Annotated in this window: 36 protein-coding genes (1 of these 36 cut by a window edge); 7 read left to right on the top strand and 29 right to left on the bottom strand. The window is 51.9% G+C overall.

Annotated features, from left to right (window positions below):
* The 5 genes from AC0LWN_RS26810 to AC0LWN_RS26830 form a co-directional block, all read right to left on the bottom strand.
* Positions 1-358, bottom strand: the beginning of a protein-coding gene (locus AC0LWN_RS26810; protein ID WP_474670822.1) for a sensor histidine kinase. Its footprint begins 1,475 nt before the window's first position; the window shows 358 of its 1,833 coding nt (coding positions 1-358); the start codon lies at positions 356-358; its stop codon lies off the left edge, out of view.
* Positions 359-361: 3 nt separating this feature from the next.
* A complete protein-coding gene (locus tag AC0LWN_RS26815) occupies positions 362-2,011 on the bottom strand; it encodes a response regulator (protein ID WP_474670824.1) in 1,650 nt (549 codons plus the stop codon).
* 786 nt (positions 2,012-2,797) lie between these two features.
* Positions 2,798-3,262: a GNAT family N-acetyltransferase gene (locus tag AC0LWN_RS26820; RefSeq protein ID WP_458966679.1), complete on the bottom strand. Its 465-nt coding sequence runs from the start codon at positions 3,260-3,262 to the stop codon at positions 2,798-2,800.
* The gene (purT, locus tag AC0LWN_RS26825; RefSeq protein ID WP_474670883.1) at positions 3,252-4,442 is read right to left on the bottom strand and encodes a formate-dependent phosphoribosylglycinamide formyltransferase; all 1,191 of its coding nucleotides are present in this window, start codon (positions 4,440-4,442) and stop codon (positions 3,252-3,254) included. The genes AC0LWN_RS26820 and purT overlap by 11 nt, the downstream gene beginning before the upstream one ends.
* Before the next feature lie 147 nt (positions 4,443-4,589).
* The gene (locus AC0LWN_RS26830) at positions 4,590-8,276 is read right to left on the bottom strand and encodes a dynamin family protein (protein WP_474670827.1); all 3,687 of its coding nucleotides are present in this window, start codon (positions 8,274-8,276) and stop codon (positions 4,590-4,592) included.
* Between the two features lie 334 nt (positions 8,277-8,610).
* Between AC0LWN_RS26830 and AC0LWN_RS26835 the strand changes: the two genes are divergently transcribed.
* Together AC0LWN_RS26835 and AC0LWN_RS26840 are read left to right on the top strand one after the other, a co-directional pair.
* Positions 8,611-9,030 carry an SRPBCC family protein gene (locus AC0LWN_RS26835; protein WP_474670829.1) on the top strand — a complete coding sequence of 140 codons (420 nt, stop codon included), beginning with the start codon at positions 8,611-8,613 and terminating at the stop codon, positions 9,028-9,030.
* Positions 9,031-9,032: 2 nt separating this feature from the next.
* Positions 9,033-9,362, top strand: a complete 330-nt coding sequence (locus AC0LWN_RS26840) for an ArsR/SmtB family transcription factor (protein WP_474670831.1) — start codon at positions 9,033-9,035, stop codon at positions 9,360-9,362.
* 108 nt (positions 9,363-9,470) lie between these two features.
* Here AC0LWN_RS26840 and AC0LWN_RS26845 read toward each other — a convergent pair whose 3' ends face one another.
* The 9 genes from AC0LWN_RS26845 to AC0LWN_RS26885 form a co-directional block, all read right to left on the bottom strand.
* Positions 9,471-9,737 carry a hypothetical protein gene (locus tag AC0LWN_RS26845; RefSeq protein WP_019910050.1) on the bottom strand — a complete coding sequence of 89 codons (267 nt, stop codon included), beginning with the start codon at positions 9,735-9,737 and terminating at the stop codon, positions 9,471-9,473.
* A gap of 32 nt (positions 9,738-9,769) precedes the next feature.
* Positions 9,770-10,453, bottom strand: a complete 684-nt coding sequence (gene nth, locus AC0LWN_RS26850) for an endonuclease III (protein ID WP_458966675.1) — start codon at positions 10,451-10,453, stop codon at positions 9,770-9,772.
* 329 nt (positions 10,454-10,782) lie between these two features.
* Positions 10,783-13,530 carry an S-layer homology domain-containing protein gene (locus AC0LWN_RS26855; protein WP_474670833.1) on the bottom strand — a complete coding sequence of 916 codons (2,748 nt, stop codon included), beginning with the start codon at positions 13,528-13,530 and terminating at the stop codon, positions 10,783-10,785.
* 82 nt (positions 13,531-13,612) lie between these two features.
* Positions 13,613-14,278 (bottom strand): GerMN domain-containing protein, encoded by a 666-nt coding sequence (locus AC0LWN_RS26860; RefSeq protein WP_458966673.1) that lies wholly within the window; start codon positions 14,276-14,278, stop codon positions 13,613-13,615.
* Between the two features lie 53 nt (positions 14,279-14,331).
* Entirely contained in the window at positions 14,332-15,768 is a 1,437-nt protein-coding gene (locus AC0LWN_RS26865) for an N-acetylmuramoyl-L-alanine amidase family protein (protein WP_474670835.1), read from the bottom strand.
* Positions 15,769-15,896: 128 nt separating this feature from the next.
* Complete coding sequence (locus AC0LWN_RS26870) at positions 15,897-17,489, bottom strand: N-acetylmuramoyl-L-alanine amidase family protein (protein ID WP_474670837.1); 1,593 nt, start codon at positions 17,487-17,489, stop codon at positions 15,897-15,899.
* A 171-nt stretch (positions 17,490-17,660) separates the two neighbouring features.
* A complete protein-coding gene (gene leuD / locus AC0LWN_RS26875) occupies positions 17,661-18,263 on the bottom strand; it encodes a 3-isopropylmalate dehydratase small subunit (RefSeq protein ID WP_474670839.1) in 603 nt (200 codons plus the stop codon).
* 29 nt (positions 18,264-18,292) lie between these two features.
* Positions 18,293-19,717, bottom strand: a complete 1,425-nt coding sequence (leuC, locus tag AC0LWN_RS26880) for a 3-isopropylmalate dehydratase large subunit (protein ID WP_474670841.1) — start codon at positions 19,715-19,717, stop codon at positions 18,293-18,295.
* Between the two features lie 167 nt (positions 19,718-19,884).
* Positions 19,885-20,430 carry a GNAT family N-acetyltransferase gene (locus tag AC0LWN_RS26885; protein WP_474670842.1) on the bottom strand — a complete coding sequence of 182 codons (546 nt, stop codon included), beginning with the start codon at positions 20,428-20,430 and terminating at the stop codon, positions 19,885-19,887.
* Between the two features lie 213 nt (positions 20,431-20,643).
* Here AC0LWN_RS26885 and AC0LWN_RS26890 point away from each other — a divergent pair, with 213 nt between their 5' ends.
* A complete protein-coding gene (locus AC0LWN_RS26890) occupies positions 20,644-21,555 on the top strand; it encodes a LysR family transcriptional regulator (RefSeq protein ID WP_458966667.1) in 912 nt (303 codons plus the stop codon).
* Between the two features lie 106 nt (positions 21,556-21,661).
* Here the strand turns inward: AC0LWN_RS26890 and AC0LWN_RS26895 are convergent, their stop codons facing one another.
* On the bottom strand, positions 21,662-21,868 hold the full coding sequence (locus AC0LWN_RS26895; protein WP_474670844.1) for a hypothetical protein: 207 nt from the start codon (positions 21,866-21,868) through the stop codon (positions 21,662-21,664).
* Between the two features lie 444 nt (positions 21,869-22,312).
* On the opposite strand from AC0LWN_RS26895, the gene proB reads away from it, so the two are divergent.
* Genes proB through proC form a run of 3 tightly spaced genes read left to right on the top strand, consistent with a single transcriptional unit; the run spans position 22,313 to position 25,590 of the window.
* Entirely contained in the window at positions 22,313-23,416 is a 1,104-nt protein-coding gene (gene proB / locus AC0LWN_RS26900; protein WP_474670846.1) for a glutamate 5-kinase, read from the top strand.
* A 26-nt stretch (positions 23,417-23,442) separates the two neighbouring features.
* Entirely contained in the window at positions 23,443-24,690 is a 1,248-nt protein-coding gene (locus tag AC0LWN_RS26905) for a glutamate-5-semialdehyde dehydrogenase (protein ID WP_474670848.1), read from the top strand.
* Positions 24,691-24,717: 27 nt separating this feature from the next.
* Positions 24,718-25,590 carry a pyrroline-5-carboxylate reductase gene (gene proC, locus AC0LWN_RS26910; protein WP_474670850.1) on the top strand — a complete coding sequence of 291 codons (873 nt, stop codon included), beginning with the start codon at positions 24,718-24,720 and terminating at the stop codon, positions 25,588-25,590.
* Between the two features lie 128 nt (positions 25,591-25,718).
* On the opposite strand, the gene AC0LWN_RS26915 is transcribed toward proC, so the two are convergent.
* The 6 genes from AC0LWN_RS26915 to AC0LWN_RS26940 form a co-directional block, all read right to left on the bottom strand.
* Positions 25,719-26,489 carry a DnaD domain protein gene (locus AC0LWN_RS26915; RefSeq protein WP_458966662.1) on the bottom strand — a complete coding sequence of 257 codons (771 nt, stop codon included), beginning with the start codon at positions 26,487-26,489 and terminating at the stop codon, positions 25,719-25,721.
* Between the two features lie 20 nt (positions 26,490-26,509).
* The gene (asnS, locus tag AC0LWN_RS26920; protein WP_458966661.1) at positions 26,510-27,805 is read right to left on the bottom strand and encodes an asparagine--tRNA ligase; all 1,296 of its coding nucleotides are present in this window, start codon (positions 27,803-27,805) and stop codon (positions 26,510-26,512) included.
* Between the two features lie 22 nt (positions 27,806-27,827).
* Positions 27,828-29,036: an acetate/propionate family kinase gene (locus AC0LWN_RS26925; protein ID WP_458966660.1), complete on the bottom strand. Its 1,209-nt coding sequence runs from the start codon at positions 29,034-29,036 to the stop codon at positions 27,828-27,830.
* Positions 29,033-29,905, bottom strand: a complete 873-nt coding sequence (locus AC0LWN_RS26930) for a 3-hydroxyacyl-CoA dehydrogenase family protein (protein ID WP_474670857.1) — start codon at positions 29,903-29,905, stop codon at positions 29,033-29,035. Before AC0LWN_RS26930 ends, AC0LWN_RS26925 begins: the two co-directional genes overlap by 4 nt.
* Positions 29,906-30,037: 132 nt before the next feature.
* On the bottom strand, positions 30,038-31,540 hold the full coding sequence (locus AC0LWN_RS26935) for an AAA family ATPase (protein WP_474670859.1): 1,503 nt from the start codon (positions 31,538-31,540) through the stop codon (positions 30,038-30,040).
* Complete coding sequence (locus AC0LWN_RS26940; RefSeq protein WP_474670861.1) at positions 31,533-32,075, bottom strand: hypothetical protein; 543 nt, start codon at positions 32,073-32,075, stop codon at positions 31,533-31,535. The genes AC0LWN_RS26935 and AC0LWN_RS26940 overlap by 8 nt, the downstream gene beginning before the upstream one ends.
* A gap of 293 nt (positions 32,076-32,368) precedes the next feature.
* Between AC0LWN_RS26940 and AC0LWN_RS26945 the strand changes: the two genes are divergently transcribed.
* Complete coding sequence (locus AC0LWN_RS26945; RefSeq protein WP_474670863.1) at positions 32,369-32,818, top strand: ParB N-terminal domain-containing protein; 450 nt, start codon at positions 32,369-32,371, stop codon at positions 32,816-32,818.
* 123 nt (positions 32,819-32,941) lie between these two features.
* Here the strand turns inward: AC0LWN_RS26945 and AC0LWN_RS26950 are convergent, their stop codons facing one another.
* The 8 genes from AC0LWN_RS26950 to panB all read right to left on the bottom strand — a co-directional run bounded on the left by AC0LWN_RS26950 (position 32,942) and on the right by panB (position 41,607).
* Complete coding sequence (locus AC0LWN_RS26950; protein ID WP_474670865.1) at positions 32,942-33,460, bottom strand: cell wall elongation regulator TseB-like domain-containing protein; 519 nt, start codon at positions 33,458-33,460, stop codon at positions 32,942-32,944.
* A gap of 42 nt (positions 33,461-33,502) precedes the next feature.
* The gene (locus AC0LWN_RS26955; protein WP_474670866.1) at positions 33,503-34,804 is read right to left on the bottom strand and encodes an amidohydrolase; all 1,302 of its coding nucleotides are present in this window, start codon (positions 34,802-34,804) and stop codon (positions 33,503-33,505) included.
* On the bottom strand, positions 34,791-35,444 hold the full coding sequence (locus AC0LWN_RS26960) for a redox-sensing transcriptional repressor Rex (RefSeq protein WP_458966652.1): 654 nt from the start codon (positions 35,442-35,444) through the stop codon (positions 34,791-34,793). The genes AC0LWN_RS26955 and AC0LWN_RS26960 overlap by 14 nt, the downstream gene beginning before the upstream one ends.
* Positions 35,445-35,649: 205 nt before the next feature.
* Positions 35,650-38,511, bottom strand: coding sequence for an ATP-dependent DNA helicase DinG (dinG, locus tag AC0LWN_RS26965; RefSeq protein WP_474670869.1), 2,862 nt, complete (start codon positions 38,509-38,511; stop codon positions 35,650-35,652).
* Between the two features lie 215 nt (positions 38,512-38,726).
* The gene (locus AC0LWN_RS26970; RefSeq protein ID WP_474670871.1) at positions 38,727-39,365 is read right to left on the bottom strand and encodes a tetratricopeptide repeat protein; all 639 of its coding nucleotides are present in this window, start codon (positions 39,363-39,365) and stop codon (positions 38,727-38,729) included.
* Between the two features lie 107 nt (positions 39,366-39,472).
* On the bottom strand, positions 39,473-39,856 hold the full coding sequence (gene panD / locus AC0LWN_RS26975) for an aspartate 1-decarboxylase (protein WP_474670874.1): 384 nt from the start codon (positions 39,854-39,856) through the stop codon (positions 39,473-39,475).
* On the bottom strand, positions 39,849-40,739 hold the full coding sequence (gene panC / locus AC0LWN_RS26980; protein WP_474670876.1) for a pantoate--beta-alanine ligase: 891 nt from the start codon (positions 40,737-40,739) through the stop codon (positions 39,849-39,851). The genes panD and panC overlap by 8 nt, the downstream gene beginning before the upstream one ends.
* A 1-nt stretch (position 40,740) precedes the next feature.
* Complete coding sequence (gene panB / locus AC0LWN_RS26985; protein WP_474670877.1) at positions 40,741-41,607, bottom strand: 3-methyl-2-oxobutanoate hydroxymethyltransferase; 867 nt, start codon at positions 41,605-41,607, stop codon at positions 40,741-40,743.
* Positions 41,608-42,282: the final 675 nt, after the last annotated feature.

Below are 42,282 nucleotides of genomic sequence, written 5' to 3' on the forward strand. Positions count from 1 at the left end.
GGCTGCTCATCAGCGTATCCATTCTTTCATTGAGCAGCGGTGAGTCAATGGAAGGACTGGCTGTGATCTGCTTCTCCGCAGTTTTGAAAATACTCCCCATCCCTTTGACGTACAGCCCAAGGTTGTAATTCACCTGCTCGATGATCTGCTGCATATTCATGTTGGCGTTCTCTTCGGCCGTGCTTGCAAACTTGTTGTACAGCATAAAACTGACGATCACTGCAACGAGCACAGTGACCGCCGTAAAGGTTAAGGTAATGATAAGCTGGATACTCCGCAGCTTGGAAGACCATCTGATCTTGCCTCCGCCGCGCCGCTGCGGGCGCAGCGGAAAAAAATAAGCCTTCGGTTTGTTCATGGCTTATCCTCCCCGGGCGCTGTTTTTGTATTCTTTGGGTGATTGTCCGTATTTCTTGCGGAAGCAAAAGCTGAAATAATTCGGGTCGGCAAACCCGATTCGCTCAGCGATTTCGAAAGCCTTCAGCTCCGTGGAGCGCAGCAGCTCCTTGGCAGCCTCCAGACGGATTTGCAGCAGATAGCTGACAAAGGTCATTTTCATTTCTTTCTTAAAAATGCTGCTGAAATAACCTGTGCTGATATGCAGGTGCTGGCACACCTTGCCGATGGAAATGTCGGACTCCTCATAATGGCTGCGGATATATTCAATGGCCTGGTCAATGAGCTGCTTATAGCTCGACTGCCGCCCGGAGGCAATGGAATCCATCAGCCGGGTGCACACTTGAATAATCCATTCCTTGGCTTCGCCCATATTGTTGAATTTATGGAGCTCGCTCAGCGAAGAAATCCCCGGGCCGATAAAATCGTTCGTCTCGCTGCCCGACTCTTTCGCAACCCGCAGAATCGAGGTGATGATCTCCAGCAGGAAAATCTGATAGTCCTGCGTGGACACCTGCTCGGCATCGAGTCCGCTGAACAGCTCGTTCACGACCTCCCTCAGCTCCTGGACAGTGCCCAGCTTGACCGTGCGGATCAGCGACTGCCGGGTTAATTCATCATAAGCCAGCATCCGGCCTACTCTCGATTCCACATCTTCAATCCAGATGACTCTATTGTTGCCAAGAATAAGCCGGTAATCCAGCGCCTGCAGCGCATCTCCGAAGGAATCGGACAAGAGGGACGGCGAGCCGCATACCGTACCGGCTCCCGCCGTCACCGTCAATTTAAGAAAGCGCTGTACATTTTGGCGGATCTCCTCCAGGATGGCAAAGGTCTTGGCCGTAATCTCCGTCTCATCCTTCCCGGCACTTACAGAGAGCAAGACCACATCATCCCGGTGAATGAATACTTTGCCGAAGCTGATCTTCTGGCAGATTTCCTCCGCTATATTCAGCACAGCGAACAGCTGCAGATTGCGGTCCCCGGTGTCTCTGAGAGATACGGGCCTGCCTTCGGCTGCGGCTTGTCCGCTTCCCTCGCGAATATAATCTATGCTGATCACCGAGGACTGAAACAGCTCGCCGGAGAGGTTGATGCCGTATTCGGCGCTTTTCTCGGCAATTTCTGCTGCACGCAGCCTGCGGGAGACCAGCGAAGAGAGAAATTGCTCGCGCAGCACCGGAAGGCTCTTGCGATAGTGCTCGGTGAGCTCATACACGTTCTCCTTCTCGGCAATCTCCGCCTCAATCGTCCCTCTGACCTTGAGCAGAATGTCAATCAGCTCTTGCGAAGAAAACGGTTTCAAAATATACTCGTCAATTTGCAGCTTAATCGCTTTCTGGGCGTATTCAAATTCGTCATAGCCGGTCAAAATAATAATCTTGGTATTGGGGTGGCGGCTGCGAATCCATTCGGCAAGCTGCAGCCCGTTCATAAAGGGCATCTGAATATCTGTAACAACTACGTCCGGTAGCAGCCGGTCAATGGCATCCGCAGCCTCCCGGCCGTTCTCGGCCTGATCCACAACCTCAAAGCCGTAGCTTTCCCAGTCGATCTGTGCGACAATTCCTTCCCTTACGTCTTCTTCATCTTCAACAAGAATCAATTTATACATGTTCATCCCTCTTTGGATCAGGTTTTGGTCATTAGTTCTGGTCGTAACTGCGGGGAATGTTTGGACTTCCGGCCGCTGTTATGGTTGGATTTCCTGATTTGAACCGCTGGTCGCGGTAGAAATCTAAACATAAAGGCGGACGTGTTCGCTCCGTAAGTATCCAAACTTCCCCTCCGTCACTTCGTCCCTTTTATATTTTTTTAGTTCAACTGATATAGCAAGCGTTCAGCACTAAAAGTGTGTTGTACATTATCATACGACAATAGCGCCGCTGTCAATCCACAATATAAGGCTGCGAGCGGAGAGTACAGCATCAGTTCTAAAACTTTGGCTTAGGACGGAGCCTTTGTGGTTCAGGGAAAGAGGGTTTCGTCGATAGCCATCCTTCTGTTCCTTACGGACCGGAAAGCGCTTATTGCCTCTTCGGCAGGTTATTTGGGGTGAATGTCCGCGCATAAAGGCACTGGAGTCCGTTAACTTGCGGAAAAATGACTTTCAGTACAAATAAGAGCTGCTCAGTCCGTTACAAACGGGTAGACTCTTCCGATTAGGAGATGATTCTGTTCGTGAAGACTGATACGCCTGCAGCGTGATCTCCACCCCCTAAGCCGTTCAGCGGAGTATCGTTTGAACTCGAACATTTAAAGTCTGACGATCAGGTAGTGGGTTCGCAACCTCAGTCTACGTCCGGATAAATAACGGTTTTTTTGTAAATTTATTCTGAAATTTTCGCAAAAAAAACCATCCCGCTTGAACCGGGATGGGGATGATCGGTAACGTATAGGATTATAGCAAGGTTTTGTTAAAGCGGTAGCCGGCGATTTTTTCGAATCCGATGTGGCGGTAGAATGCATGCGCCGGTGCGCGCTCCACACGGTTGCCGCTTCTCAGGAACAACTGGCAGCAGCCCTGCTGGCGGGCCCGTTCTTCGGCTGCAGCGACCAGTCTTTTGCCAAGGCCGTTTCCTCTATGCTCCTCTGATACGATCAGCGCGGTAATCTCCATAATACAATCCGCATGCTTGTAATAGGATTTCACCTGCCGGAGTCCAACCATTCCCACAACTTCGTTATCAAGCTCTGCAACCAGTGTGCAATGGAACGGATCATTCTCCATGTCTTCCATTCTCTCTTTCATCACGCTAAGCGTTGTCGGATAGCCGAATTCCCGCAGAAGGGCTGTCACTCTCTCCAGATCATTCATGCCGCATTTGCGAATTTGCAGTACCTGCTCCTGAGTACTACTGTTCATCCTCAATTCCCTCCACTTTTAGCATAGACGCCGCCTGCTTGGCTGCTGTCCGCGCGATTTCCACATCTTCCGCCGCACTTAACGCTACGGCCATCCGCCGTCCAGGACGGACCTCCGGTTTGCCGAACACTCTAACCTGAGTACGAGGAAGCGCGAGTGCTTCACCGATTCCGGTTACTCTAAAAGCTTGTCCGGCTGTTTCTGCCTTCAGGGTAGCTGATGCGCCCGGTGTCAGCAAGTGCACCGAGTCCAGCGGAAATCCAAGAATGGCTCTGACATGCAGAGCAAATTCCGATAAATCCTGTGTAATCATTGTAACCATGCCGGTGTCATGGGGCCTTGGCGAAACTTCACTGAAGAGTACCCCCTGATCCGTTAAAAACAGCTCCACACCAAAAATTCCATATCCGCCAAGCTGATCGGTTACCGCCTTGGCGATAGCCTGGGCCTCGGCAAGCTGGGACTCACTCATGTGATGCGGCTGCCAGGACTCCACATAGTCGCCATCCTTCTGAATATGGCCGATGGGAGGACAAAATACAGTCCCGCTTATAGAACGCACAGTCAGGAGTGTAATCTCACTCTCAAAGGTAACGAACCCCTCTACAATAACGCGGGTGCCTTTGGCGCGTGCGCCTTCAAGCGCGATATTCCAGCATTTCTCTGCATCCTCCGGCCGCTTGCAGATGCTCTGCCCTTTGCCGGAAGAGCTCATAATCGGTTTAATCACGCAAGGAGTGCCAAGCTCTTCCACCGCCTGACGCAGCTCGTCCAGACTGTCTGCGAAACGGTAGGCTGCAGTCGGCAGGCCAAGCTCTTCAGCAGCAAGCCGGCGGATGCCTTCCCGGTCCATAGTCAGCCGGGCCGCACGTGCAGTAGGAACTACGAAAAAGCCTTCTTCCTCCAGCTCCAGCAGTGCATGGGTAGCAATCGCTTCAATCTCCGGCACAATCAGATCCGGCTTCTCGGCACGAATGAGCTTCTTCAGCGCTTCCGCGTCAAGCATATCAATAACATGGGAACGATGGGCCACTCCCATCGCCGGTGCAGCTTCATAACGATCCACAGCTACGGTCTCTACGCCAAGGCGCTGAGCTTCGATAATAACTTCCTTGCCCAATTCTCCACTGCCCAAGAGCAGCAGCTTACGGCTCTGGGCTGAAAAAGGAGCTCCCCACATTGTCGATTCCAACCTCTTTCGGCAATTTAACTGCTGCGTTCTAGTTTTCTGTAAACGATGCAGTTTCAATTGTAAATTTTCAGGCTTCTTTATTTTCTTCCATCATCCGTCAGAATGCAAGTCTTCTTCGACATTTTCCTACAATCTTCACAGATCGCTGTCCATGATATTGCCGAAAGCAGCTTCCAGCCGCAGTAATTCTGTGCTGAGATGACTCCAATGCTCTGCCGAATCACCCCCTTTCAGCAGCTCTGTCATGGCTGCCTCCCGTTCAGCGAGACTCTCGCGCAGTGCATGCGCCGCACGGGACAAGGCCGCCTCCAAAGCATCTGTGTAGAAGTCCAGCAGATAGCTTTCAAGCCCTGAAGACGCCCCGGCTACGGCATCCTTAAGCCAAGGCTCCGCAGCGGCCCTTACCTCGTTCCGTCCCGGACCTTCGAAGAAATGGCGCGGCGATTTGAACCGGTTCCACAGTGCCGGCCAATCCAGCGGCGCAAGTTCGGCTTCCAGCTTGGCTGGAGAATTCCAGCGTTCATTACCATTTTCTAAGTACCGAAGCTCCTCTGCCGGTATGGACAGCTCTTCTGCTGCCGATACCGCCGCTGTATGCACAAGTCTGATTCCTGCTGCTTCCAGCCGCAGTGTAGTCGCCCATAATTCCTGTTCCAGCTCACGCTGAACCGTGCGTTCAAGTTCTCTTCCACAGGCTGTGAAGATTTCTTTCAGGTTACCGCCATCCTCCCGAAGCAGGGAAGGATGGAACGACTCCTGAAAGAAACGGCCAAAGGAAAAGGCAAGCCGCTGGCGGACATGATAGAACAGCTCCTCGCCTTCCCGGCGCAGATCGCGGCGCGGACGCTCTTCGGCTTCCAGTGCTGCCAGCCTCTGCTCAGCCTTCCGGCGCTGCTCCTGCAGCTTGCGCATGCCCGCTTCACGCTGGTCCGCAGCAAGCTTGGCCGTCTCCAGCCATTCCCCGGCACGGCGGCGCACAGAGACCAGGCTCTCTTTGGCTGACGCAAGCGACAATCGGGGCAGCTCTCCGCCCGCGAAATCCGCAAGCGCCTGCTCGAAGCCGGCGAACCGGGACGCCTCATACACATCCTGGCGGTTTGCGGTCTTACCCTCCAGCGCAAGCAGGCTGGACAAGGCATACATCCTGGGCGCGTTCAAGCCTCCGGCACGCAGGTTCTGCGCGACATGCTGCCGAACCTCCTCCAGCTCCGCTTCATCCGTTGCCAAATCGGAGGCGTTGATGATAAAGAACATTTTATCCAGCGCAAAGCTGTCTTTAATCCGCCCAAGCTGGGCGAGCAATCCCCGGTCCGCCTTGGAGAAGGCGTGGTTATAATAGGTCACAAAACATATCGCGTCCGCATTCTTCATGTAACCAAAGGTTACTCCGGTATGACGCGCATGCAGGGAATCCGCGCCGGGGGTATCGACCAGCACAATGCCGCTTGCCGTCAAAGGGCAGTCATAATACAGGTCAATCCCCTGAACGTAGCAGGCACGTGTCTCCTCGGCAACGAGCAGGCGGTATTCCTGCAGATCAACGGTACGCACCGTTCCCAGGAGAGGCTCTGCCTCCTTCCAGCCCGCTGCTGCCGCCCGCAGAAACCCGGCATGCGGCAGCGCTGAAGGATGAAGCCCGCTGACCTGGACGTTCGCGGCCGCAGCCGTCCATGAGTGCCGCTGCGGCGCTGCGAGCTGCAGCACGCTGAAGGAATGGAGGATGTCCTCCCAGAAATCCTCCGCCGTCTTCATGGCGACAACCGCGCTGGCGTGACGGAAGTCCCCTTCCGGCGCCAATATGCGGTTGACCGCTGCCGTGGCGGGATGCGGAGACACGGGCAGCACCTCTTCGCCAAGCAGCGCATTGGCGAAGGAGGATTTACCGGCGCTGAACGCTCCGAACAGCGCCAGGGTGAAGCGGCCGCCGGCGAGATCCGCCGCCCGCGCCGCCAGGCTGCGCGCAGCCGACGCCATCGCCGGCTCGCCGCGCAGCAGCTCTGCCGCAGCGTCCAGCGCCGCTGCGGCCTTCCCGAGCCGGCGGCGCCCGCCCGCCGGCGAAGCCGCCCCCGCCGCAAAGCCTGCTGCGGCGGGGCTCCCAGCCGCTGCGCTGTGCGGCGGCTGGGTCTCGCGCGGTGCGGCGCTAAGCGCGCCCGCCCGCGGGGTAACCCTCACCTCCGGCACCGGCAGGGTGCCGGGGGTGAGGGTGCGGCGCGGCGGCAGCAGCGCCGCAAGCTCGGCCGCGCGGGCGTCCGCCGCGCGGGTAAGCGCGGCCAGCGCGTCAAGGGCGCGCGCCTGCCGCTGCAGGGCCGCCTCGCGGCGCGCAAGCTCCGCGCGCCGCTCGTCCAGCATAGGCGGCAGCTTCGCCAGCAGCTCATCGCCGAAGGCCAGGGCGGCGCGGCGGAAGCCTGCCTTAATCTCAGCCGCGAGAGCGCGGCAGAGATTAAGTAGCGCCTCGCCGGAGAACCCGGTTCCCGGCTTCACTGCAGCCGCCAGCATATCCTGGCTCACCGCCGGGAGCCCTTGCTTAAGTGCCGTGTCCGCCGCCTCGTACCAGAGTCCGAGGCCTTCTCCCCATTCCCGCACGAGCTGGAGCAAATGCCACTCGAGCTGGGCGGCAACCTCACGGCTCTGCAGCGTATGCCAGGCTTCCAGACGATTCTGCTGCTCCTTCTCCCGCTTCGCTGCGGTGAACAGCAGCCCCCGCCGGAAGCCGGGACTAACGCTTTCCGCATAGGCCCCCGCCGCCGCTCTGACCTCTGCCGGCATCAGGCTGCTGTTGCCCAGCAGCGCATCCAGGCCAGCGCGCAGATTCAGCCGCGACTGCTCCGCAAGCCCGCTGATCGCCTCGCGCTCTTCCGCGCATTCAATAAGCCCGCGCTCCACGGTATCCTTATCCGCAGTGCCCGCCTCTTCCTGAAGCTGCTCCCGTTCTTCCCGCTGCTCCTGCCGGTAAGCCTCCAGCGCAGCGTCTGCAGTATGATGCAGAGAGCGTGACAAGCTAAACTGCAGCAGCTCTTCCCTTTGTTCCAGCAAGGAGGCAATCACGGTGAGCAAGTCATCCCACTGATTAAGCGGATGATCCCCCGCTTTTAGTGAAGTGAAGAGAATTCCGGCTGATTGAATGCCCCACTGTCCGAAAGCGCTTTCCAATTGCTCCCGGTACACCTCAATCGTTATCTCGCGTTCACGGTGCTTGTCAATCTGATTGACGATCAGATACAGAGGTTTCCCCCAATCGCTAAGAGCTTTGGCAAACGCCAGATTATTCTCGGACTGAACATGATTGTAATCCATCACATAGAACACGACATCGGCCAGATGAAGCGCCGAATGCGTAGCTGCCTGATGTCCGTTATCGGTGGAATCTACCCCCGGAGTGTCCATCAATACCCCGTGCGCCCCCAGCAGCGGCACATTCTCCCAGACATCAATGGCTGAGTAGTCGCCGCCCCTGCGGCAATAATCCTGTAGCTGATCGGGAGTTGTCTCCCATGCAGAAGGCTCTTTTCCCGGCTCGATTGCCATAGGATAGAGTAGAACACGCGGTGCTCCGTTACGGATAGATACGATATTGGCACTGGTAGGAACCGGCCCGGAGGGCAGCACAGGACTGCCGCATAGCTGATTGATCATACTCGATTTTCCCGCCGAGAAATGCCCGCAAAAGGCCAGAGTCAGCTCACCCGCAGCAGCTTTTGCCTGCAGATCGGCAATAATTCGTTCCGCAGCCGGATCTTCCCAACGTTCCATAAGCTCTCTTAACAGTGTAAAAGGCGACTCTTCCCGGATTTCCTTCACCATCTTGGCCCTTTCCGCTCCCACTTTAATTCCCACCTTCTATATCATGAATCGTATGGCTCACAATAGACATCCATGCCGCTCTTTCGCGGCACTTCAGATGATGTTACTTCATAGAAGGGCCCCAAGTTTGCCTTCGCCAAAATTCGAGGCTTCCATAACAATGCTCTCCGTTCGGACATCATTATTTTACAATAGAATAATTACATTTTATCACCGAATTGCCACAATTCAAATGATAACTATTTACAAAATCCCCTATTATCCTTCACGAAAGATTGCAAAGTAACACCTTTAGGTGTTATTATCGAAACGAAGCTACAAAGTTGCTATACAAATCAGGAGGGAATCTACACACATGGAGAAAACATTGCCCGAAATTCGTAAAACTGTAGTTCTGAATGCACCCATTGAAAAAGTATGGAAGGCTGTTGCCACTTCGGAGGGACTGGCAGCCTGGTGGATGGACAATACATTTGAGCCTGCCCTGGGCCATGAGTTTATTCTCCGGTCCGGCCAATTCGGCGATTCTCCTTGCAAAGTCACCGACATTGAGCCGCCTTACCGGCTTGGCTTCGATTGGGGGAAAGACTGGCATCTCGCGTTTGAGTTGAAAGAGCTGGAGAACAAGCAGACAGAATTTACACTTATTCATTCAGGCTGGGATGAAGCAAAGGTCACCGAATTTGGACAATCTCATACGATCATTCGCGGCATCATGAATGGCGGCTGGGAGAGCATCGTCAAGGAAAAACTCGTTGCCTACGCAGAGGCCTGACCGTGTCAGTTCCTGCAGCGCAGCATGATGTATTTCATGCCATCGCCGATCCCACCCGCCGGAGCGTACTGAAGCTGCTTGCCGGCAAAGATATGCCTATTGTCGCGATCTCTGAGAACTTTCCCCTTTCGCGCACGGCTGTTAACAAACATCTGCATATTTTGACGGATGCGGGTCTGGTAAGCCGCCAGCGGGTGGGGAGGGAGACGCGGTACAGGCTGGAACCTGAGCCGCTGGCTGAGCTGAGAGACTGGCTTTCCTTCTTCGATGCTTATTGGGATGACAAGCTGTCTCTGTTGAAAAACTTTGTTGAGAATGATCCCTCAGATTAAGAAGAGGCGGCATGCTTTTCCCCAGACAGATTTAGCAAAAAGAGCCGGCCCAAGGGCCGACTCTTTTTGTTGCTTTACATATAATTATTTTTTACTTTAACGGACAACTTAGGCTGTTTCCAGTACTGGCAGCAGGATCTCGAATACCTTGCCGTGCTGCAGAATGGTCAAACCGCGGGATTTGTCCTTCATCACAACAACTTCCGGTTTCTGGGACATACGTTCCAGGTAATGCTCAGGCACATCGCCGGAATGGCTGATTGTAATGCCTTCCACTTCCTGCTCTTCATTTTCCTCAAGCGGGCTTTCTACCACCCGTTCAAAAATATCGGAAAAAGCTTCAAAATTATCGGTATATACAGAAATGCACTTCATCTCAATCCCATCCTCTTCTTCATCTCTAACTCTTAGCTTGTTTTTGCCGTATGATTGTTAGCTTTTCTCGTTACAGCCGGTTTCATACGTTTTTTGCCCTCCCGGCAAACATCCAGCAGCGGGCAAACCTGACACTTAGGATTCTGTGCTTTGCAATGATATCGTCCGAAAAAGATCAGCCGGTGATGGGTCAGTGTCCATTCGTCCCGCGGCACCGCCTTCATCAGCTTCTTCTCCACTTCCAGCACAGAGTCCTTCCAGCCCGCTAGCGCAAGCCTTTTAGCCACTCTTTCCACATGTGTATCCACGGCAATAGCCGGCACTCCAAACGCATTGGACACTACAACATTAGCGGTCTTGCGCCCGACACCCGGCAGAGTAACCAGCAGCTCATGGCTCTGCGGCACTTCTCCGCCGTACTGCTCAATCAGGATCGCGCAAAGGCTTTGAATATGCTTGGCTTTGTTGCGGTATAACCCGATTCGCCGGATATCCGCCTCCAGTTCCTCAATCGGTACGGAAACATAGTCGAGCGGGGACTTGTACTTTTGGAACAGGTCCTCGGTTACTTTGTTCACTGTTGCATCCGTACATTGGGCTGAGAGCAGCACTGCTATCGTTAATTCAAAAGCATTGCTGTGGTTCAGCTCGCAATGTGCATCAGGGAACAGGTCTCCAATGGTATCCAGAATGTGGCGGACCTCTGCAGCTTTCATAGCGTCCCCTCCACGAAGTGTTGCCGCCCGGGCAAGCCTGGCGGGCACAACTTCCCAAATTTCAAGTTGGAACGGCTTCACTGTCCTTAAGCGGGACGGTACCGTTGCTGCAGAAAGATAAGAAACATTTATGTGTACAAACATAAATTCATATCTTTCAAGTGGAAACGACTTCGCCGTCCTTAAAAGGACGGTATCCGTTTCAGCGAGAAATGTAAGGATAAAGTATAGGGTGAAACTTATACTTTCTTACATTTCAAAAAAAACGTCTTGATGCAGGCAAAACGCCTGTATCAAGACGGTGCTTCACACGGAAAATCACCAAGCTCTTATTGTTTCACAATTTCAACAACAACGTCATTATTGAAATACATTATAATATTATCATTTTCTTTGAGAGATTGCACGGATAATGTCGTGTCTCCTTGATGAATATATACATTTGAAGGAAGAAGGAAGCGGTAAGTATCATTCAGAGTAACCCGTTTGGCAATAAGCTCTCCGCTTGCGCTCTCGTAACGCGAGAAGACCCGGCTGGACTGTGTGAAGACGCGAATGATGAGTGTGCCGTCAGCATCCTTGCGAACTTCCACGCGGTCTGCTGTAGTGAGTGTGCCGAGTGTTGTCGTTGTAACGCCATCCCGGATAATTTTCACGCCTCCGCTAACCTTCAAGCTCTGTGAAGCACCAGTATAATCCTTCACGGTCAACGTGCCTGCAGCGGCATCCACTGCTGACACCTGGCCAGTAGTTAGCTTAACAGTCTGAATGGTCACCGGGGTGCTGCCATTAAATGAGACATTAATGAAATCCCCAACCTTCAGATCGCTGATCTTGATGTTCTGTGCGGATTCGTTGGTCAAGGCTGCTGATACGGTATAAATCTCTGATGTTCCTCCGGACCACTTAACTCCCAGCTTATTGGCAGCCGCATTGACTGAAGTAATCTCAAGCTGTACATCGGAATTTACACGAAGAATCGACACAATATCCTGATTCCCGGCCAGAACGGCAGTCACTGAGCTGTTCAGAGGAACATCCGTAACCGCAAGCGAAGTCCGACCGAAGAAGTCAACAGACTGCGGATATGACAGATTCAAGGTCTGACCGTTAGCGAGCTTCAGGGTCATGATTCTGGTAGTAGTATTCACTCCTGTCAACACGCCTGTATATTTGGTGCTTGTCTCTACAGAAATTGCACGTTGTCCGGCAGCCACTACATCCACCTTGCGGCCTTCGGTCAGATTATATCCCATATTGGTCAAGGATGTGGTAGCTATCCCATCATAGGCTAGCTTTGTCTTCGCATCCAGTTGCACCAAATGAGCTTTATTATTGGTATCCATAACCGTCAAAAGCTGTGTCTTCGCACTGTAGTCAACCACTGAAGCCCCGGTAAACTGGTCAATCTGCCGGCTCAGCACTTCAATCTTGGTTACCTGATCACTGCTGTTAAGCGTGATTTGAACGTTGTCTCCTGCCGCTGCATCGGCAATTAGGTCGCCAATTACAGGAGAAGTAACGTTCGGTATGACGATTGCCGGTGTGGTTCCCAGCAGCTTCACTTCACGAGTACCATCGGACTTTTTGTATACAACAGAGGAGCTGGTCAGTTCAGTAATTGACCCCTGCACGGTGCGTTCTACCCCTGAAGTCACTTCTACCGTCCGGATAACATTATCCTTAATCGTATATTTGACCGAAGCACCCACCTTCAGATCGGCCGGCAGCAGCACAGCGTTTTGCGAGCTGAACAGAGAAGTGCCATCCTCCCATTTGAAGGTTTCTGCAGTCCCATTAGCACCTTTGAATGTGATGCTCTTATTAGCTGTGTCGACACTCTGAATGGTGCCTGTTGCCGTCTTGTTCACAAATCCTGATGTCACCTGAACCTTGACGATCTTATTTGCTCCGCTGAAGGTTTCACGAAGCAGGGTAACCTTGCTTGCAGCAGCGATCGAGCTTGGTGTAATTACAGCTCCGTTCACATCCACAAAGGAGGTGTTCGCATCATAGCTGTATTGATCATATCCGGCAGGAGAATCCAGCCAGAGCGTTACCGGAGTGCTTTTAGCAAAGGTCCCTTCAATCGTCTGCACCTGTGGTGTAGGATCAGTTACCTCTACGTAAGCAGCATTATAAGTAGCACCGATGACGGTTACTTTCGTATAGGGCTTAATGTCGCTAAGATTAATTCTTGTATCGGAAGTGCTGTTGAAGTAGGCAGTGCCGTAAGTCAGGTTAAAGACAGAGGTAGCCCCATTGCTGAACAGGGTCAGCTTGCCGTCTTTGAGTGCACTTATGCTTCCTTTGACAGTGTTGTCATACTCCAGCGTATTGTGAGCTTCGGCCCGGCTGAAGAAGGTTGCCAGTTGCGCACGGGTAACAGCGCCCTGCGGATCAAAGCGGTTTCCGTCCAATCCGTTGGCAAGCCCCAAGCTCACCGCTGTGTTTATGTAGCCCCGTTTGTTTGGAGTCACCTTGGCATCATCGGCGAAGCTGGTAGGCTTTGTGGCTGCAGAGGCAGCTTCTGCACTTTTACCAAGCGCCCGGATCAATAATTCAGCAACCCACTCGCGGCTGGCTTTCCGTTCTCCCCAGGAGGTCTTCAGATTGTCAGCAGCCATCTCAACCGTCTTATCCAGCAAGCCCTGCTGGAACGCCAGCACGACATAAGGCTTATAGTAGTTCGTAACCTGGAAGTCCGTTGGCAGCACAACATCAGTGCTGGTATTTACATTGCCTTGCAGCTTCATGAAGCGCAGTGCCATCAGCACCGCCTCCTGCTGGGTAACGGAATCACCCGGACGGAATAAGCCGTTATTTCCCACAACAATCCCTTGGGAGGCCAGCTTGTAAACATGCTTTTCAGCCCAAAAGCCTGCTTTCACATCGGTGAAAATTCCTGTTGCCGCCGCTTGAGCGGATACGTTAGATGAGGTTGGTGCTGCTGTTGTAGCATTATCGGCAAAAGCGGCTCCCGCTCCGCCAAGCACCATCGCGCCGGCCAGCAAGGCAGATACCGCTTGAGTAGAATACGATTGAATAGAACGTTTTGACCTTTTTTGCCCGGACAATAGATTATTCCCCTCTCCATGATTCATTTGAATGTTACATACATCATTTCGTCAGTCTGCCATTCAATTCCTGCATAATCTTTTAAACGCCGCTATTATCTCTGGTCATAGGATGCAGCAAATCAACATGGCCCATCAAGCTCTCCACTTGTTGTCCATCCACCAGAACCTCGATACTCTTCACTTCTTTGAATTGGAAGAACGTTTGGGTCAACGCGCTAATGGCAAAAGCTTCGCCGCCAGCACCAAGCTGCGCTTCGTCCGGCTTATGAATGTCCATCTGAATCTGCCCGTCAACAAATTTAAGCGATTTAAGCTCGATTTTTCCCCATAAAGGAATCTGGTCCGCTTTATCACTGCTTTGCAGCGCTTTGTAGGCTTCGCTGTATTTCTCTACATCATCTGCAAAGCTTATTGTAGCTTTGGCCGGAACCAGCTCCATTTGCTGCGGGTCCGTATAGTATACAGATATGCTCTCGCTCTTTTTCTCCGGCGCATCCGGATGCTTGGTAGCAGCAGGAGCCGTACTCTCGGCTGTCGGCTGTGGCGTTGCCGTGGCTGTAGCTGTGGCGGGTGCATCTTGTCCTCCGGTGTTGTTATTTCCGGTATTGCCTCCAGCTCCATTCACAACTGCAGGTGAAGCTTGCACGCCTTCATTTGCCGGCGCCGCTGCAGGCTTCTCACCGCAGCCGGCGATCACAAGCAGAAGCAGTGCTGAAATTCCAGCATATGTTAATTTGTTATTCATCAACATTTACCCCCTCTGGATGAATATTGGCAGACATAGCCGTATGGCCGCTGCTATAGTCCGAGATATTCCTTAATTCCGCTGACAATACCAGCAGCAACCTTATTCTGCAAAGCTTCGGAGAACAGCAATGCCTCATCTCCTTTATTGCTAAGATACCCTACCTCAAGCAGAACAGCCGGCATGGTGGTTTCACGGATAACATGGAAATTCCCATAACGTACGCCCCGATCACTAAGTCCGGTCGCCTGGACAAGATACTTATGCATCACATTCGCAAGCGCCTTGCTGGCATCTCGCTGATAATAGGTCTCTGTTCCGGTCGCTGCCGGGGAACCGCTGTTGGCATGTACAGAAATAAACAGATCGGCCTTAAGATTGTTCGCCATTCCCGCCCTGTCTTTCAGCTCCAGGAAGGTATCATCACTGCGGGTGAGCACTACATCAATATTGCTTTCTTTTTTGAGCAGCGCTGCTGCTTTCAGCACAACTGCCAAATTGAAATTTTTCTCATATTTGCCTGTAGCTCCTACGGCACCGGAATCCTTGGCTCCATGCCCGGCATCAAGCACTATAAGCTTCCGTCCGTTATTTACAGGCGGAGTTACCGGAGTATCCGTACTTACCGCATTCAGATCAATGACAACAAGCTTGGAGACATCTCCAGTTACGTCGACGCTATAATTTTTGGCTTGATTCAAATCAATAACAAAACGGACTGTATAAGGGGCAGTACTAAACAGTGAATAACGCACACCGGAAATATCAGGATAATCCGTTATGGTAAGTTTACCGTTCAGACTGGAGTCCAATTCCTGTCCTGTCCTGAATAAATCAGAGAAATTTGCATTAGGCAAATCTATCACAATCCGCTCGGGCCCCGACATCTTGGACACCTTCGGCTGTGAACTTCCGTCCATTGCAATGGTCAGCTTATTCTCACTGAAGCTGATCCCATTGACCATGGTCAAATTAGCCGTAGTATCCGCCGGAGGCACAGTCCCGTTTGTTCCGTCACCACCGGAATTTCCGCCTGTACCGGCGTTAGCATCAGGTACTTCTGGGGTAATAAGGTTTACAACCTTTGCAGTATTGTCCCATTTGACCGTAAGACCAAACTGCTCACCAATGAACCGGATCGGCACCAGGGTTGTATCCGTCCGCAAGAGCGGGGCGGCCGTAAGGGTCACGGTCTTGTCATCAACGGAAGCCGTAGTCTGATCCACAAACAGCTTGATCGTTTTCCCTTGTTGTTCAATCGTGATTGTCTTGCTTTTCTGATCCCAGTCTACCTTATACCCAAGGTTCTCAGCGATCATTCTTAGCGGTACCATGACTGAGCTGTTCACATTTTCAACGGGTACGTCCTGTCCTGCGGTCAGCTCCTTGTCATCAAGAAAAATCTTGTTAGTGCCGGCAGCGGCATGTCCATGTCCCGGCAAAACAACTACAAAGAGCAGCAGCAACAGCATAAAAACAAATTTTTTCATCCTTCACCTCTAAGAATCTAGTATTCCGCCTATAGCGGCGTTCATGATGACAGCAAGGCTGACAACCTTCGACATTGTATAGACGCCGCCCTCATATAAAAGTTGCGAATATATACCAAGTTCGCAATCTATAATCCCAGGTATTCCTTGATTCCGGCGGCGATCTCCCGGGCTAAGCTGTCTTGAAACTGCTCGTCATACATACTAGCTTCATTTCCTGGATTTGTAAGATAACCTACCTCAAGCAGCACTGCAGGCATTCTCGTTTCTCTGGTGACATGAAGGCTCTTGCTTCGGACTCCGTTATCCTTGAATCCTGTCCCGGCTATCAGATGCTTGTGCATGATCTGGGCCAGCGGCAGACTCTCTGTCCGTGAATAATAGGTCTCGCTGCCATTTACTTTATCCCTGTTCGGATACTCAGTCGGCAATGAATTTCCATGCACTGAAAGAAACAGATTGGCTTTTGCAGCTTCAGCGATATCCACCCGTGCCTGCAAGCCCAGAGTTTTATCCTCAGTGCGGGTATATACAACTTCAACCAGTCCATCCTGCATGAGCAGTGCTCCAACTTTGCGGATTACTGCAAGATTGAAGTCTTTTTCCAGTCTCTTTGTTAAGCTGACGGCTCCAGACTGTGTACCGCCATGCCCAGCGTCAAGGACCACAATAGGCTTTCCGGTCGCTCCAGTGCCGCCCGTATTAGGTGTGGTATTCACGACATTCAGATCAACAGTTACAAGCCCTGTGGTGGGATCGGTGCTCACCTGATAAGGCTGGACGCCTACGGTCTGTATTACAAACCTGACGGTGGGCGGACTTACATTGAAGAGTGCATAGCGCAATTCAGAGATTTGCGGATACCCGGTGACATCCAGCTTGCCTTGCGGGCTGCCGCTTGTGGAAACCCCCGGAAAGCTGCCGGCAAAATCAGAAGCAAAAGCTGCCCCCGGAAAATCAATGACGATGCGATCCGGTTGGGTCATCTTCGTAACGGTAGGCTTGACGCCACCCGCTGTCGCGATAATCAGCCGGTTCTCACTGAATACGGCCCCCATTACCTGAGGAGAGCTTACAACCGTCCCCGCGCTGCCAGGAATAGGCGTTGGGGTAGGCATCGCGATCCCGGTCACAATATCTCCGTCTGTTCCTGAGCTGTCTGCCGGTACAGAGGTTGGCACCGGTGTAGGCGCAGGTGCAGGTGTAGCAGTTGTTGACGGTACCGAAGTAGGCGACGGCAGAGGATTCACCGGAGTGCCAGTCCCGCTTGGAAGCCCGCCGCTCAAATAAACGGTCTTGTCGGTGTTGTCCCAGCCGACCTTCAGCCCGAATTGCTCACTTACAAACCGGATCGGCACCAGCACCGTTCCGCCGCTCTGCTTGGGAGCCGCATTCAGCGCGAGTGTGACTCCATCTGCTTCCGCAGTTGTACTGCCTACGGCCAGTTGAACACTTTTACCGTCCTGCTGAACGGTTACTTTACGCGACTTCTGCTCCCACTTCACGTCAAACCCCAGGTTCTCCACGACCACACGGATAGGAATCATAACGCTTCCATTTACATTCTCCAGGGTTATTCCCTTGGGGAGCTCAAGCTCCTTGTTGTCCATAATGATTCTTCCGGTGCTGCCCCCTGCAGCAGCGGCTTCATGGCCGGCGAATGATAGCAGCAACAGTGGCAATAGCAGTAGAAAAAGCACCCTTTGTCCGGCTCTTTTCATCCTTCCCTCTCCTTCTGGCAAATGATAGAAATTTACTTTGATAAGATTAAGACGACGGAAATCCCCAAAAGTTGCCTCCACCGGCAACGAATATATCGATTATAGCAAAAAAACTTCTATTTCCGACACCCGGAAATAGAAGTTTTGTGTAAAACATGTAAAGTTTTCGTATTAAGCGAACAGCTTCGCGGCATGGCGCTCTTCGTAGGCTGCGATTTCATCCGCATGCTGGAGCGTCAGTCCGATATCATCGAGTCCCTGCAGCAGGAACTGGCGGCGGTGCTCATCCAGCTCAAAGCTGATGCTGAGTCCGTATTCATCGCTGAGCTGTTTATTCTCAAGATCCACAGAAAGCTTGTAGCCTTCATGCTCAGCCGTCCGGTTGAAGAGATCATCCACTTGGGCTTCCGAGAGCTTGATCGGCAGAATGCCGTTTTTGAAGCAGTTGTTGTAGAAGATATCGGCATAGGAAGGTGCAATCACCACTCTAAAGCCGTAATCCATAATCGCCCAAGGAGCGTGCTCACGCGAGGAGCCGCAGCCGAAGTTGGCCCGCGAGATCAGCACGGATGCCCCTTCGTAGCGTGGTTTGTTCATTTCAAAAGCTGCATTGTCATTGCCTGCTTCATCAAAGCGCCATTCGAAGAACAGGAATTGACCGAATCCCGTACGTTCAATCCGCTTCAAAAACTGTTTGGGGATGATGGCATCCGTATCCACATTTACCCGGTCCACCGGGGCAACGATTCCGGTTAATTTTTTGAATTCTTCCATGATTTTATCCTCCTGCTCTCTCTCAAATTCTATGAGTTGACGGCTTCCGTCTTGTAGTTCCAGTCACGGACGTCGGTAAAACGTCCCTTGATCGCAGCCGCAGCCGCCATTGCAGGGGATACCAGATGCGTACGTCCGCCGCGTCCCTGGCGTCCTTCAAAGTTACGGTTCGAAGTCGATGCGCAGCGTTGTCCAGGCTGCAGGACATCCGGGTTCATAGCGAGGCACATGCTGCAGCCCGCTTCACGCCATTCAAAGCCCGCTTCTGTAAATACTTTGTCCAGACCTTCCTTCTCAGCCTGCAGCTTCACGCGTCCCGAACCAGGAACAACGATTGCTGTAACCTTGTCGGATACCTTATGGCCTTTGGCAACCTCGGCAGCGGCGCGCAAATCCTCAATGCGTCCGTTCGTGCAGGAACCGATGAACACATAATCAATGCCGATTTCGGACATTGGCGTACCCGGCTTCAAATCCATATATTCGAGCGCTTTTTCAGCAGCCTTGCGTTCATTCTCAGTCGTGAAGTCAGCCGGATTCGGCACATTTGATGTAATATCCGTGCCCATGCCCGGGCTGGTTCCCCAGGTCACTTGCGGAATCAAGGTTTCTACGTCAAATTCAACAACCGTATCGTACTGGGCGCCTTCGTCGCTGACAAGCCCCTTCCAGCTCTCAACGTAAGCATCATACGCTTCACCTTGCGGCACATATTGGCGTCCGCGCAGATAGTTGAAGGTGGTTTCATCCGGCGCAATCAATCCAGCTCTCGCTCCGCCTTCAATAGACATATTGCAGACGGTCATACGTTCTTCCATCGACAGCTCGCGGATCGCTTCGCCTGTATATTCAATAACATAACCGGTTGCGAAGTCTGTGCCGTATTTGGCGATAACGCCGAGAATCATATCCTTGGCGGTTACGCCTGGATTGCGTTTGCCTGTGAAACGGACTTCCATCGTTTTAGCCTTGGACTGCTGAAGACACTGGGTAGCCAGCACGTGCTCAACCTCACTGGTGCCGATACCGAAAGCCAGTGCTCCGAAAGCGCCGTGTGTGGAAGTGTGGCTGTCGCCGCAGACAATCGTTTTGCCGGGATGCGTCAAGCCGATTTCCGGACCCATAACGTGTACTACGCCTTGGTCGATATCATTCAGGTCAAACAGTCTTACACCAAAATCACGGCAGTTCTGTGTCAGCGTATCAATCTGCTGCTTGGAGATCGGGTCTGTGATATTGTAACGGTCTTTGGTAGGCACGTTATGGTCCATTGTTGCAAAAGTGAGGCCCGGACGGCGCACCTTGCGGCCGCTGAGGCGGAGACCTTCAAAAGCCTGCGGAGAAGTTACCTCATGCACCAGATGCAGATCAATGTAAATGATGCTTGGCTTGCCTTCCTCTTGATGGATTACGTGATTGTCCCAAATCTTTTCAAACATTGTCTTGTTGCCCATATTTTCACCTCATAAAAGTAGAATCGTTCATTTGAAGAGAAAGTGGAGTCTCTCTTGAATGCTCTAAATATAACATCGGGGTGGTTATAATTCCAAGATATGATTTCTATAAAACCAATAGGTTTGACCTATAAGCATACTAAGTGCAACAACCAAGGTGTTGCTGCTTACTCAGGGCCATTTATATAAAACATCTTATGTTCTTCAAACTTTCCGTTGATTTTCACAAGATTGTGCACCAGTCCCTGCTCCTGAAAGCCCGCTTTCTTCAGCACCTTGATCGAACCGGCATTTGTCGGCTTCGCACCGGCCTCTATCCGCTGCAGTCCGGCTTCCTTAAAAGCATACTCCAGCACCAAAGGCACCGCCTCGCTCATATACCCCTTGCCCTGATGGCCCTGATCCAGCAAATAGCCCAAGATCCATTTCTGCTGTGAATCCAGCATGATATGCACAAGAGAAATATCGCCGATCAACCGGTCATTTTCATGTAAAAAGATCCCGAAAGAATAACTCCGCTTCTCCTCTCGGGCTATCCCCCATCCGGCAATCCGTCCGCTCTGGTTCTCCAGTGTATAAAAGGCATCATCCCGTTCGACAGCAGAAAATTGTTCAAAAACTCTGCGGTTGCGAAGCTCCAAATCCAGCAAAGCCTCTGCGTCCTCCGGCATAAAAAATCTGAGATATACATTTGTTCCCTGGTATGTAGTCACATTTGATCCTTCCTGTCCTTAGGATATCCGGCGAGCCGGCCCGTTGATTAATACTCTTTCAGTCTAGCAGCAGCAAAAATATTTGTACATTCACATGGCAAGCCACGTCTGGCTGGCTCCAACTGGACGCCCCCCTTCCGCAAGCAGCTTCACCTATGTTAATAACTCCACTTATAGGTTATACTTATAAATACATCATTTAAGGAGCCTCTTATGGAACTTAGACAATTACAGTATGCATTGCAGATTGCGGCTGAGCGGAACTTTTCCCGCGCGGCGGACAAGCTCCACATCGCCCAGCCTTCGCTCAGCCAGCAGCTCTCAAAGCTGGAGAAGGAGCTTGGTGTGCTTCTGTTCCAGCGTAATACCAGCTCGGTGGAGCTGACCCATGCCGGAGAAAAATTTGTGGAGCAGGCACAGATCATTATTGATGCCGTGGAGCTGCTGCGCCAGGAAATGTCCGATATCTCCCAGCTTCGCAGCGGACGGGTGGTTGTAGGAAGCATGCCGATCACCGGGGCGCATCTGCTGCCGCATGTGCTGCCTGTATTCAAACAGAAATATGCCGAGGTCGAGATTACCCTGCTGGAAGATTCCTCAATGAATCTGGAAAAGCTTACCGCCAGCGGCCAGACCGATCTCAGTCTGCTCTCCCTGCCCCTGGAGATTCCCACCCTTGCCTATGAAGTACTTGGCGAGGAGCGGATTGACCTTGCCGTCCCGCCAGAGCATCGCTTGGCTTCGCGGAGTGCTGCGGGCATTCGTACCACCTTGGAAGAGCTGAAGGATGAGCCGTTTATTGTTCTAAAAGAAGGCCAAGGCTTCCGCAAAATGACAGTCGAGCTATGCCGAGAAGCCGGATTCGAGCCGCGTATCGTCTTCGAAAGCAACAATATGGAGACCGTCCAATCGCTTGTTGCCGCCGGAATGGGTGTGACTTTGGTTCCCCACTTCATCGCCCGCGCACCGCGTAGCGAATTTGTTCCGGTCTATCTTCCGCTCGCGGAGCCCGTGCCCAGCCGGACTCTGGTTGTGGCTTACCGCCGCGGCCGTTATTTATCCAAGGCTGCGGAAGCTTTTATGAAAACCTTCAAAACAACGGTAGCAGATCTGGCAAAAGAGTAGCTGCAGACTATCAGCAGTGAAAGGTTCGGATATAGTTAATGCCCTTTCGGCTCCAGTCACTGGAAACAAAAGGGCATTTTTGCTGCTGCGTTGCCTAATGGTTAGCCTATTTATTATGCTGATGGCGGTAGGTGATCAGACGGTTCTGCTCATCCGGCATTTTTGCTGTACTCTCGTCGACCTTGCCTTCTTTTCTTGAATCAATGGTATTGTCTTCAACAAATTCCCGGATCACGCTGTTTTGAAGCTCGTCCGCCTCTCTGGAATGCTGATGCTGATCATGCTGCTGATGGACATTTTTGCCTGTTTTCAAGAATAGCCACCTCCTGGTACAGATTACAGGTATTTTGCCCGTTCATTCACAAGGATAAACATTATTTTCACCCCAGCTTTCCTGGTAAAAATATTAGTTCGTCCTCCCTTTGCAAACCCGACTTCTGCATGGTATTCTAAATGACAAATAGTGAAACGTGCAGACGGGACCAGTACGAACAGGCCTCTATCCGCGAGCAGAGAGTAAATTCCGGCAGGCTGAGAGAATTTACCGCGGTTGGCCATTCCGAATCCTACCCCCGAGCGGCCTGCTGCCTGCAGGACGGAAACTCCCGTTATGAGAATGAAGTCGGATGATCCCTCATCAATGAAGGTGGTACCGCGGAAGTTATTTAGCTTTCGTCCTTTGCTAAGTCTAAGGATGGGGGCTTTTTGTCGTTTTCAGCTTGATGAAGTTTTAAACTTAAGAAGGAAGTGAAACACAATGACAACACGAATTGTGGTCAAAATCGGCAGCAGCTCGCTCACAGGTCCCGAAGGCGGATTAAACCGCGAGGCCGTTGCCTTTTTCGCTGCCGAGATTGCTGCGCTGCGTCATGACGGCTGCGAAGTGCTGCTGGTCACCTCCGGTGCGGTGGCGGCCGGATTCCGCGGCATAGGTTATTCCTCCCGCCCCAAGCTGCTGCATGAGAAGCAGGCCGCCGCTGCGGTTGGCCAGGTGATGCTGATGCAGGCTTATCAGGAGGCTTTTGCGGGGCATGGCATCCCTACTGCGCAAATCCTGCTAACCCGCACCGATTTCTGCAGCAGACGGGCGATGAACAATGCCGTGATGACGGTGGAGGAGTTGCTTCGGCAAGGAGCCGTGCCCATATTCAACGAAAATGATACCGTGTCGGTCGATGAGCTGAAGTTCGGCGATAATGATACGCTGTCGGCGCTGGTGGCGAACCTCCTGAAAGCATCACATCTCCTCGTTCTGACCGACATGGACGGAGTATACAGCGGAGATCCCCGCAAGCATCCGGATGCCGTCCGCTACCAGCATGTGGAGGAAATTACTCCTGAGATTTACGCCATCGCGGGAGGGGCCGGCTCCAGTGTAGGGACTGGCGGCATGCGTTCCAAAATCGACGCCGCCAAAATCGCCACACGCGGGGGAGTGCCTGTTTTTATCGGCAGGGCCACAGAAGCCGGAGATTTACAGATGGCAGCGGCGGGAAATGGCAAAGGCACTTATTTTGCCACTTCATTATCCTCTTTGCCTGTCAAGAAACAATGGCTTGGCTTCATGTCTACCCCGCTCGGCTCCATCTATGTCGATGATGGCGCTGTAGAAGCGCTGCTTCATGGAGGTCACAGTCTGCTGCCGGTCGGAGTTAAGCGGATCGAAGGAAGCTTCCATTCGGGGGACGTTGTGGAAGTGCTCGGGCCGGATGCCCAGCTGCTTGGCCGGGGGATTGTTAATTATGATGATGCCCAGCTCCGCAGCATTCAAGGCCTGCCAAGCCGTGAGATTGTACCTGTGCTGGGGGAAGTCCACCGGCTGGAGGTTATTCACCGTGATGAATGGATTACACTGCGGTAATCACAAAACTTTTAGGAGGGTTAACCATGAGTGAGGTTGTAAGCAAGGCAGCGTTAGCTAAGGAAACTACAGGTGTGCTGGCAAGTCTAAGCACCGATCAGAAGAATGAAGCCCTGCTTGTCATGGCAGATGCCCTGGTCCGCGAAGCGCCGGCCATTATTGCCGCTAATAGCGAGGACCTGGAACGTGGCCGGCTCGGCGGAACACCGGAATCCATGCTCGACCGACTAGCGCTGGACGTTGGCCGGATACAAGGCATTGCGGAGGGGCTGAGGCAAATCTCCGAGTTGCCCGACCCTATTGGTGACAACCTGGAGACGATTGAGCGTCCTAATGGGCTTTTTATTGAAAAGATCCGCGTTCCTCTTGGTGTTATCGGCATTATTTACGAAGCGCGTCCCAATGTAACCGTGGATGCTGCGGGCTTATGCCTGAAGACAGGCAACGCCGTTGTCCTGCGCGGCGGTTCCTCCGCCCTGTCATCCAACCGCAAAATCGTCGAAGTGCTGCATAACGCACTCGACGCAACGGCAATTCCAAAGCATGCGCTGCAGCTGATCGAAGACCCGAACCGCTCCTCCGTGGATCAGATGCTTAAGCTGAACGGGCTGCTTGATGTGATTATCCCGCGCGGCGGAAGCTCGCTGATCCAGAACGTTGTGCTTAATGCCACCGTCCCGGTAATTGAAACGGGGGCAGGCATATGCCATACTTATCTCGACGCCAGCGCCGAGCCGGATATGGCACAACGCATCAGCCTTAACGCAAAGGCCCAGCGCCCCTCTGTATGCAACTCGATGGAAACTCTCCTTGTGCATCGCGACTATGCCGAGAAGCATCTGCTGTCTCTGGCGGAGGCGTTCCGCGAGGTAAATGTCGAATTACGCGGCTGTCCTGAAACTGTACTCCAGATTCCTTGGGCACTGCCTGCAACCAAAGAGGATTTTGCCACCGAATATAACGATTATATTCTCAATGTCAAAATTGTCGGCGGGCTGGATGAAGCGCTGGGGCATATTGCCGAGTTCAGCACCAAGCATTCGGAATGCATCGTAACCGGGGATGCCGCAAATGCGGCCCGTTTCCTGCAGGAAGTAGATGCCGCTGCGGTCTACCATAACGCCTCGACACGGTTCACCGACGGCTTTGAGTTCGGATTCGGGGCGGAGATCGGGATCAGCACCCAGAAGCTCCATGCCCGCGGCCCTATGGGCCTGCCTGCGCTCACTTCAAGCAAATATAAAATTCACGGCTCCGGGCAAATTCGGGGGTAAGTCAATTTATTAGGGGGAATCTCAGTCATGTGTCAGCAACCAGCAATTCCATTAATCAATCATAAAGTTGTCTTTTACGGAGCAGGCTCGATGGCTGAAGCGATTGTGCGCGGGATGATTGCCCGGAATGTGGTTGAATCCGGCAACATCGTAATGCTTAACCGCAGCAGCAGCGAACGCCTGGCCGAGCTGCGCAGCCGCTATGGCGTCCAGGGCTGCAATGATCCTGAACAAAAAACAGAACACCTGCGCACAGCTCCGGTCATCGTGCTTGCCATGAAGCCCAAAGATGCCGCAGAGGCTCTGCGCGGACTAGGACCACTGCTCTCACCGGACCAGCTGGTGATCTCAGTTATAGCCGGAATGACGATCCGCACCATGCAGGGACTGCTTGGCACACCGCAGCCTGTGGTACGGACCATGCCCAATACCTCAAGCTCTATCGGCCTTGGGGCGACCGGCATCGCCTTCTCCAAAGAAGTGGATGAGCAGAGCCGCCGGATCGCGCTCAATATGTTCGAAGCCGTCGGATTAACCTCTGTCATCGACGAGGACCGGATGGAAATTCTGACCGGAATCTCCGGCAGCGGTCCGGCCTACATCTATTACATGATGGAAGCGATGATAGCCGCAGGCATCCGGGGAGGACTGCCGCCTGAACAGAGCACGGAGCTGACGGTCCAGACTGTCCTCGGCGCTGCCCGTATGGTGCAGCAGACAGGAGAAGAGCCAGCGGTCCTGCGCAAAAAAGTAACGTCACCGGGCGGCTCTACACAAGCAGCCATTGAGGTTATGGAAAAAGGCGATTTCTTTGAAACGGTAATCGCCGCAGTCAACCGCTGTGCCGAGCGCTCCCGCGAAATGGGCACAGCGCTTGAGAAAGAGCTTTCGGAGCATTGATATATTGCCTGCAATAAATCCTTATAAAGTCAAAAAGATCGCAGCCTTTCCCATATGGGAATAGGGCTGCGATCTTTTTTAGTTAAGGCATCCGCCTCATGCTTCTGCTTGCTTTGGCTTGAATCCTACTATCGTCCGCCGTTGCGGAATTTTTGTGTATAGGCTTTGACGTCCTGGGCATTTTTCACCCGGTTGCGCGCCCATTCCAGCAAAATCCGGTCGATATAACGGAAATGGATCTTGCCTGCGAATACAGACTCCTTCAGGGCGAGCAGAATCAGCTCCTCAGGATACCGGTCCTGATCCACCCAGCCGGATATCGTCTCGCATTCCATCGGCGAGAGCGGACGGCCGAATTCCTTCTCAAAAATACTGAACAGGCTACGGCTCTCCTCGGCAGCTTTGTCTGCATCGAGAGCTGACGGTCTGCCATACCCTCCATCTGAAGCGGATGCTCCTGAGTGATGGGCGGAAGTACGGGGCCCCGGCACATTACCGGCAGCGCGATTCTTACCCGCCGGGGATTCCTGGGCAGCTTCCGCCAAATAAGCGCCAAGCTTGCCATAAAGGCCCGAGAAGTTATAGCGCTCGTAGTGGATATCTCTTAGCTCGTCGTTATCTTCATCAATACTGATGAAGCCTTCCTTCATGAGCTTCTGCAGCTCTCCGGCGATAACAGCTATGCTGCGTCCCGTTACCGTCTGCAGCTCCTCCAATGAAGGAAAATCAATTCCCTCCACCTGGCGGAAGGAGAGCAGATGGATCAGCAGCATAGCTTCGCTGCCAGTCAGGTCTAGCTGCCGATAGTATTTCAAAAGAGCGTAAGGAATGACGGCCACACCGTTCTGGAGGCCAAAAGACACACCTTCGCCCCAGGTACTCCATACTTTGCCGTCCATGCGCGCCCTCCTCTACTTGCTTAAGGATACAGGCGGTACAACGTACGAGGGAACGGAATGGTTTCCCGCACATGATCCAGACCGCAAATCCAGGCTACTGTGCGTTCAAGGCCAAGACCGAAGCCGGAGTGAGGCACGGAACCATACGTGCGCAGGTCCATGTACCATTTATAGGTATCCATCGAAAGATTATGTTCTTTGAACCGTTCTTCAAGCAAAGCCGGATCGTCGATACGCTGTGATCCGCCGATAATCTCTCCATAGCCTTCAGGAGCGATCATGTCCGCACAGAGCACAACCTCTGGACGTTCAGGATGCGGCTTCATGTAGAAGGCCTTGAAGGAGGCCGGATAATGCGTAATGAATACCGGTTTGTCGCTCATTTCGGCAATCGCTGTTTCATGCGGCGCTCCGAAATCATCGCCCCAGGCAATTTCATAGCCTTTTTCGTTCAGGAATTTAATCGCATCATCATAGGTGATTCTTGGGAACGGAGCTTTGATATTCTCCAGCTTGGAGACATCGCGGCCTACCGCCTCCAGCTCGGCACGGCAGTTCGTGACTACAGACTGCACTACGAAGCTGATGAATTCCTCCTGAATGCGCAAGCTTTCTTCATGTTCAACGAAGGCCATTTCCGGCTCAATCATCCAGAATTCGATCAAGTGGCGGCGGGTCTTCGATTTCTCGGCACGGAAGGTAGGGCCGAAGGAATAGACGCGGCCGAGCGCCATTGCGGCAGCTTCCATGTAGAGCTGTCCGCTCTGAGTCAGATAGGCATCCTCTTCAAAATACTTCGTATGGAACAGGTTCGTTGTGCCTTCTGCCGAGGTAGGCGTCAAAATCGGCGGATCTACCTTCGTGAAGCCGTTCTGATTGAAAAATTGCTGAATCGCGCGGATAATCTCTGCACGAATAACCAGCACTGCCCGCTGCTTCGAGGAACGAAGCCAGAGGTGACGGTGATCCATCAGGAAATCAACGCCATGCTCCTTCGGGGTAATTGGATAATTCTCTGTAAGGTGCAGTACTTCTATACCCGTAACAGTCATCTCGTAGCCGGATTGACTGCGTGGCTCCTCCCGGATGATACCGGTCACGTACAGGGAGCTTTCCTGGGTAAGGCTCTTGGCATCATCCCATACCTGCTCCGGCACCTCCGATTTCACCACAACGCCCTGGATATATCCTGTACCATCGCGAAGCTGCAGGAACTGAATTTTACCGCTGGAGCGCTTGTTGTTGACCCAACAGCCGATCACAACGCTCTCTCCCACATGCTCATTCACGTTCTTGATTACACTCTTGTTAGCCATCCCAACTGATCTCTCCTCTAATTTAGCCGTTAATTCCTTGCACAATACGATACGTATCGCGTGCAATGACAAGCTCTTCGTTTGTCGGAACCACGAGCACCTGAACCTTGGAATCAACCGTAGAGATACGGCGCGGATCACCGGAGCGGACCTTATTGGCTTCAGGGTCCAGTTCAATTCCGAGGAACGTAAGGTTATTCAGCACTTTGGCACGCAGCACAGCCGCGTTCTCGCCTACACCGGCAGTAAATACGATTACGTCTACGCCGTTCATCGCTGCCGCATAAGAGCCGATATATTTCCGCAAACGATACTCATACATATCAAAAGCAAGCGTAGAGTTAGGCTCGCCTTTCTCCGCACCATCAATAATATCACGCATATCGCTGCTGACGCCAGAAATTGCCAAGAGGCCGCTATGCTTGTTCAGCATCGAGTTCACTTCCCCAACGGACAGCTCTTCCTTGTTCATTACGTAAGGAACGATAGCCGGATCAAGGTCACCGCTGCGGGTACCCATCATCAGACCTTCAAGCGGTGTCATCCCCATCGAGGTGTCAACAGACAATCCGCCGTCAACAGCAGTTACGCTGGCACCGTTACCGATGTGGCAGGTGATGATCTTCAGATCTTCAAGCGGACGGTTCAGATATTCGGCAGCAGCTTTGCTGACGAAATCATGCGAGGTGCCGTGTGCGCCATAGCGGCGAACCTTGTATTTGTTGTACAGCACTCTTGGAATAGCATACATATAAGACTTCTCAGGCATCGTTTGATGGAAGGCGGTATCAAAAACAACGACCTGCGGCACGCCCGGCATATTCACTTCAGTTGCCGTAATCCCCATCACTGCAGCGGGATTATGGAGCGGGGCAAGGTCGAACAACTGGCGAATTTTGCTCTTGGCATCACCGTCAACCAGTGCGGAAGCCTTAAAGAATTCGCCCCCGTGTACCACGCGGTGTCCTACAGCATTGATCTCGTCGATTGAAGAGATTACGCCGTGCTCCTTGTCGGTCAGACAGGCAAGCACTTTACGGATCGCGGTATTGTGCTCCAGAATTTCACTGACTTCCGTAACTTCCTGCTTGCCGGTAGGCTTATGGTTCAGAATGGAGGAATCCATCCCGATGCGCTCAACCAGACCTTTCGCAAGCACAGACTCATCCGTCATGTTGTACAGCTGATATTTCAAAGAAGAACTTCCTGAGTTAATAACTAGAATATTCATATACGGTCACCGTCCTTGTCATACTTGAAGAAGCCTTCGCCCGATTTCATGCCCAGTTGTCCTGCACGCACCATTTTCTTGAGGATCGTAGAAGGACGGTATTTCAGTTCGCCGTATTCACGGAACATATTTTCCAGAGCGGCAAGCACCGAATCCAGACCGAAACGGTCAGCCATTTCAAGCGGTCCATTCTGGAACTGGTAGCCGATACGCATAGCGTCGTCGATATCCTCAGGGGAAGCGACACCTTCTTGCAGCAGATGCATAGCTTCGTTAATGAACAGGCAAATGAGGCGTGAAGTTACAAACCCCGGGGATTCGTAAATCAATACGCCTTTTTTCTCAACAATTTCATCAACAAAAGCTTTGGTTTCTTCAAAAGTGCTGTCGGAGGTTTTCAGTCCGCGCACGATCTCAACGAGATTCACCTTTGCTACCGGATGTATGAAATGCATGCCGATGACGCGTTCCGGGTACATTGTAGAGCTGGCAAGTTCAGTCAAGCTTAGAGTTGACGTGTTGCTGGCCAGAATAATGTGGCTCGGACACACCTGATCGAGCTGATTGAATACTGTTTTCTTTGCTTCCAGATCCTCGGTAATGGTCTCAATGACCATGTCGCAGGAACTCAGTTCCGCGAAATGTGTCACTTTTTGGATACGGCTGAGGATCAGTTTCTTTTCAGCTTGGGTGATTGCCCATTTCTCAAGCTGTTTGTCGAGACTTGTCTCGATCATCTCATAAGAGTAGTCCAGTCTTTCAGTGGTTTTCTCCACCAGCATAACATCCAGGCCTTTGGCTGCCAGCATTTCAGCAATACCTTGACCCATTGTGCCACCGCCGATGACGCCGATTTTCTTAAAATTCATGTAAAAGTCTCCATCCTTTCAGGTATCTATACTTTTGTATTGTACCTTTTCTGTCGTAAAAAATAAGTAGCCCGACATATAATAATATCTTAGCATGTCTGAAAAGTAAAAAAAAATAACCGGCATAAATAATTATGCCGGTAAAAGGACGCTGTCACGAAATTGACAACGAAATTGCTCTCCGGAGAGAACTTCCTCCTTCATCAAAATGTCAAGTGAGTAGTCAAATATATTCCGCTGCTTTCCGAGTAGCTCATGGGTACGAAGCATCAATTCATCCAAAATTTTGCTATTTTCCTTCATTAGCTCCTCTGTAGTAACCATTTGCAGATTGGCAATCCCCAGGGAGGTCAGCCCTGATTTCATCATCGTCTCAACGATATCCAGCGCCTGGTCGAAATCTCCGCGTGATCCGGTGCTTCTGCCGCCGTAGAACATTTCTTCAGCAACAGCTCCGCCTAAGGAAATCATGATCTGATTCTCCAGATAGTCCTTGGTATACAGATATTGCTCGGACTGCGGATTATGCCGCACATAACCCAGCGCTTGTCCGCGCGGCGTTAGCGTAACCTGGCTGACGCTGCCCGGACGCAGCAGCTCGGCCATAATGGCATGCCCAAGCTCGTGGATGGCAACCCGTTTTTTCTCTTCATGGTTGGTCTCACGGTCCGTCTTCTCGCCCATCATCACCTTGTCGATGGCCATCGACAGATGACGCTGCTCCACTTCCGTCAGATTCTCGCGCATCATGTAGATGGCGGCTTCGTTCATGACGCTTTCGAGCTGGGCACCGGAGAAGCCGTAAGCCTCTTCAGCGATTTTGTCCAGATCCACTTCTTCATGCAACGGCTTGTTCTGGGCATGCAGGTCGAGAATAGATTTGCGGCCTTTCTTATCCGGCATATCGACCTGGATATGGCGGTCGAACCGGCCCGGACGCAGCAGCGCTGAATCCAGCATTTCCTTACGGTTCGTCGCCGCTACAAGCAGAATGCGCGGAGTTTCATTGTTGTAAATCCCATCCATTTCGGTCAGCAGCTGATTGAGCGTCTGGTCATATTCACGCTGCTGTCCGCCTTCACGCTTGCCGCCGATTACATCAATTTCATCTATGAAAATAATTGCGCTTTGTTTATTTTCTTTGAGGGCGCGGGCCCGGGCATCCTTGAACAAATCGCGGATACGTCCGGCACCGACACCAACGTACATCTCAACGAATTCACTGCCTGATGCGGCCACAAATACGGAGTTGGTATAATGGGCTGCTGCTTTGGCCATCAGGGTCTTACCGGTCCCGGGAGGGCCTGTGAGCAGAATTCCTTTTAGCGGGCGGATGCCGAATTTACTGATTTCTTCATGCCGGATCAGGAAGTCCAGCGCTTCACGCAGCTCCTGCTTCGCATTGTCCTGTCCGCCGATTTCTTCAAAGGTCAGCTTCGCGGGACCATTCTTCTTCCGCTTCTTATCGCCTCCGGCGCTAACCGTCATTCCGCCGCGCAGATGGGCAATCAGCAGCAGAGCGCCGACCATGCCCGCCGCGATAATGACCGGAAAAATATTAATCCCGATAAAAGCCATAAAAATCAGCAGTACAGGAACAAATCCGGCTAAGATCTCTTTCCAGAACTTAGGCATTATTCCACACTCCCATCGTTGCCGCAATGCGTGGCAGAATAATAAACTTGCTTTCTTTGCCGTCGCTCAGGCTCACATAAACGTTGTTGTCGTCGATTTCGGTTGTTGCCGTCACACCGCTGTATTTGGAATACTGGGCCTTAAGTCCATCCAGCTTGGCAGGTATCAAAGTATATTTATGGCTCTCCATCGCTTCAGCGACTGAGAACATCGCACTATCCCAATATTCATCCAGCAAGGCATTTGAGTGCTGATCCACATCAAGCTTCAGGGTCCGGCCGTTAATGGCCGCTTTGCCTTCAGTTGATACATACTGCACCAACTCACGCAATTTAGTTCCCGGCTTGAGATCAAGCTTCAAAGTAACTTCGTTGCGATTTATAGAAATACGGGAATCCTTGACTCCCTCATAGGATGACACAATTTTTTGCAGCGGCTCCTGAACAGCGAACTGACGATAGGCATACCAGCCGCCAAACAGCAGTGCAGCAGACAGCAGAGACGTTAGCAGTACAGGCATTAGACGTAGTTTCAAGTAACGTCCTCCTCTCAAGGTTGGGTAGCGTGTCAAAAGCTAATCCGAGACTGACATGCTATTAAGCTTGTCTCAATACAAGAAGTAGTATATCACAGGTGTATATACGATTTCGCAGAAAAGTGTGAATATATTTAAAATTTTCGATACTAATTTCTGGTCTTTCTCTCAGGCTTACCCCATATTGGATTTGATTTTGTATGACACACGAAGGCATGAAGCGTACAAAATACATTTTTGTTGCCAGAGATGTTAATCTTGGAATATATCAGAAAGGTAAAGGGGAGAACACAATGTTGTCTATGAAATTCACTTTAGAAGAAGCCATTCAATTTTCCAAAATTGGATGTACCGAAGAATGGGTGCATCTTTTTCTGAGAACGAGCGGAAATAATATTCCTTTCTCTGATGGTTTGAAACTTCAAAAAAGGTATTGGCTTGGTCCCGTACAACTGCCAATAAATGAGCTTCAAAGATGTTGCGGTCCTGAAGAGGACATGGAATATCATAATCCGTTAGCGGATTGGGAATTACGGGTTGGAATATTATCTGATTTACTTCAGAAGGGCTGGGAATACCCTCCCTTAATCGTTCAGCACCGTGAAGGAAAATTGATTGTTAGTGATGGAAACGGTAGACATGAAGCGCTCAAAAGACTTAATCACCACAAATGTTGTGTAATTCTGTGGGATAGCGACAATCAGAGTAACTTAAGCAGATGGAGTCAACTGGAGGGTAGCTAGTGAACAATAAAAAGGACAGCCCTGCCTCAATAGATATATCAAAAGCTGCGCTATCGTAAAAAAACGCAAAACAGCGGGCAGACAGAATACTGTCTCACCCGCTGTTCATATGTTCACGCCTTTCTATCTATTCGGCAAGCTGTAGCCATCACCGATCGCACTGCCGTCGGAAAAACGGTAAAACTTGTAATAATAACGTCCGTCCTGCTTATAAAAAAGCTGCCAGGCATATTCCCCGTTGTACACTCCCGGCAGCAGCCGCTTAATCGTACTCCCGGGAAGCTCCGAAGCTATAATCGAGCGGATCTGCTTCTCGGAGGTTCCTTTGTCCACCTCTTCGGCATACACACCGTTGTCGCCTCCGGCCGGTTTGCCGTCCACGGTAAAGCGGACCCAGACCATAAGCTGCTTTCCGGCGTCATTTGTGCCCGTCAGCACCCAATACACTGAATTTTCATCCCAGACCGATTTTTGGGCCTTGGTTACCTCTGTCAAGCCGGCCCTTGCTTTGGCGATATCCCGGGCTGCGCTGCGTTCGTTCCACTGGTCCTTCATAATGTAAGCATAGAACTGGCTTAATCCGAACAGAAGGAGCAGAAACAGGAATATTCCCAGCAGAAGCCATTTTCTCCTTTTCTTCAAAGTACAGCTCCCTCTCCATATAATTGCTCATGTCGCGCTAATTTAGCGCTTCAGGAGTCCTTCAAAGGTCATCTGCGCCTTGCGGCGGATTTGCTCCTCGTCCAGCGTCAGGCACTCTCCGTTCTTCACAACCTGCTTGCCGTCTACCCAGACATGTGCCACATCCTTCGCACTGGCCGAATACACCACATGTGAGAGCAGGTCAGAATGCGGAAGCAAATGCGGCTGATCAATATCAACGGCAATGAAGTCAGCCTTCATTCCAGGGGCAAGCCGGCCTACATTGTTCAGGAAAATCGACTGCGCGCCGTATTCGGTCGCCATCAGCAGCGCTTCCGGGGCCGGAACCGCTGTCGGATCGCCGCTGACGCCCTTGTGGATCAGTGCAGCCAGACGCATCTCCTCGAACATATCCAGATTGTTGTTGCTTGCTGCCCCATCGGTTCCGAGAGAGACCTTAACACCCGCACGCAGCAGCTCCGGTACCCGGGCAACCCCGCTGGCCAGCTTCAGGTTGCTGCCCGGATTATGGGATACACCGACGTTGTAGCGGGCAAGGATCTCGATCTCCTCATCGTTCAAATGCACACCGTGAGCGACAAGGGACGGGCGTGTGAACATGCCAAGTTTCTCCAGATGTGCTACCGGACGCAGGCCGTAATCCGCGGCATTCTGCTCCACTTCGCGCCGTGTCTCCGACATATGCGTATGCATCGGCAGGTCCAGATCATGAGCCGCCTGCACGAATTTTACGAAAAAGTCCGGAGGGCAGGTGTAAGGCGCATGCGGCGAAATCATTGTAGTAATTCTTCCGTCCGCTTTGCCATGCCAATTACGGGCAAAAGCAACCGCTTCAGCCAGCTTATGGTTCTGCACTTCTTCCGGGCACAGGCCGATTACGCCGCGCATCAGCACCGCACGGATACCCGACAGTTCCGTAACCTCAGCGACCCGGTCCATATGATCATACATGTCCAGGAAGGTTGTTGTCCCGCCCTTAAGCATCTCCAGCACAGACAGGGAGGTTCCCCAGTAGACATCCTCTCCGGTGAATTTTTCTTCCATCGGCCACATCTTTTCCTGCAGCCAGCTCTGAAGAACCATATCATCCCCATAACCGCGCAGCAGCGACATTGCCGTGTGCCCATGTGTATTCACAAGACCCGGCATAAACAGCAGACGGCTGCCGTCTATAGTCTGTGTGCCAGCTTCAAGGGCTGGCTTCTCTTCCCCTATGTAAGTGATAAGATCATTTTCTATGGTCATATAACCGCTCAGCACCGGCTCATCCGTTCCCGGAACCAGAAAACGTCCGTTGATAATTACTGTCTTATTGCTGCTCATCTTCCACTTCGTCCTTTCCGTCATGCAAATAATAAGCCAAGCTCTGCAAATCAGTTGTAAAATCAGCGGCGTGAACGCGAATATTGGCCGGGGTCTTCAAAATAACCGGTGCAAAATTCAGGATCGCTTCAATGCCTGAGTCTATCAGAATGTCGGCCACGTTCTGAGCTTCACTGTCAGGCACCGTGATGATTCCGATACGGATTCCCTGTTCACGAATCGTGCTGCCCAGCTCTTCCATCGGCTGTACGGTAAGGGAGTTGATCATCTGCCCTACCTTGGGTGCATAGGAATCAAATACAGCGGTGATTTTCATGGTGTCCTTCAAGTAAGCATTGTAATTTGATAAAGCGTGTCCAAGATTACCGGCACCCACAAGCGCCACGTTAATTTGCTGGTCCAGCTTTAGAATATGGCGGATTTTCTCGATCAAATAAGACACATCATAACCGATGCCTTTTCTGCCAAAATCACCAAAATAGGCCAAATCCTTGCGGATCTGCGCCGGATTAAGATCAAGCTTCTGCCCCAGCTCCTGAGAAGAGACAGTGGGAATTTCACGCTTCTGGAGATCGTTCAGGAATCGCAGGTACACAGGGAGTCTGCGAACGACGGCCTCCGATATTTTATCTGATTTCATATTTTCTCCTCCTCAAAGTTTGTATAGCGATGCTTCCTTGGTATTCTTCGTACAAACTCACTTCGTAAGCATTGGTTTAAGTTTTGTTAGTGCTTCGTAAGTATAGGGCCGTCCTTTAGCCTCCCATACTGAGCTGGCTGCTAAAGGACGGAATGTACAAGCAAATCCGAATATTATAAAAAAACTATAGCTGGTTCAAAAAACTTCAAGAAACGCCGCCGTCCTCAAGCCATTCGGCAATCCGCGGAACCATCTGGTCAGTCAGCATATGCTCCATCTTGGGTCCGGGCAGCGAATACAGGAAGTACTTTCCATAATAAGATTCAATAACTCTGGTATCATATACAATTACGATGCCGCGGTCCTGCGCAGTACGTACCAGCCGCCCAAAGCCCTGTTTGAACCGGATCACCGCCTGCGGGACAGACAGCTTCATAAAAGGATTCTTCTTCTGCGCCTGCAGCAGCTCCGCCTTGGCCTCCGCAAGCGGATGGTTTGGCGGCTGGAAGGGCAATCTGACGATAGCCAGACAGGTCAGCGCCTCGCCCGGAATATCCACACCTTCCCAAAAGCTGCTCGTCCCAAGCAGTACAGAAGCGGCGCTGTCCTGAAAACGCCGGATCAGCTTGCTGCGGCTGCCGCCCTCTACGCCCTGCCCCAGTACGCTGATATCCTCTGAGGAGAGCGCCTCCTTCAGCGGGTCATAAACCTGGCGGAGCATTTTGTAGGAAGTGAACAGCACCAGCATGCGGCCCCGGGTAGCCACCGCAGCTTCGGCCAGCGAATGCACCAGCTTATCTACAAACCGGGCATCGCCCACACTGCCTTTGACACTTGGAAAATCGCGCGGGATGACCAGCAGCGCCTGCTCCCGGTACTTGAACGGTGAGGGAAGCAGGGCTGTCATCAGACGCCCTTCCTCTGCAGACCCGGCAAGTCCAAGATTATCAATCATGAACTGGAAGGATTTATCTACAGAGAGGGTGGCGGAGGTCAGCACAATGCTTTTCTTTTTATCGAAAAACAGCTCCTTGAGCTGGGCGCTGACATCCACCGGAACGGCATACAGCTGGAGTGATTTGCCACGGTAATTGCTGCTGCCTTCCATCCAGTAGACATTATTCTCGTCGTTCAGATTCATAAAGAACCGGACCTGCTCGCGAATAGAAGCCAAATCCTTGAACAATCCGCCGATATCCGTTACCAGACTGTCCGAAGTGGACTGGCTCTCCGTATCACGCATCTCGCTGAGCATCTTGTCGCCTTTGCGGATAATTTCGCTGAGACTGAGATTGAAGGTGTTCTCAATCTGGGCCAATTCCTCCCACGCCTTCGGTTTGCTGCCAGGCAGGAGGCGTGTAACGAGTTGTCCCGCTTCGCCCGCTGCAGCATCGCTGCGCTCCGGCAGAAGGCCGAACAGCTTATCGCTGAGCATGTCCCAGGATTCCTTCACTGTGAGCAGATCGGGATAGATTCTGTCGATTACACTGCTCCATTCCGCCGCCTGCTCACTGCCTGACGACTGCAGCATTTGACGCAGTACCGGGAGCTGGCCGCTCTTGCTGTCCTTATACAGGCGCGTGAGCGTATGGGCAACAGTGAAATATTTCATTTGCATCCCCAGATGCTTGCCCGCGATATCCTCCAGATGATGGGCTTCATCAATAACGAGATGCTCATAGGCTGGAAGAAGCTGGTGGCCGGCCTTGACATCCGCGAACAGCTTGGAGTGATTGGTTACGACGACATCGGCGATGCCTGCTTCATGCTTGGCCCTGTGATAATAGCATTTGCGGAACCAGGGGCAGGAGCGCCCAAGACACGAATCTGTGTCGCTTGCCACCGTCTCCCAGAAATCACCATTGCGTCCGTTCAAATTCAGCTCCTCATCGTCGCCAGACTCCGTTTGGGTCAGCCATACGATCATTTGAGCCGCAGTCAGCACTTCTTCGCGGGCGCTTGTGAAATCCTTTTTATTAATTTTATGTTCAAACTTGCGCAGACACAAATAGTGCCCCCTGCCCTTGAAGATCGCTGCCTTAAACGGAAACGGCACGACACTCGTCAACAGAGGGATGTCGCGCTCACGCAACTGGTCCTGAAGGTTGATGGTATGCGTGCTGACCATAACCTTTTGGTCTGTGCGGACACTGTGATAAATGGCCGGGAGCAGATAACCAAGCGATTTGCCGGTTCCGGTTCCCGCCTCAATCAGCAGATGCTTGTCGCCCTCAAGCGCCGCCATGACTTCACCAATCATAATCTCCTGGGCTTCACGGCTTTCGTATTGGGGCAAGGTATCCTTGAGCCTCTTGGTCACCTCTTCCATATATTCCTTAAAGGTAATATTCTGCAGAGGATTGCCGGTTCCTGCCTCTCTGGGAGGCGCCAGTTCCGTCCAGTCCCCTACCGCCAGCGCAAGCTGACGATACAGGGTAAGATCGCCTTCCGGCTGGAAGGTCTCCATTTCCCGCTCCCGCTGCAGCCCGTCAAAAAACCAGGCCAGATCACTATCCTCATCTGCGAACAGCTCATTCAGGCGCTGAATGGTCAAGAGAGGCAGGCTGTACAGCTCCTCCAGGCATCTCAGCAGCACTAACGCGGTAGCCAGCGCATCACTGTCCGCCTGGTGCGGACGCTCATGGGTAAGCCCGAAATGAGCGCTAACCGCCCCAAGCTGATACGTGGTCAGAGATGGAAAACAAATTTTGAGAAAATCAATGGTATCCAGAATCCGGCCCTGAAACGGCAAATACCCGCACCGGTCCAGCGCACTCTGTAAAAAGTGAAAGTCAAACGCCACATTATGGCCCACCAGCACGACATCGTCGAGCAGCGGCACAAGCTCCATCATCATCTCGTCCAGCTCCGGCGCATCCTGCACATCGCTGTCCGTTATCCCGGTCAGGCCTGTAATAAAAGGAGGTATCGGCGCTCCTGGCTTGACATAGGAACCGTAAACCCTGGAGATGGACCGGTCTTCTTCTATAATGGCAAGGCCAACCTGGATGATCTCACCCACGGATTGGGTTCCTGTAGTTTCAAAATCAAGCACGGCAAATTTCATTATAAGTTCAATTCCCTTTCACTTGAGACTCCTTATCAGCATAACAGAAGTTACGAAAAAAGGCGATGCACCCCCTAGCCAAGCTGGATGCACCGCCCAATATGGATGTACAATGACAAGTGGAAACGTCTGTGCCGTCCTTAAAAGGACGGCATCCGTTTCAGCGAGAAATATAAGGCTAAAGTATAGCGTGAAACTTATACTTTCTTATATTTTTACAAAAGCGAAACCAGCTGATTTCCGAACTCAAGCTTCCCTCCCCGCCTGCGGCAAACCTCCAAATTGACGTTTGGCTCACGGAGCAAGGGGTCATGATGCAAGGAAAGGACAAACAGCTCCTGAGCTTCATTGAAGCGCTCCTGAGAGGCCCTGATGCAGCCCATCGCGTTGTAAATCATGGCCTTCAGCTTCCGTTCACGGATCAAGGCCAGCATGTGGTCCAGATGATCCCAGGCAGCATCATACCCGCCCTCCTGCAAATACGCCATCGCCAAATACAAACGTGCCGCCAGACTGTCAGGATACCGCGCAATGACTTCCTTAAATTGGTCAATGCATTTGCGGTACATCAGAAGCTTGTAGTACCCCTGTCCACGGACAAAGGAGTCCATCGCCAGCTCGGGAGCTTCCGCTTGCGGCTCCTCCACGGGAGGAGCTGAGAAATCCGCACTTTCACGGAATTGGCTCAGCTTCTCGGCAAAGGCCAGCCACTCGTCCATCACTTCATCGGACAGCCTGTGCAGCATGTTGTATTTGCATAAAAGATCATTTCTGCGGGCACCCTCCGCTGCAGGAAAGTCTTCGGCGATTTCCTGAAGCATCTTGTTCATCTCAGCAAATAAATGTTGAAACATGGAGCATCCCACCCTTACTGAAAATGAAATCAGCTTAAGCTTGCCTGCCTTCATTTTTCGCAGGAGCGGGCCGCTTCATCCCTGCCATTGATTACATGGCTGAGCTGTTAGGCAATTGTGGCATGAACCTCATGATCCGCCAGCTTGACCGGCTTGTTGTCCGCATCCACGAAGACCACCGTCGGCTTATGGGCCGCCAGCTCCTCGGAGGACAGCATGGCATAGGAGATGATGATCACTGTGTCACCGGGCTGCACAAGACGTGCAGCAGCGCCGTTCAGGCAGATCACGCCGCTGCCGCGCGGACCGGGAATCACGTAGGTTTCCAGGCGGGAGCCATTGTTGTTGTCAACAATCTGCACCTTTTCATTTTCCAGCAAATCGGCGGCTTCCATCAGGTCCTCGTCGATTGTAATGCTGCCCACGTAATTCAGGTTGGCTTCGGTGACAGTGGCACGGTGGATTTTGGATTTCATCATATGTCTAAACAAGGGCGTGAACCTCCTTGGGTGTAAATACATTATTATCAATCAGGCGGGTTCTGCCAAACTTCACGGCAAGCGCCATAATGATCTCTCCCTCAGCATCGCTGATTAGTGATCCGCCTTCCAGAGCTTCAAGGCCCGGAAAGGTTAAAATCTCTACATAGTCAATGACCGCAAGCGGCGAAGACAAAATAACCGATGCCAGCATTTGCCGCGCTTCATCTGCGGTTTTGACCTTGCCTTCCTCAATTGCCTGCCGTGTATCGCGAAGCGAGCGGGACAGCACAAGTGCCTGATTGCGCTCCTCACCGCTCAAATAGACATTCCGGGAGCTGAGCGCAAGCCCATCCCCTTCCCGGACAATCGGACAGGCGATGATTTCCACATTCATATTGAGATCAGACACCATCCGGCGCAGCACCGCTACCTGTTGAGCATCTTTGAGTCCAAAAAAGGCATAATCAGGCTGAACCAGATTGAACAGCTTGCTAACGACTGTAGTCACACCGTCAAAATGTCCCGGGCGTGAAGCTCCGCACAATTGGGTGGTAAGCGCGCTTACCGATACTTTAGTGAGAATGGGCTGCGGATACATCTCTTCCACACTGGGAATGAACACGATGTCGGCCCCTTCACGCTCAGCCAGCTCCAGATCACGGCGCTCATCGCGAGGATAGGAGGCGAAATCCTCGTTTGGTCCGAATTGCAGCGGATTGACAAAAATGCTCATCACTACGGTGCTGCTCATTTCACCCGCCCGGCGGATCAGGCTGGCATGGCCTTCATGCAGATAACCCATCGTCGGCACAAATCCGATTGGGGTATGTCCTCCCATACGCATATATTCCAGCGCTTCGCGCAATTCCTTAGTGGTTCTGACTACTCTCATTTTATTTCGCTCCTTTTCCCGCAGCGCCGTATAAAGATTCCAGCACGTGCTCTTCAGCGTTAAAAACATGGCTCTCCGCCGGGAATGAGCGGTCCTTCACTTCCCGGACATAGCTGCTGATCCCCTCACGGATTAGGCTGCCCACATCTGCATAGGTTTTGACAAAACGTTTCTCCCTGTAAGGCGAAGCATAGCGCAGCAGATCATGGAAGACCAGCACCTGTCCGTCACAATACCGGCCTGCGCCAATCCCGATGGTCGGAATGCTGACAGCCTTGGAAATCGCCTCTGCCACCTCTTCGGTAACCAGCTCCAGCACAATCCCGAATGCTCCGGCTGCTTCAAGCGCCTTGGCTTCGTCCATCAGCCGCTGTGCATCTTTGGCATCCTTGCCTTGAATACGGTACCCGCCGATCATATTAACCGACTGCGGGGTAAGGCCGATATGGCCCAGCACAGGCACGCCGGCAGCGACAACGGCTGCTACCGTGGCGCAAATTTCCTGACCGCCCTCCATTTTGACGGCATGGGCCTGTCCTTCCTGCATCAGTCTGCGCACGCCGCGCAAAGTCTCGTCAATGCTGCCGTGATAGGTCATAAAAGGCATATCCGTTACGATAAAAGTATTCGGCGCTCCGCGCTTCACCGAACGGGTATGGTACACCATATCCTCTAGCGTCACAGGCAAAGTAGTATCATAGCCAAGCACTACATTCCCAAGTGAGTCACCGACCAGAATGATGTCAATACCCGCCTCTTCAGCCAGCAGGGCCGAAGGATAATCATAAGCGGTCAGCATGCTCAGCGGCACACCATCATTTTTCATTTTTCTCATTTTCACAATGTTCAGCGCATTCTTGTCAGCCATTTGCTCCCATTCCCCTTTTCGCGATTAATACACGCGTAAACGCGCAACAAAAAAACCTTTTAGCATGGTCCGCTAAAAAGGTCCGAAGGGCAAAAAAGAGTCACTCGCGATCGTCCCTTCTGTCTCGGTCCTTACGGCTCAGAGCAGAATCCAACGTAACCGTGAAATACAGTTATGAAGGTAATTCCTGAAAAACTGTGTATTCGGAGTACAGTTCGACCATGCGATACCGCCTCTGCCCCTAGTATAACAAAATCTTTATGCAATTACACTAAAAAAAGTTGACAAGGGATGGAACCCTTGTCAACTCGAACGCGTTCAACGCTCAGGACTTCCCAATCGCTTACTTCAACAAAATGAAGTGGAAAAAGGAAACCTAATTTGCAAGTTTTATTGATTTTTTGGTGATTAGGTGGAAAAAGGGAACTTAATCAGCTTCATTTCCACCCATTCAGTGATTTTAGAAGGAAATAAGTGGAGTTTTTCCATGAACCATCTATGGGAAAGGCCCTTCAACAAAAATGAAGTGGAGTAATTCAGACTGTTGAGAAAGTCCATTTCTAAGCTGCAAAAGCTAAATGGAAATCCAAACGGCGTCCAATGAGATGAATTTCACAGGTACTCATATACAAACGGAGAACATGGGCCTCCTTTTGTGCTAAATATCGGGCGATT

This window comes from Paenibacillus sp. sgz302115 (genome assembly GCF_056120445.1).

Excerpts from the sequence above, each read along its gene's own strand:
- AC0LWN_RS26815 (WP_474670824.1), bottom strand. The coding sequence starts at position 2,011 with ATGTATAAATTGATTCTTGTTGAAGATGAAGAAGACGTAAGGGAAGGA.
- AC0LWN_RS26820 (WP_458966679.1), bottom strand. The coding sequence starts at position 3,262 with ATGAACAGTAGTACTCAGGAGCAGGTACTGCAAATTCGCAAATGCGGC.
- purT (WP_474670883.1), bottom strand. The coding sequence starts at position 4,442 with ATGTGGGGAGCTCCTTTTTCAGCCCAGAGCCGTAAGCTGCTGCTCTTG.
- AC0LWN_RS26835 (WP_474670829.1), top strand. The coding sequence starts at position 8,611 with ATGGAGAAAACATTGCCCGAAATTCGTAAAACTGTAGTTCTGAATGCA.
- AC0LWN_RS26845 (WP_019910050.1), bottom strand. The coding sequence starts at position 9,737 with ATGAAGTGCATTTCTGTATATACCGATAATTTTGAAGCTTTTTCCGAT.
- nth (WP_458966675.1), bottom strand. The coding sequence starts at position 10,453 with ATGAAAGCTGCAGAGGTCCGCCACATTCTGGATACCATTGGAGACCTG.
- AC0LWN_RS26860 (WP_458966673.1), bottom strand. The coding sequence starts at position 14,278 with ATGAATAACAAATTAACATATGCTGGAATTTCAGCACTGCTTCTGCTT.
- AC0LWN_RS26865 (WP_474670835.1), bottom strand. The coding sequence starts at position 15,768 with ATGAAAAAATTTGTTTTTATGCTGTTGCTGCTGCTCTTTGTAGTTGTT.
- AC0LWN_RS26870 (WP_474670837.1), bottom strand. The coding sequence starts at position 17,489 with ATGAAAAGAGCCGGACAAAGGGTGCTTTTTCTACTGCTATTGCCACTG.
- leuD (WP_474670839.1), bottom strand. The coding sequence starts at position 18,263 with ATGGAAGAATTCAAAAAATTAACCGGAATCGTTGCCCCGGTGGACCGG.
- leuC (WP_474670841.1), bottom strand. The coding sequence starts at position 19,717 with ATGGGCAACAAGACAATGTTTGAAAAGATTTGGGACAATCACGTAATC.
- AC0LWN_RS26890 (WP_458966667.1), top strand. The coding sequence starts at position 20,644 with ATGGAACTTAGACAATTACAGTATGCATTGCAGATTGCGGCTGAGCGG.
- proB (WP_474670846.1), top strand. The coding sequence starts at position 22,313 with ATGACAACACGAATTGTGGTCAAAATCGGCAGCAGCTCGCTCACAGGT.
- AC0LWN_RS26905 (WP_474670848.1), top strand. The coding sequence starts at position 23,443 with ATGAGTGAGGTTGTAAGCAAGGCAGCGTTAGCTAAGGAAACTACAGGT.
- proC (WP_474670850.1), top strand. The coding sequence starts at position 24,718 with ATGTGTCAGCAACCAGCAATTCCATTAATCAATCATAAAGTTGTCTTT.
- AC0LWN_RS26915 (WP_458966662.1), bottom strand. The coding sequence starts at position 26,489 with ATGGACGGCAAAGTATGGAGTACCTGGGGCGAAGGTGTGTCTTTTGGC.
- asnS (WP_458966661.1), bottom strand. The coding sequence starts at position 27,805 with ATGGCTAACAAGAGTGTAATCAAGAACGTGAATGAGCATGTGGGAGAG.
- AC0LWN_RS26925 (WP_458966660.1), bottom strand. The coding sequence starts at position 29,036 with ATGAATATTCTAGTTATTAACTCAGGAAGTTCTTCTTTGAAATATCAG.
- AC0LWN_RS26930 (WP_474670857.1), bottom strand. The coding sequence starts at position 29,905 with ATGAATTTTAAGAAAATCGGCGTCATCGGCGGTGGCACAATGGGTCAA.
- AC0LWN_RS26935 (WP_474670859.1), bottom strand. The coding sequence starts at position 31,540 with ATGCCTAAGTTCTGGAAAGAGATCTTAGCCGGATTTGTTCCTGTACTG.
- AC0LWN_RS26945 (WP_474670863.1), top strand. The coding sequence starts at position 32,369 with ATGTTGTCTATGAAATTCACTTTAGAAGAAGCCATTCAATTTTCCAAA.
- AC0LWN_RS26955 (WP_474670866.1), bottom strand. The coding sequence starts at position 34,804 with ATGAGCAGCAATAAGACAGTAATTATCAACGGACGTTTTCTGGTTCCG.
- AC0LWN_RS26960 (WP_458966652.1), bottom strand. The coding sequence starts at position 35,444 with ATGAAATCAGATAAAATATCGGAGGCCGTCGTTCGCAGACTCCCTGTG.
- dinG (WP_474670869.1), bottom strand. The coding sequence starts at position 38,511 with ATGAAATTTGCCGTGCTTGATTTTGAAACTACAGGAACCCAATCCGTG.
- AC0LWN_RS26970 (WP_474670871.1), bottom strand. The coding sequence starts at position 39,365 with ATGTTTCAACATTTATTTGCTGAGATGAACAAGATGCTTCAGGAAATC.
- panC (WP_474670876.1), bottom strand. The coding sequence starts at position 40,739 with ATGAGAGTAGTCAGAACCACTAAGGAATTGCGCGAAGCGCTGGAATAT.
- panB (WP_474670877.1), bottom strand. The coding sequence starts at position 41,607 with ATGGCTGACAAGAATGCGCTGAACATTGTGAAAATGAGAAAAATGAAA.